The organism is Saliniramus fredricksonii (assembly GCF_900094735.1).
Classification (GTDB): Bacteria; Pseudomonadota; Alphaproteobacteria; order Rhizobiales; family Beijerinckiaceae; genus Saliniramus; species Saliniramus fredricksonii.
Genome location: NZ_FMBM01000003.1, coordinates 228,693 through 285,328, shown reverse-complemented (window position 1 = coordinate 285,328; position 56,636 = coordinate 228,693). Strand labels below are relative to the sequence as shown.

The window sequence follows — 56,636 nt, the reverse complement described above, 5'->3', positions numbered from 1 at the left end:
GGCGTAGCCGGTGAGGAGGGCGATCAGGGCAGAGGTCATGAAACCGACCGAATCTGCCAGAACGGCAGAGATGGTGCCGAGATTATCGTAGAAAACGAAACCAAGCCCGACATAAATGGTGACCCAGACGGCTTCGCCGAGGGCTGACATGATGGTGAAGGTTGGCCAGCGCATCTGCGCGGCGCCAGTCAGAAGGTTGACATAGGGCCCCAGCGGAGAAAACAACCAACGACTGAGAAAGACCGCCGGAGCGCCGCGTCTGTCGATCGTGCCTTGTGCCTGATCAAGAAATTTCGCTCGCGACGGGTTTGCTCGCAGCCAGCCGATCAGCGCGATGCTGGCAGTGCGGCCGATCCCGAACCCCGCCTGATCACCCGCGATCGCCCCGAAGAAAGCTGCCATGACAACGGGGGCGAGTTGCAGATCTCCGGAAGCGACGAAGGCGCCTGCAGCCAGCATCATCATGGATGTCGGTACGGGAACGGCAAGGCAGGAGAGAAACGTCGCAAATGCGAGGGCCGGCGCGCCCCAGTCGCTGACGAGAGCGAAGAAGAGCTCAGTCATCACCGTCGACCGCTTCTTCCCGCGCATCCGCTATTGCGTTTTCAATGCGTGCGATCAGGGTTTCAACCGATTCACCGCGCTCCTCCGCGATATGCGCGAGACTCTTGCGGGAAAGCGCACCGGGTTCATGCTGGATTGCTTCTGCGAGCCTGTCACGCGGAACGTCCCACGATTGCGCGATGTATCCGATCGGCATCCAGCCTTCGATCGGTCGATCCTGATTTCCCGACCAGTAAATCGTCGAGACGACAAGGCGGATCGCAAAAAAACCGGTCAGGACCAGCGCGAGAACAAAGCCGGCAAGCAGCCAGGGATGTCGGGAACGGTGGCCCTTCATGGCCGATTGCTTTCCAGTGGCATAGGTCGTCCCGAATCGCCCGTTTTCCGATAGCCTAATTCAATGCCGGCAATCGGAAAGCCGCTTTTGCGCACCAGCCCCAGCCTTTTTCCAGGCGGTTTGCGGGAGATGCGCCGTGGCTGGGTTGCAACGACCCGGATCCGGGGTCAGGTGACGGACGGACGGACAGTCGGTCACGCATGCACTGCGACAGTCTGTTCGATTTCGGCCGCGAGGCCGGGGTCGATGCCGAGCGCGGCCGCGAGTTCGGTCAGATAGCGCCGCTCGGTGGGCGTATCCGGATCCATGGCCAGAAGCGAGGCGGCATAGAGTTCCGCGCCGACTTCGGGCCGATCCGCATAATGGCGCACGCGGTTGATGTCCTGGGGTGCTGCGAGTTCATCCATGACGAAGGCCTTGGCCTCGGCATCCAGCCCGAGATTGTCGAGATGGCCGAAAATGCGGGTCTGCTCTTCGGCATCGATATGCCCGTCGGCCTTCGCGCCCTGGATCATGGCGACGAGGACGCCGCGGGCGAGATTGTCCTCTCCGCCCGGCGCCTGCGCCGGGGAGAACGGGCTGTCGGCGGGCGGCGTCAGCAAGGCCGGGCCAGAGTGGGCCTGTGCCGGCGCTGCCTGCGCCGGTGCAGGCTGGCCTCCCCCGCTCCGACGTTGCCAGGCGGTATAAGCCAATGCACCGACAGCAGCGAGCCCGCCAAGGGTGAGCGCCGTGCCTGCCGTGCGACCGACCATCTTGCGTGCTTTCTTGTTGCCCATGAGCATGCCGACGACACCGCCAGCCAGGGCGCCCGTGGCGAGTTTGCCCATGCCCGTGCCACCGCTTGTCGCCCCGCCCGCCGGCCCGGTCGGAGCCTGTCCCTGGCCCTGGCCTTGCTGACCGAACTGACCCATGACCTGCGACAGATCGCCGGTCTGGGCGGAATTGAGGACTTGATCCAGGAGCCGGCGTGCGTCGAACATGGTTTTTTCCCTGATGCGAGGACGTATTGAGCTGAATGATACATGGGGACCCGATGCCGCGCTTCAAGCCGTCACGGCATCGGATGAGGAAGGGGCTCACGCGGCGACGGAACGGGGCGTGTCATTCTCCCAGACGAGCCCCGGGCGATAGCGCCCCGCGACACGCCCGCCCTCCAGGGTGAACAGGTGGAGCCAGCCGTTGTCGAACAGGGCGCGCACCTCATCATGGCGTGCCAGGATCGCGCTGATCGCCTCCTGCGGCGCCTCGATATAGATCGACAGCCGCAGCGGTTCGTGGGCGAGGTTGACGCCATCGTGAACCGCCTGCCAGGGCAGGCCCGGGCGCATCATCCCGCCATTGCCCTGCACGACGCCGATGCCGCCGACGACGTTGTGGATCAGCTTGTTGCCGCCGCCGAACAGCTCCGGCGCCACGCTCGACCCGTAATATTGCAGGCTGATCCAGCTCGCCACGACGACGGGAGCCGTGAGGATCAGCTCCAGCGTCTTGAATTGTGCATCCGTGCGCCAGTCATAGCTGTGCAGGAAGCTGCGCCCCTGAAGGTCGGTTCCGGTCGTCGCCGCACGCGGCGCCGCGATGAAGGCGGCACACCCGGCCAGCCCCCATTCGGGGCGCACCTCCGCCCAGTTGAAGGCACGTTGCGCAATGCGCGCGGCATCAGCCCCCGGCAGACGCGCGGCCCGTTCCGTGCGGGCCAGATCGCCCGCCCGCGCGAGCCAGCTGCGCGCCTGCTCCAGATCGGCGGAATGTGCCGGCGCGGGTTCGTCCTCGTAGAGCGTGACCGTATCGGTCGTGGTGTCGTGCAGACCCGCCACGAAGACGGTATCCTCCGGCAAATCGATGCCGTGCCCGGGCAGGCCGGCACGGGTTTCGGGGTCGTTGAGCAGGCTCGCGAGAAGGCGTGCGGATACTTCGCCGGTCTGTCCGCCACAGGCGCCGCAATGATAGGCGCTCTCATGCGGGTTGTTGGTGACATGCGCGCCATGGCCAACGAGCAGGACGAGGCGGGCATGGCCTTCGGTCATGCTCATCGCCTGGAGAACTGCTGCGCCGGTGGCGGCCTTGGCCTCTGCCGTCAGCGGCTCCTCGAAGCGCGGCGGCGGATTGGTCGAGTCCGCGGATGCCGCCGTGGTACCATGATTGCCGCCGTGATCGAGCGCCAGGGTATCCTTGACGAGCTTCCAGCCATAGATCGGTCCCGCGGCCTCGATGAAGGCGAAGGAAGACACCGCCGCCTGCCGGAAGCGTCCCCAGGCGCGCCGCGCCCGCGCCCGGATCCGGACATCCTGTTCGGTGTGGGCGTCGCTGTGGCTGCAGGCCTCGAGAGCCGGGGTCAACAGCACCGGCAGATGCGCCTCGCGCCTGTCGGTACCGTGGCCGCAATGTGATACGGGCAGGCCGAAGAACCCGGCAAAGCCGATCGTCGCGATGTCGGTATCGAGGCTTTCCAGCGCGCGCCGGAAGACTTCCGAGCGCACGTCGATGCAGAAGGCGGCCTGGATTGCGGGCCGGCCCTCACGGGGCTGGGCGCCTGGCAGCATGGCTTCGATCCGCCGCTGACGGGCCCGCTCGGCGGCCTCCTGGAGGATGGCGTCGATCACCTGATCGCGCGTGGGCGCGACGGGTTGCTCATGTGCGGCGCGCGTCTCTTCCCAGGCTGAGGCGAGCTGGGGATATTGCGCAAGCAGCGCTTCTTCCCAGATCAGCCGGATCGCCAGCAATTCCGCGATCGTCGCATCCGTCTCCCCGGCGAGTTCCGCTTCCCAGAGCAGCCAGCGCGCATGCTGGGCCCATCCACCCAGATCGACCAGCAGCCGGTGGAAAATCGTCTGCGCATTGGCCTCGGTGATGCCCAGCCGCTCGGCTGCGCGCAGGATCACCCGGTCGGCGGTGTCCGGCGCATCGATGGCATGGCTGCAAAAACCCGTGAGGCCCGCAATCTCGGGGGTCAGGTCATGGCGCGCCCAGTCCCGCCAGGCGTCGAGCGCGGCGCGCCCCGGAGCCGGGGACCAGAGCGCCTGCCCGCGATCGAAATGGCCGGCAGCCCAGAGGCCGAAGCTGCGCTTGATCAGTTCCGGCCAGTCCGTGCCGCTTGCACCGGCAGCCAGCTCGGCAAGGGTGGGCAGCGCCCCGGGAGCCGGGCTCTGTGACAGCAGCGCCTGTTCCAGTTCCGCGAGATCAGCCGGCTTCGAGGTCGACGAGCAGGCCGCGAGCGCTCCCGCGAGGTCCTCGCGCGTGATCGCTCCGGATTCGATCTCGCCGCGATAGGTAGCGCGCTCACGAACGAGGCGCACGCCTGCGACCCGCGCCAGCCGGGCCGAGGCTGTGGCCAGATCCTCACGGGTCTGGCCGAGGAAGGGATTCACGGCAACCGTCGCATCAAGGGGAAATGCCGGCGGGATGGCGCGAGCGGCACCCTCCACGGCAGTGAGCAACGCGCCGGCGTTCATGTCGTCAGGATGATGATCTTGGATGAGCATGGTGTTATCTGCCTGCAATCGAGGAAATCAACGGGATTTCGGGGTTGTGAAACCGCCGATCATGCGATCGAGGACGGCGTTGAGATAAAGGCCGTTCGCCAGATGCACGCGCAGTCCCGCCGCTGCGGGATGGTGGGCCCAGAGCGGAAACAGCGCTTGGGCCACGGCGATCAGACCGAAGGAGAACAGCATCAGCACGATCAGCCCCCATTCCAGCGGACCCGGCGCCGGCGCGGCGGGCAGGTGCGCTCCCCAGACCAGATCGGCCACGAGATGAAATCCGAAATAGGCGAGCGTGGCGGCGAAAGACGCCATCACCGTGCGTCGCGTGAGCTCACGCGGCGCGGTATCGGCCATGCCCTGCGCCACCAGATAGGCGACACCGAAGATCAGGATGGCGCCGAGCGACAGGGCCTGCGCTGATTTCGCACCGAAGACGAAGCCGAACAAGGTCGCCACCAGCGCATAGAGCACGAGCGCGAGCGAGAAGGCCCGCAGGACTGCGCCGAGGCCCGGCACCGCGACGGGTCCCGGGCGCCGGATTTCGGCCACGGCCTTCACGGCACCGCCGGAAGCGAGGAAGGCATGCGCCTTGTAGAGCGAGTGGGCGACGATGTGCAAAAGCGCCAGAGTCCACAGACCCAGCCCGCATTGCAGAAGCATGAAGCCCATCTGCGCGATGGTCGACCAGGCCAGCGCCGTCTTGATCGCGCTCTGCGTCAGCATCACTGCAGCCGCGAAAAGCGCGGTGAACCCGCCGAGCATCAGCAGGGCCGCCATGGCCGCCGTGCTGGTCTGGATCAGATCGGCCATGCGGATCAAGAGGAAGCCGCCGGCATTGATGATGCCCGCATGCAGCAGGGCGGAGACGGGAGTGGGCGCCTCCATGACCTCCGTCAGCCAGCCATGCAGCGGGAAGGCCGCTGTCTTGAGAGCGGCGGTGAGCACCAGAAGCGCGATGGCTGCATGCATCGCGAAGCCCGCGCCACCCTCCGCCTGCGCCGCGATCGACGCGATGTCGCTCGTGCCGAATGCGATCCAGAGCAGGATCGAGGCGAGCGCCAGCGCGATATCGCCGCCGGCCCAGACCAGCGTGAATTTCGCGGCTGCCCGCTGTGCTTCAGGACGGTCGGGATAGAACAGCAGCAGCTGGCGCAAGCCGAAGCCGATCGCCACGAATGCCAGAACCAGCGTGACGAGACTGCCCGCCTGAACGAGCAGAAGCACGCTGGCCAGGGTGACGGCCATCCAGCCGTGAAAGGCGCCTTCGCGCTGCTCGCCATCCAGATAGGTGCGCGCGTAACGCACGACGATCCAGCCGATGAAGGCCACGAGGATCGTCATGGTCACACTCAGCGCATCAAGGCGGAACGCGATCATCAACGCATCACCGCCAAGCGCGAAGCTCTGCGGGCCCGCGAAAACAAGCTGGATGCCACCCGCGACCGCCGCCACCAGGGCCGCGATCGCGACACGTTCGGTCAGGAGCGGCAGGCCGCCGGGTCGGCGACCCGGGTAAAATGCAGCGTAACCCGCAATCAGAAGAATGAATATGGGAGCAAGCATGCTCAAAGATGGCGATGAACTCATGGACGAGGCTCCGGTGCGTTGTAAGGCCGCTCCGGAATAACGCGTAGCTGACTTTCAGAAAAATACATATTATGATCATAAACATTCTATAAAATAGAACGATGTCGCTTTTGAACCTGCACCATCTGCGCCTCTTCCGGGCCGTCGCGACCGAGGGCACGCTCACCGGAGCCGCCACACGGCTCAACCTGTCGCAATCAGCGCTCTCGACCCAGATCAGGGCTCTGGAGGCCGCGCTCGGACATGATCTGTTCGAGCGCCGGGGGCGGGGACTGGTTCTGACGGAAGCCGGTCGGATTGCCCTCGACCACGCGGAAGCGATCTTTCGGACCGCTGAGGATCTGACGGCGACGCTGCGGGAGACCGGCTTCGCGCGCCGCGCCCTGCGCATCGGTGCGCTCGCGACGCTGTCACGCAATTTCCAGATGGCCTTCGTGCGCCCGCTCGTGGGCAGAGCCGATGTCGAGGTCATCCTGCGCTCGGGCTCCCAGGCGGAATTGTTGAACGCGCTTGATGCGCTCGCCCTCGATATCGTGCTGACCAATCTCGCCCCGGCGCGCGACAGCGCCAGCCCCTGGCTGATTCACCGGCTTGCCGAACAGCCGGTCAGTCTGATCGGGACGCCATCGCGATGCGGCTCGGATCGGCCTTCGCTGGCGACGTTGCTCGGGCGCGAACCCGTGATCCTCCCGGTTCCCGACACCGCCTTGCGCGCCGCCTTCGATGCGATGACGGCCCGGCTGGGCATCACGCCGATGGTGGCGGCGGAAGCCGATGACATGGCCATGCTGCGTCTGCTCGCCCGCGAGGATGCGGGCCTCGCCGTGATCCCGCCCATCGTCGTGCGCGACGAGCTCGAGGCGGGGATCCTGGTCGAGGCAGCGCGACTCGACAACATCCGCGAGACATTCTTCGCCATCACCCGGGAGCGGCGTTTTCCCAATCCGCTGGTCGCGGAATTGCTGGCGAAAGGCGCGCAGCACGACGTACCCGTATAGCCGATACGGGCGCGGCGTGGCGCGTCAATGCGCCAGAACCAGCATCTGGAACGCCATCATCGCGGCAAAGGCCAGAGTCACCACCGTCGCTGCCGAGCTGCTATCGGTCTTTTCCTGCGCCTCCGGAAACAGCTCGGAGAAAACCATCCAGATCATGGCGCCTGCCGCCAGGCCGAGCCCGAGGGGGAGGAAGGGCCGGAAGATCTCGACGAAGAGATAGGATGGCGCCGCCATCAGCGGCTGGGGCAGGCTCGTGAAGATCGCCCAGAGGGCCGCTTTCCAGACCGGCGTGCCGCGCGGTACCAGCACCAGCGCAATGGCGAGACCTTCCGGGACGTTGTGGAAGGCAATGGCCGTGGTGATGAAGACACCGAGCCCCTCGGTGCCGGCAAAGGAAACGCCGACGCCGACACCTTCCGCAAAGGAATGCGCCGTCATGATACCAAGGATCAGCAATGCCTTGGTCGCATTGGCGCCGTGGAGTTCGGCCACATCCACCTCGCCGGAACGCGACAGCAGCCGGTTGGCGAGAACAATCGCCACGAGGCCGATCAACACCCCTGCCAGCGTGAGGATGACATCGAGGGCGACGCCTTCCGCGATCAGGCTGTGGCTCGCAGCCAGCATCAGGCCGGCGGCAGCGGCATTCGCCCAGCCGACGGTCCTCTCGCTGAGCTTCTTCACGAAAAGAAACGGAAGCGCACCGACGCCTGTCATGATCGCCGTGACGAAGGCCGCGGCAATCACGATCAACAGCGATATTTCCATGAATGACTCCGCAGAATACGGTCAATGGCGGGACGACGGCTATCTGCGCGACAGCCGACGGCGTGACCGTTCACATGGGAGCGGCGTTCCGGCTTGTAAAGCCCGCAAACTCGTCCGGTCTCGTACGGAGTCGGCGCGAGGGCGCCGCCGATCAGCGGTTCATGGCGCGGCTGAGAATGATCACCGGCAGGATGCCGACGGCGACGATCAGCAGGGCGGAGGTCGCGGCTTCCTCAAGCCGCCCGTCGGAAGCCAGCCGGAAGGTGCGGATGGCCAGCGTGTCGAAATTGAAGGGCCGCACGATCAGCGTCGCCGGCAATTCCTTCATCACGTCGGCGAAGACGAAGATGGCTGCGGTGAGCAGGCCCGGGCGCAGCAGGGGCAGATGCACCCGCCACAGGACCCGCACGGATCCCGCCCCGAGATTGCGCGCGGCCTCGTCCATGCTGCGCGGCACCCGCGTGAAACTCGCCTGTACGGTCTTCAGGGCCACGGCGAGATAGCGCACGGTATAGGCGAACATCAGGGCCGCGATCGATCCCGTCAGCAACAGCCCGGTCGAGATACCAAAGCGCGCGCGCATGAAGGCGTCGAGCGCATTGTCGAAGGTCGCCAGCGGAATCAGCACGCCGATCGCAATCACCGCACCCGGGATCGCATAGCCGAAGCTCGCCGCCTGCATGGCGGAATCGATCACGGGGCCACCCTGCAGGCGCTGCGCGTAGCTGAGGAAAACGGCGATGCAGACCAGAAGGATCGCCGCGCCGCCGGCCATGACGAGGCTGTTCTGGGCAAAGGCGAAGAAGCGCGCACCCCAGAGCGGATCGCCCGCGATCAGCGACAGCCGTAACAGTTCTGCGGCGGGAAAGACGAACCCCAGGACGACCGGCAGGCTGCAGGCGACCATGGCGAGAATCGCGTAACCCGGCTTCAGCCGCACGCGCCCCATCATCCGCGCCCGCCCGCCGGCATTGCTGGCGAAACGTCTGTCGCCACGTACCATCCGCTCGACGAGGAAGGCCACGGCCACGAAGCAGACGAGCAGGGCCGCGAGCTGGGCCGCCGCGACCGGCGCACCGCGCGCAAACCATGTCCGGAAGATGCCCGTGGTCAGCGTCTGGACGCCCAGATGCAGCACCGTGCCGTAATCAGCGAGCGTCTCCATCGCGACGAAAGCGGCGCCGGCGGCGATTGCTGGCCAGGCCAGTGGCAGCGCCACACGCCGGAAGGCGGCAACGCGGCCCTGGCCGAGGGAGCGGGCCGTCTCCATGAGATGCAGTGACTGGCCGAGAAAGGCCGCTCGCGACAGCAGATAGACGTAGGGGTAGAGAACGAGGGCGAGCAGGATCATTGCGCCGGGCAGCGAGGCGATCTGCGGAAACCAGTAATCCGCGCGCCCCCAGCCGAACACGCTGCGCAACCCGCTCTGGATCGGCCCCCAATAGCTCAGCCGGTCGAAATAGACATAGGCGATGACATAGCCCGGCATCGCCAGCGGCAGCATCAGCGCCCATTCGAGCACCCTCCGCCCGGGAAACTCGTAGGCGGCGATCAGCCATCCCGTGGTCACCCCGATCATGATCGCCAGCAGGGTCACGCCGGTGACGAGAATCAGGCTGTTTTGCACGTAGAGCGGCAGGACCGTGTCGAAGAGATGCGCCCAGACGCCTTCGGACGGTACGAAGACGCGGCTCGCGACCGTCGCCACGGGCAGGAGAATCACGGCGATGACGATGAAAGCGAGCACCGTCCAGATCGAGGGAAGCGGCCCGCGCCATCGTTTTTGAAGCGCGTTTTGCGATCCAGGACCGTTCTGCGATTCAGGACCGTGTTCCGACCCCTGTTCCAATGCCGTCCTCTGCCTCATGCCCGTGTCCCGCATGCCGAGCCCGGACTGATAGGACTGTCGTGCCTGCGTGTCCATGCGTCCTGTCGCCTTCATGAGAGCGTATCACCATGCAGATGCTTCCGGGTCATGGATTCCGGGTGCCGAAGCAGGGATCGGCATTCTGCGAAGCGGGTCGTGTGCGTCGGCGCGGTCGCGCTCGGCGCGCGACGGAATCCGGTGCCTGTCGCGCCCGTTCACCGGAACGCATGCGGGCGCAAGACGCCCCGCCCCGGCGGGAAGCCTTGCGCCCAATCACGCATGGTGATGCCCGGCGCTGCGGGGCCGGGCATCGCAGATCCTCACGGAACCCCGGCGCGATCCCACACGGCCACCGCATCGGATGCGTTCAAGCCATAGACCGTGGCATTGACGCCGCTCGACTCGAAGTCGGTATGCTCGGACATCGGGCCGGTCGGTTCGACGCCCTCGACCACCGGATATTCGTTGTTGCCGTCGGCGAGGATGATCTGCGCCTCGTCGGAGACCAGATACTCCAGGAACGCAACCGCGTTCTCGGCATTCGGGGCCGTGGTCAGCACACCCGCACCCGACACGTTGATATGCGTGCCGCGGTTGTCCTGGTTGGGGAAGATGAAGGCCGTGGCGTCAGCGACGGCGTTGTCTTCCGGATTCGCCGAGGCCTTCAGGCGACCCCAGTAATAGGTATTGGCGATGGCCAGGTCGCACTCGCCCGCCGCGACGGCGCGGATCTGGTCCGTATCACCACCCTGCGGTGCCCGCGCCAGATTGTTGCCGACGCCGCGCGCCCATTCCTCGGCAGCCTCCTCGCCGAGAACCTCGACGAGCTCGGCCATCAGCGAGACATTATAGATGTTCGAGGATGTGCGCATGCAGATCATGCCTTCATAGGCGGGATCGGCCAGGTCCTCGTAATCCGCGATACCCTCGGGCAGACCCTTCTCGGCATTGTAGAAGATCACCCGCGCGCGTGTCGTCAGACCGTACCAGAGATTGTCCGGATGGCGCAGGGCTTCCGGAACGCGCTCGGTGAGAACATCGCTCTCGACCGGCTGGAACACCCCGGCTTCGACGGCGCGGTGCAGGCGCCCGCCATCCACGGTCAACAGAATATCTGCCGGGCTGTTGGCGCCCTCGGCCTGGATGCGCGCCAGCAACTCGTCGCCGGAACCCTCGATCAGGTTGATCTCGATGCCGGTCGCTTCCGTGAAGCCATCATAAAGCTGCAGATCGGTGTCGTAATGGCGCGCCGAATAGAGATTCAGCTCGTCGGCGAATGCCGGAAAGGCCATCGTGATGGCCAGTACAGAGGCAGCAGAAAGCCGCAACATGTGTTCACTCCCTTGACTCGAAGGTTCAAAATCAGCGGTATTCAATTCAAGACGACACGGTTTGAGCGAGCGCCTTTGAACGAATGCGACGCGTGACGGGTACGCAAAAAGACGGCGGTCGTCAAATAATTTTGCAGTAAAAACCTAAATTTATATTCATTCTAATCTGGATATACGTTTTATATAATGATTCTAAACAGTTTTATTGTGTGAATACGATTTGAATGCTGCATGGTTTCTCGCTCAGGCGAAAAACCGGCAATGGCCTTCCCCGCCCGACCGCAACCCGCAACGCACGGCATTGCACCCGATCGGGGGAACGATGTCCGCGCACCAGCCGTTGCTGGAGTGGCGAAAGGAGCTTCCATGGAACAGGTCGGCATGTCGGTGCTGGTGACGCAGACGGGTTTCACCACCATCGCATTGCGCTTGCTTGCGGCTGCGGCTCTGGGATTGCTGATCGGGCTCGATCGGGAATATCGCTCCCGCCCGGCGGGATTGCGCACGCATATGCTGATTTCGCTGGCAGCCGCGACCTTCGCCGTTCTCACCTTCGAGATCGTCGAACAGACCCGGGGCGAAAGCGATGGTGTCACGACCGATCCGATCCGCATCATCGAAGCGGTCACCGCCGGCGTCGCCTTTCTCGCAGCCGGAACGATCATCCGCGCGCGCGGGGGCGTCAAGGGGCTGACGACGGGTGCCGGAATGTGGCTGGCCGGCGCGGTCGGTCTCGCCTGCGGGCTGGGAGCCTATGCCGTGGCCATCCTCGCTGCCGGTCTGGGCATCAGCATTCTCACGCTTCTCGGCTGGGTCGAGCGGAAGTTCGAGCGCGAACGGCACTGAATTGCCTTGCGACCTGCGGATCAGCCATTCAGCACGATGACCTGCAACACCACCGCGCCCGCATAGATCATCAGGAGAAGCGTGCTTTCGAGCCCGATGCCGATCGGTCCCTTGCGTTCGCGCATCAGCAGCCCGGCCATGAGAATCACGGTCATCAGGATGGAGACGACGACCCAGAAGTAATCGGCCATGCCGACGGCGTGATACAGCGAGCCGTCGCGGTAGGATACATCCGCAGCGGTCAGGAACAGCGTGTCGAACGTATTGCCGCCGATGATTCCGCCAACCGCCAGCTGCAACGCGCCGCGCCGCACGGCGGCCAGCGTGGTCACCAGTTCCGGAAGGGAGGTGGTGACGGCGGTCATGAGGGCGCCGACGAGCGATGCCGACAGGTCGAAGCGGATGGTCATCTCGGCTGCGATCTTCGCGATCGCCCAGCCGGCGCAGCCCATGATGGCCATGAAGACGAGGAACATCGCAAACAGCCGCAAGGTTAATTGCTTGCGTGCCGCGTCGCTTTCCTCTTCGGGCACGTCGTCACGTGTCTCGTTCGTGGAAACCGGGTGCCACATCGGCGTCTCGCGCACGATCCGGCTGGCGACCAGGGAACCGGCATAAACCAGCGGAATCAGGAACGAGACCGGATGCACCGCGAAGACCGTGACCTCCGGCAGCACCATCGCGCTCAGCGGCAATGCCAGCAGGCCGATCAGCACCAGCGCCTGGAAGATATTGGCGAGTTCGGCAGCCGCATGTTCGAGATTGGCCTTGCGATAGGTCACATCCGCGATCGCGAGAAAGGCCGTCTGCACGGCGATTCCACCGATGCTGTTGGAAAAGGCCAGCGAGGCGTGCCCGTCCAAGGCCGCCGTGATCGAGACCATCGTGCCGCTGATCGACGTGGCTGCGCCCAGCAGCACGCCGCCGGTAATTGCCTCGCCGAACCCCGTCCTGTCCGCAAGCCTGTCGGTGAGTATCGTGAGTCGCAGACCGCTGAAGAAGATGATTGCCGCCGCCAGAGCGAAGCCGGCCAGCAAGGCGATCATGGGCCATTGCGCGAGCATGATGTCTCCTGCCGCCTGTCCGGCGTCTCAATCCAGCGCTTCGGCGACGGTGATACCGAAGGTCAGGGCAAGGGCGAGAACGATGGCGAGCATGCCACTCCCGAGCAATGCGAAAAGACCGTCACTGGTCATGATGCTCAGGGCGAACATCAGCACGATCGCTGCCAGCAATGTCGAGGAGAACGGCACGATCTCGAAAATCGGCATGCAGAGCCCGGCGATCAGGCAGATGGCAAGACGCGGCTTCAGCATCTTGCCGCTGACGAGAAAGGCAAGCCGCCCGCCGCGTGTGAACCGCTCCAGAAAATCCGCCGCCCGTTTCATCCAGCGCAGCGCGGTGGCAAGCCGCTTGCCGGGGATCTCGCGCCGCATCAGGAAATCCGGCAGCCAGAGCTCGCTCTTGTTCATGAGCAACTGCGCCGAGAGCAGGACGATGACAAGGCCGCTGATCGACGAGAAGAACGGAATACCGCTGATCGGCGACACGATCATCAGCGCCAGAAGCGTCAGGGCGGGCAGCAAGGCGGCCTGGCCGGCGACTTCGACGACCGCGCGCATGCTGACGCGCTTGCGCCCCACGAGGGATTCGAGGCGCGAGACCAGGGCACTCAGCGATAGCGGCTGCGAGAGGCCATCATTCTGCTGCGGTACCGGAAGGCCGGAATCATGGCTTGACATGGTGGGCTGATTTCCTCGCGAGAGCGCCAGCGGCGCGCTGAATTCCTGAAGCACGATTTTATAACGCATGCCGACCGGACGGAGTCAGGGCAGGCGCCCGAAAAAGATGTACGACGCATCGTTTTCTCTGGCAGCGGGTGCCCGGCTGACGGAACGAAACGCCAGCCGTTGGTTCCCCCTGCCGCGTTGCCCCTGCGCATCCGCATGGGCCAAAGGGTCATCCAGCGGCTTGAATATGCCTGCGATTGGCTCCGGGCGCGGAGCAGAAGATACCCGCGTCACGGTGCACCGTCCGACAAGCAAGGCATTATTGTACCACGTGCATGGCTGGCAAGTGAACGCCGCGATTTCCGCAGATCGATCCGTTGATGCAAGAGCCGGCGGCGTTGATGCAAGAGCCGGCGGCCCGGAATGGCGCGGTGCGCGCGCCCGTCGCAAATGAATGGCGCGACGCAGTTACAAATGCGCGCAGCAACATTTCGTCGCAGGCCTCGTTTCCGGAACATCTGTGCCAAACCGTCGCACATTATGGCAATTTTTAGAACGTGCCACAGTTGATCGGATGCCGCGCGGCATGGGTCGCGGGCGCATTCGAGCAATTCTCGCCAGTTGCTTTGACCAAGCTCCATGCAAGCAAGGCTGTATGGAAGAACCTCTGGGAGGGTATCCAATGGAACTGGAATCACTCACGATCGGGCAATATGAATTTGTCCAGAACGCATTCTCGTTCGGTTTGGCCGTAATGGCCGCAACGACTTTGTTTCTCTGGTTTTCCCGGGGTCTTGTTACGCCCAATTACAGAATGGCGATAACAATTTCAGGCCTCGTAACGGCCATTGCCGGGTATCACTACCTCCAGATCATGCTGTCATGGCAATCAGCATTTTCCGTTACCGTGGACACGATTGAAACCACCGGATCGCCATTCAACCAGGCGTATCGCTACGTCGACTGGTTGCTGACTGTCCCGCTTCTTCTCGTTGAACTCATCCTCGTCATGAAGCTCGCGCGCGGCGAGACCATCTCCAAGAGCGTGTGGCTCGGTGGTGCAGCGGCCTTGATGATCATCCTCGGATATCCCGGCGAAGTGGCGGATACGGCAGGCGTGAGGTTCACCTTCTGGGTCCTGTCGATGATCCCGTTCCTCTACATCGTCTATCAGCTGGTGATCGGCCTTCGTGGCTCGATTGACAAGCAGCCTGAGAACGTTCGCGGGCTCATCAACGGGGCCGCCTATCTTGTTGTTGTGTCGTGGTTGTTCTACCCGATCGTCTTCCTTTTCCCGCTCATCGGTCTCACCGGGGGCGCAGCAATCGTGGCTGTCGAGGTCGGTTACACCATTGCCGATATCGTGGCGAAAGCCGTATTCGGGCTTCTGATCCTGGCAATCGCGATCCGCAAATCGGAAAACGAGACCGGCGAAAGGGTTGCTGTCCCGGGCACCGGAACTGCCAAAGAACCGAGCAGTGCCGGCGGATCCGCCAAAACAGCGAAATAAGGCCTGCATCGCTCGCCAGACCAGTCTGGCGAGCGATATTTCATCCGGGCTTCGACAAGACGTCAACGCCAGAACAGAATTTTGCCGAAAATGTGTCTCGTTCATCCAAAGTCATCATGCGTTGAAAATCGTCATGCCGGCCAGATTCAGCGAAACGGTTTTCATTCCGGAGATATTTTACAACAAGAAAACATCTGTTTTTTCTCTCGCGGGTGGAAGGCACGAAATGAAACACGATAACAGTTTCGCTGTCGACGTGATGCCGTCGGTCGAGATCAGGATGCGGGAGATGCTGGGTCACGGAACCGCTGCATCGCATGCATGTCGTCACCTGGATGCAGGAGGGAACAGGGTGCGCGCGCGCCTCGCCCTCGACACCGCCCGCATTCTGGGCCTGCCGGAAGCCACGAACATCGCCGTTGCTGCTGCGTCGGAACTGCTCCACAATGCTTCGCTTGTGCATGATGACTTGCAGGATGGGGACACCACGCGTCGCGGGCAACCTGCGCTCTGGGCCCGCTTCGGCGCCGCTTCGGCATTATGCGCGGGGGATTTGCTGTTATCCGCCGCTTATGCCGCACTCGTATCTGCCGCGACATCGCGCACGGGCCGCGCTGTTGCGGTCATGCACGAGGCCGTGGCCGCAACCATTGCCGGCCAGGTCGATGATCTTTCTGCGACATCGGATTTGTCGTTCGAGCGCGCCATCGACATTGCCGGCGCGAAGTCGGGGCCGTTGATCGCGCTCCCCGTGCGGCTTTGCCTGATTCTGGCTGAGATCGAAGACGACCGCCACGTCATGCGCGCTGCCACGCTCCTGGCATCAGGCTATCAGATCGCGGATGATCTGTCCGATCTGGAAGGGGACAGGCTGGCGGGAACGACAAACATCGTCGCGACCTCGATCAATGCTGGTCATTCTGTGAGCAGCGCGCGGGCGAGGGCGGCCGCGTATGCGCGTGCCCAACTCGCTGCTTCACGCGATGCAGCCCGGACCGTTCCCCGAAGGGCAGGCCTCCCGCTCGCGGCGCTGGCGGATCGCGTCGAAACCGGCCTTGCCGGGATGCGCGTCATGGAGGCCGATCATGCGACATGAAACGCGCTTCTCCACTGCGCATGCCATCGTGGCCGGCGCCGGTTTCGGAGGGATTTCCGCGGCGTTGCGCTTGCGCGCGCTGGGTTATTCCGTGCATCTCATTGATCGCTGCCCGCGGCTCGGTGGTCGCGCACAGGTCTTCGAGAAGGACGGCTTCCGCCATGATGCCGGGCCGACGGTCCTGACGGCGCCTGGGCTCTTCGAAGAGCTTTTTGGCCTGTTCGGCAAGGATATCGGCGATTACGTCACGCTGGTCCAGCCCGACCCGTGGTATCGTTTCTGGTATCCTGACGGCGAAACCTTCGATTACGGGCCGACCGAGGCGCGTACCGAGGCCGAGATCGCGCGGTTGTCACCGGATGACGTCGAGGGCTATCGGCGCATGGGTGCCTGGTCAAAGCGGATTTATGATGTCGGCTTTACGAAACTCGCCTCCGCGCCCTTTCATTCGCCGGCATTCATGGCGCGGCAGATACCGGAGCTGATCCGGCTGCGGGGCTATGAGAGCGTCTGGCAGATGGTTTCGCGCCACCTCAAGGATGACCGGATACGGCGCGCGTTCTCGATCCAGCCTCTTCTGGTCGGCGGCAACCCGTTCGATACGACCGCGATCTACGGGATGATCAACTATCTCGAACGCGAACATGGTGTCTGGTTCGCCATGGGCGGCACCGGTGCCCTCATCGATGCGCTGCACCGGCTCATGATCGAACAGGGCATCGCGATATCGTTGGGGACCACGGTCGAGCGGATCAGCCTGAACGGCAACCAGGCCACGGGTGTCGATCTGGATGACGGTCGCCACCTGCCTGCGGATATCGTCGTCTCCAACATGGATCCGATGCATGTCTATCGGAAAATGCTGCCCACGCATGTGCAGTCCAAAGTGGCGCGGCTGCGTCAGAAGACAGCGCGCCTGTCGATGGGGCTCTACGTGTTGTATTTCGGTGCCCGCAAAACCTGGCCGGATGTCGCGCACCACACCGTCTGGTTCGGCGAACGCTATCGGGAGCTCTTGGCCGACATCTTCCACCACAAGCACCTGGCGGAGGATTTTTCCCTCTACGTCCATCGTCCCACGGCGACAGACCCTTCTTTTGCACCGCAAGGATGTGACAGCTTCTACGTGCTCTGCCCGGTGCCCAACCTGTCCGGCGGGCAGGATTGGGCCATCGAGGGGCCGCGCCTGCGCGACCGGATCGTCGCGGCGCTGGATGCAACCATGCTGCCGGGGCTGGCCGAGACGATCACCGCCGAATTCGCCATGACTCCAGAAGATTTTCGCGACGATTACCTGTCGGTCGACGGGGCCGGATTCTCGCTTTCACCAGATTTTACCCAATCCGCCTTTTTCCGCTTCCACAACCGGGGCGAGGGCGTGAAGGGGCTCTACTTCGTCGGCGCCGGTACGCATCCGGGTGCCGGGCTTCCGGGTGTGATCTCATCGGCCAAGGTGCTCGACCAGCTGCTGCCGAAGGTGGAGCTGGATGCATGACCGGCGCCGAGGCAGAAGCGATCATGGCACGACACGCACGCAGCTTCGCACCGGCGGCGCGCATTCTGGCCCGTGCCGACCGGTCGAGAGTCGCACAACTCTATGCGCTTTGCCGGTTCGTCGATGATCTGGCCGATGAAGACGGAAGTGACGCTGCTGCGGCCCGCCTTGAGGCAATCAGCTTCGCCTTGCGTCACGGCGATTCGGAGGCTCACGACGCGGATCCGATCGTGGACAGGGCGCGCGCGCTGTTTGCGGGGCGGCCCTGCGGCCTCGATGCTTTCGCCATGCTGGTGGATGGCGTTCGTGGTGATATCGGCGCGGTCCGGATTGCGGATTACGCTGCCCTCGATGCCTATACCCATGCCGTTGCAGGCACGGTCGGCATCATGATCGCCGATCTTTTCGACGTCGAAAAACGTTTTCACGGCGCCGCAGCGGATCTCGGCAAGGCCATGCAGCTGACCAATATCTGCCGGGATGTGGCCGAGGACGCCCGCGCCGGGCGGCGATATCTGCCGGCTGCGCTCTGTCGCTGGCAGCCGGAAGACATTGCAGATCCCACGCCACGCATTCGCGCCGATATCCGCGCCGCAGTCGCCACGCTCCTGCACCGCGCGGAATACCTCTATGCCTCGGGGCGCGCCGGGCTCGGGGCCCTTCCCCTGCGCCTCCGCCTTGCCGTAGCGGCATCTTCCGCCATTTATCGCGGCATCGGTGCGGAGCTGCGTGAACGTGACCACGACCCCCTGACCGGACGTGTCTATGTCAACGGGCCGCGCAAGCTGCGACTGGCATGCGGCGCGGTTCTCGCGCTTGCCCGGCAGGGCGCGGCGGGAACGGGATCCGCGCGCGCGGGAGACGTGCATGCCTGATGTCGACGTGGCCATTCTCGGCGGCGGATGCGCGGGGCTGAGCCTGGCCGCGAGACTTGCGCCGACGAGACTTTCCTTCCGCGTCATCGAGCCACGCCGCCGATACGACGATGACCGGACATGGTCATTCTGGCGCACGGGCCCCGATCCGTTCGAGGATTGCGTGCGCGCCAGCTGGACGCGATGGACGGTATCCGGGCCGGGTGGGGCCGTCCTGCGGGGCTCGCGCCGGTTCCCCTACCAATCCGTCGCCTCCGGCGCCTTCTACGATCGGGCCCTTGATCTGATCGACGATGCGCGCAGCGGGAGCATCGCGCCTGGATCGACGGCGGGATCGGTCAGGCCGAAGGGTGACGGCATGTGGATCGAGACATCGGATGGCGGTTTCAGTGCCCGCCATGTATGCGATGCCCGACCGCCCACGCGCCGCCCCGCCTACGGCCAGTTCTTCGTGGGGCGCGAAATCGTCACAGCGCAGGCAATCTTCGATGCCGATACCGTGCCGTTGATGCATTTCAGGCGCGGCTACAGCACGGGTATCGATTTCCTCTACATTCTGCCCTTTGCCCGAGATCGTGCCCTGATAGAGGTGACGTCCTTCGCCCCCCAGCCTCCGGAGCGAGCGGATATGCGCGCCTGGCTGGACGCGGAAATCGTCGCTCTGGGCGCTTGTGACCATGATCTGGTTCGCGAAGAGGCCGGCGCCCTTCCCATGGAGGTCGGCTATCGGGCACCTGAGGTTCCCGGCATTTGCCATATCGGCCTTGCGGGAGGAGCGGCGCGCCCATCGACGGGATATGCGTTTCAGCGCATCCAGATGCATGCGGATCATGTCGCGGGTCAGCTTCTGCGCGGGGAGAATCCGCGTATACCACAAGACAGTGCCGTCAGCCGCTTCATGGACCGGGTCTTCCTGCGGGTTCTCGCGGCTGCGCCGGAACGCGGGCCGGCCCTGTTCGAGGCCCTGTTTCGCAACACGCCGGCCGATCGGCTCGAGCGCTTTCTGTCGGGATCGACCCGCAGCGATGATCGTCTTTCGGTGATGTGGGCGCTGCCCTCCATGCCGTTCCTGCGCGCCGCATCGGGCCTGACATGACCCTGGACCGGCCTGTCCAGAGCGGGATATTTCTCGCGGGCCTGCTCGTGCTGGCGGCGCTCGACATGGTCTTTGCGCCCGGCCCCCTGACGCAGGCACTCCTGCTTGCGCCGGCGGTCGCGCTGCTCGGGCTGCCGCACGGCGCGCTGGATCTGCCAATGGCACGCGTGCTGTGGCCGCTGACCGGTGCGGCTGATCACATGCTGTTTTATGGCGCCTATATCGGCATTGCCGGCGCAGTCGCGGCCTTGTGGTGGCTTGCCCCCGGACTGGCCCTGATCGCCTTTCTGGCCTATTCTGCATTGCATTTCTCGGGCGACTGGGAGATGGACGGGCTGCTCTTGCGTATTGCGGGCGGGTTATCGGTCATCGGAGCTCCGGCGCTGTTTCATGTCACGGATGTCGTGTCGATCTTTTCCGTGCTGAGCCATGGAGTCTGGGCCGAGCCGATAGCATATGCCATCGCCGTGGCCGGACTGATCGGCGCAAGCCTTGGCCTGATTGCGCTCCTGCAGATGTCGCGGCACGCGCGCGAAGCGCTGCTCGAACTTGTCGGAATCTGGATCGGGGCGGCAATCCTGCCGCCACTCCTCTACTTTATCGCCTATTTCTGTCTGCTTCACTCGCTGCGACACATGCGTGATACGCTGCAGGCATTGCCGGAACGCAAGGCTGCCTTGCGCGCGGCGGCGGGTATCATGGTCGTATCCCTGCTCGGCGCGAGCATCGCATTGGGGCTGTTCCTGCATGTTGACGGGGTTGATCTCGAAAGCTCTGTGCTGCGTGTCGTGTTTATCGGTCTGGCGGCACTGACAGTGCCCCATATGCTCCTTGTCGAACGCTTTCGGCATCGCAGGCTTTCCGCGTGATCCGGCAGCAAGGATGCCTATCGGGTGCCAGGCCGGTTGCTCGCAATGAAACCGGTGCAGATGTCATGGTCGGTGTTCGAATGTGAGGATGGCAGCTTTGCCTGCCTTGAAGAAAGCCGGCGCTCTGTCGGCGGCTCCGGTTGACATGGATGTGGGTAACGCTTTCGCGTCAGACAGATGCAGGGCTGACCAATCAACTGTTCAGCCTCGCACTCCCACCCTTTCCCCGCTCCCGATCTTGACACCTGGCTGCGAAACGGTACCTCGCTCGACAAGCGTGCCGTTTGATGATCATCAAGCGGCGGCGTGTAGGAATCGGAGATGATACGATGGCGGATGTGACGTTGCGATTTCTGCAATATCGGCGCATGCGCAAGGTTGCGCTGGCCCTGTCGTTCGCCGGGATCGCTGCCCTGGCGGGGCCGGCCTTGACCGGGAGCGCCCAGGCACAGGCCAATCCGGCGCCCGAGCGTGTCGCCACGCAGGACTACGAACTTCTCGTCGAGACCGTGGCCTCGGGTCTCAGGCACCCCTGGAGCCTCGCCTTCCTCCCCGATGGCGCCATGCTCGTCACCGAGCGCGCCGGCACGGTCCGTCTCGTCACGCCCGATGGGCGCGTCTCGGATCCGCTCGCCGGCACGCCGCCGGTCGCCGACATCAACCAGGGCGGTATGCTCGACATCGCCCTCGACCCGGATTTCGCGGAAAACCGCCGCGTCTACATGGCTTATGCGGAGGAGCGCGGTGGCGGCATCGGGCTGAGTGTCGCGCGGGCGGCGCTGGACCGGGAGGCCGAGGCTTTCGCGACACCGCAGGTGATCTTCCGTCAGATGCCGGCTTTATCCGGCGGGCGTCATTTCGGTTCGCGGCTCGTCTTCCATCCCGACGGGACGCTGTTCATCACCGCCGGCGATCGCGGCTCCCATTCCGACGAATCGCAGGAGCCGGCCAACCATATCGGCGCGATCATGCGCATCAATCCCGACGGTTCGATCCCGGCCGGCAATCCGCATGAAAGCATGCCGGGCTGGGCGCCGGAAATCTGGTCGATCGGACATCGTAACGTCCAGGGCGCCGCCATGCGTCCCGGAACGGAGCAGCTCTGGGCCCATGAACACGGTGCACGCGGGGGCGACGAGATCAATCTGATCGAACCGGGGCTGAATTACGGCTGGCCGGTCATTGCTTACGGGGTGCATTATTCCGGCGCGCCGATCGGTCTGGGCACACATGAAGAGGGGATGACGCAGCCGGTCTTCTACTGGGACCCCTCGATCGCGCCCTCGGGCATGGCGTTCTATGAGGGTGATGCCTTTCCGCAATGGCGGGGCGATCTCTTCGTCGGCGCGCTTGCCGGGCGGCTCCTGTCGCGCCTGACATTCGCCGGCGATGCCGTGATCGCGGAGGAGCGGATGCTGGGCGGGCTCGGCGAACGCATTCGCGATGTGCGCAACGGGCCCGACGGGGCACTTTATCTCCTGACCGATGCTGAAAACGGGCGTATCCTGCGTCTCGTGCCAGCCCCCTGACGACACGGGACAACGCGTCCCGACCGCGAGACATCATGGATCCCGTTACCCATATGGCGCTCGGCGCCGCTGTCGGCCATTTCATCGGCGGTCGCCGGCTCGGCTGGGTCGCTCCCGTTGCGGGCGCGGCGATTGCCATCCTGCCTGATCTCGACATCTTCTGGCCGCTGCCGGAGCGGGCGGTGGAATTCTATACGGTACATCGCGGGCTCACGCATTCGCTGTTCTTCGCACCCGTCATCGGCGGTCTGATCGGCTATGGCGCTTCGCGCATCCATCGCGCGGTGCGGGCCCGGCGCGGGCGCGTCCTCGCGGATGATGATGCGCGCAGCGTGACGAAGACATGGGTGCTGCTTGCAATCCTCGTCCTCGTCATCCATGTGCTCAACGACTTTTCAACCGTTTACGGCACCCAGCTCTTTGCCCCCTTCAGTGACCGGCAATTCGGCCTGCCCGCCGTGCCGGTGATCGATCCCGTCTATACGCTGATCCTGCTGGCCGGGCTGTTCATCGCCTGGCGACGAGGCTGGTCGCGCCCGCAGGCGCGCGGCATGACGCTCGGCGCGCTGGTGCTTTCCACCGGCTATCTCCTGCTCGCGCTGGCCCAGAACGAGCGCGCCCGCGATCTGGTCTTCGCCGATCCCGGCGCGCAGGAACGCATCGTCACTGATTACGAGGTGACGACGACCATGTTCTCGCCCTGGCTGCGCCGGATCGTGACGCGCGAGTCCGACAGCCTGCATGTCGGCTACGTCTCGACGCTCAACCCGCGCGCCATCAACTGGACCCGTATCGCGCGCGAGCCACGGGCCGAAGCGCTGGTCGATGCCGCGCTCGCCACCCCGGAAGGGGCGATCTATCGCCGCTTCGCGCGTGGCCTCATCCACCCGCATATCGTGGAAGGCGCGCAGGGTGATCTCTATCTGCGCATCGGCGACATGCGCTACGCCTCACCGGGCGCGGCCCTGCGCGGAATGTGGGGCGTGGAATGGCCGCTCTCGGAAAGCGCGGACGGGCTCGTCATTGCCGGTGAGGGCCTGCGCTTCATGCAGCGCTCGGAAGCGAATGCGCATGTGCTGCGCGCCCTCTTCCAGGCCAAGGCGGGGCAGGCTAACGACGTGTTCTGAGTGCGCGGAGCGGCCTCAGCCGGGCTCGCGCGCGATTGCCTGTGCGACCTTGTCCTCCAGTTCCTGTGCCACGGCCTGTGCCACGGGATCCTCCGCGACCGCTTCGGGGCGAGCGGCGGCGCGCAGGGCGGCGATATGGGCATCAAGGAGCGCGGCGGGCGGTTTCGCGACGAAGCCGATCAGGCGTGACAGCGAGCCGGCGATACGCCCGATCAGCGGCTGGCCGAGATCAGCGGCGCAACCGCGCAGATCATGGGCAGCGCGCAGCAGGCGTTCACGCGCCTGAGCCCGCGGTCTGGCGCGCCACGCGGCGTGATGCTCGGTGAGCCGATCAAGAAAAGCCGGCAGCTGCGCGCGATGCTGACGGCGCACCTGTTCGAGGGCGCGCTCCGCCCGGCTGATGGCGGGCGTGGCGGCACGGTCGTAATCGCTGTCCATCACCAGCGCCTTGCGCGCGAGGCGGTTGGGATTGGCCACGATCTCGACCGTCTCGACCGTCTCGGCCTGATCGCCGGGTTTGCGTGGCGCGGGAATGATCTTCATGCCTGATCCCCCGGATGACCGGTCATGCCGTCATCGTCTTCGCGCGTGCGCCGCGCCTGCGGATCGGGGCGCTGCGGGCCGAAATAGCCCGGTGCCGCCACGAAGGGCCGCTGATCGACCGCGAGGCCGAGCAGCTTGTCGTAGAGCACGCGCGGCGTCACCGGCTTGACGAGATAATCGTTCACCCCCGCATCGCGCGCCGCCAGCACCCGCGCCCGCTCGGCATGCGCTGAGATCATCAGGATCGGCACGAAGGGGTCGGGGCTCGATTCACGATCGCGCATCCGGCGCGCCACGGCCAGCCCGTCGGGTGCGGGCATCTCCCAGTCGAGCAGGACGATGTCGGGGCACTCTTCATGGAACAGGGCGAGCGCGGTCTCGCCATCCGTCGCCTGATGGATCGCCTGCGTGCCGAACGCTTCCAGCATCGCCACGAGGGCGGCGCGCATATAGGCATTGTCCTCGGCGACGAGAATCGAGAGACGATCGAATTCAAGGCGCATGCCGTGCTCCCGTCAGACCCCGAACTGCTCACGCAGGATCCGCTCGTCCAGAGAGTGTCCGGGATCGTGCAGCATGACCAGATCGAGGGAGCGATCCATCGAGATTTCCACATGCGTGACGTCGCGAAACTCCGTGTGGTCGGCGACCGCCGCGACGGCGCGGTGACGCGGTTCGATGATCTCGACGGCGACCTTCGCGTAATTGGGCAGGAGCGCGCCGCGCCAGCGCCGCGGGCGAAAGGCGGAAATCGGCATCAATGTGAGCAGCGGCGCGTTCAGCGGCAGGATCGGCCCGCCGACGGAGAGATTGTAGGCGGTCGAGCCCGCCGGCGTGGCGACGAGCAGGCCGTCCGCGACCAGTTCGCCGAGCCGCTCCTTGCCGTCGATCGAGATGGCGAGCTTGGCCGCCTGGTGGGTCTCGCGCAGCATCGAGACCTCGTTGATGGCGCGTGCCGTATGCGTCTCGCCCTGGATGTCGCGCACGTTCAGCAAAAGCGGATGCACCACGGAGCGCTCGGCGGCGGCAAGGCGCTCCATCAGATCATCCTCGCTGAAATCGTTCATCAGGAAGCCGACCGAGCCACGATTCATGCCGTAGATCGGCTTGGCCGTGCCCATGAACTGGTGGAGCGTCTGCAGCATCAGCCCGTCGCCGCCCAGGGCGACGATGATATCGGCCTCCTCTGGTGCCACATGCGCATAGCGCGCGCTCAGGCGTGCATGCGCCAGCCGGGCTTCCTTCGCGGAGCTCGCCACGAAGGCGATGGTGGCGTCGCGCTGCATCCTGTCCCCCCGTCGCGCCCGGCCCGGGCAAGGTCCGGCGCTTTCCGGTCCCGGTCCGCCCCGGCGGGCTTGCCCCCGGTCGGGAGCCCTGTTTTCATCGTCGCGCAGCCTCTGCGGCTGCGTCATGCACCAATCAGGCCCGACGCCTCGGGCCGGCGATTCGCAAGAGGCATCATATGGATCAGCCGCTTTTCGTCTACACCACCTTTCCGGATGTGCAGACAGCCCGGCGCATTGCGGGGCTGCTCGTCGCGGAAAAGCTGTGTGCCTGCCTCAATCTGCTGCCGGGCATGCATGCGCTCTATCGCCATGACGGCGCCGTTGCCGAGGACACGGAAGTCGCCGCCATCGTCAAGACGCGCGCGGCTTTGGCCGATGCGGTTGAGGCGCGCATCCGGGACGCGCACCCCTATGACACGCCCGTCTTCTTCCGTATCGACGTCACGACGGCGGATGCAGCGACCCGGGCCTGGCTGATGGCCGAAACCGGGGCCACTTAAGCCATTCCTGCGACGCGATCCGGTATCAGCGGCTGCCCTCGAAACCACTGAGGAAGGCGGCGAGATTGTCGGGCAGCGCATCGCAGAGATAGCCGCCCTCCTGGACGAGTGCCGTCGGCAGGCCGGCTGAAGCGATCAGCCCGGCTGCGCGTTCGAAGCCCGGCGTTGTCACCCTGAGCGCACCGATGGGATCGTGCTCGGACGCATCGAGCCCCAGAGCCACGACGAGGGCATCGGGTGCGTATTCTGCAATACGGGCGAGCCCCTTTTCGATCGCGCCGTGAAAGGATGCGTCACCCTCGCCGTGCGGGAGGGGGAGATTGACGTTGTATCCAATCCCGGCGCCGGTGCCGGTTTCCTCTGCGTAACCCGCGTAATACGGGAAGTAGTTTGCCGGGTCGGCATGGATCGAGATCGTGAGCACATCGGCGGCTTCGTAGAAGATTCCCTGCGTGCCGTTGCCGTGATGCACATCGATATCGAGGATCGCGACCCTGGCCGGACGCCCCGTGCGGACGCTCATCCGCGCCTGCATGCGGCGCGCGGCGATGCCGGAATTGTTGAGAAAACAGAAGCCGCCTGCGGAATCGGCATAGGCATGGTGTCCCGGCGGGCGGCACAGGGCATAGGCGACGCCGTCTTCGAGCGCGGCATCGGCTGTTTCGACGGCGACCTGTGCGCCCGCATGGATCGCAGCCCATGTCCCTGCGCGGATCGGGGTCGAGGTGTCGGCCGTATGGTAACCCAGCAGCCCCAGCAGCCCATCGGGGCGCCTGTGCATGTGCGGGCGCGAGAAATGGCCCGAGAGCACCTCGTCTGCGACGCCTGGCAATTCGTGACGCCGGTCCCAGGTTTCGCGCAGAAAGGTGATGTAACCCGCATCATGCACGCAGAGTATTGGCTCGAGGCCATGATCACCGGGCTCGGATACATCGTGCGCTCTGCCGACCGCCTCTCGCAGGATCGCATAGCGGTCGGCCTGTTCGGGATGGGTGACGATGCTGCCGCGGCGGAAATACCGGTCGGGATCATGGCGGGCGGAGGCAGGGCTGTGGAAGACGCGCATGGTTTTTCGACACCGTTTCTCTTGGCAGAACGCCTTCCTGGCAGAACGCTTTCCTGGCAGGTCGACGCTATCGGCGAGCAGCCAAAAAAAGATCGCCGGGCAGGGCCCGGCGATCAATCGGTATTTTCGCACCATTGCCGGGGTAACACCGTCAGGCGGCACTCCGGCTTGCACGAAGCGGTGGGCATCGTCGTTCAGTCAGCCCGCTTCGACATGGCCTCGGCGGATTCCGTGCTCGCGAAGGTCTCGGCAATCTGGGCCAGATTGTCGAGCAACTTGCGTGACTTGATCTTGGAGGCCGAAACGATCAGGCGCTGCACGCCGTCATCGGCGAGAATGTCCTGACGCCCGGTTTCGCGGGGTTCGACATCGTCGGAGAAGCTGAAGAAGAATTCGATCGGCTGGTCGGTCGAGAGCGAAACCTGGTGCAGACGGCCTGCGCCGATGCGGTCCGTGCCGTTCTCATATTTCTGAATCTGCTGGTACGTCACGCCGATCATCTCGCCGAGCTTCTGTTGGCTCATCTTGGCGATCCGCCGTGCAAGACGCACCCGTTGTCCGACGAAACGGTCGATATCTGTGGGGCAACGCGTTGTCATGATTGCATCATCTTCTGGTTGAGAGTGGTGTTGTATACATAAGCCTGAAACTCTCGAATGTAAATGCTCCATGCATACATTTTGAAGCAATGTGTGGAAACGCTGGATTGGCAGACCTTTCTACCTTTGCGCCGTCAGCAACTGCGAAACTCTTCTTGAAAGCGAAATTTTCCTTCTAGTTCAGTCGGATACCAGACATTCGGCCATATTCACAAAGGTAAAGAAGCCACAAATTGAAACCAAAGGTAAGAGACTTTCCGCTATTGCATGTGCAATATTACACATGTTTCGATGCGCTATCATCTCGTCCCACAGTGCGAAGTTGAGAGGTGTCAGCACGAATCACCATCTTTGCCTGTGCGTCACCATGCCGGATTCCAGCCGATCGGCTTGCTGTTTGCTACGGGGTATTGCGTATAACCCAGCGGAAAACACCACTTCGGGTTCGCGTTACTCGAAAACGATCGCCGGCGCCTCTCGCCGGAATCCGCCGCTTTCCAGGTTTTCCCAAAGCGCCCCGGCAATGCCGCGATAGACTGTCGCAAACGGACCATCCGGCTGTAATGCGGTGACGGGCCGTCCGGCATCGGAGGTCTCGCGGATCGCCATGTTGAGCGGTACCTCGCCGAGGAAGGGCACGCCGAGCTTTTCTGCTTCGTCGCGCGCGCCGCCATGGCCGAAAATGTGCTCCACATGGCCGCAATTGGGACAGATATAGGTTGCCATGTTCTCGACAATGCCGAGAACCGGGATTTCGGTGCGCTGGAACATGGCGACGCCGCGTCGCGCATCGAGCAGGGCGAGATCCTGGGGCGTCGAGACGATGACGGCCCCCGATAACGGCGTGGCCTGGGCCATGGTCAGTTGCGCATCGCCTGTGCCCGGCGGCATGTCGACGATCATCACGTCGAGGTCGCCCCAGTTCACCTCACGCAGCATCTGGGTGATCGCCGACATGACCATGGGGCCGCGCCAGATCATCGGCGTCTCCTCGTCGACCATGAAGCCGATCGACATGACCTTGACGCCGTAATTCTCCAGCGGAACGATCTTCCGGTCCGGCCCCGCCTTCGGCTTGCCCGACAGCCCGAAGAGCTTGGGCATGGAGGGGCCGTAGATATCGGCATCCATCACCCCGACCCTCAAACCGAGCGCGGCGAGGCCCAGCGCGATGTTGCAGGCGGTCGTGGACTTGCCGACGCCGCCCTTGCCGGAGGCCACGGCGACCACGTGTTTCACGCCCTCGATCTTCTGGGCGCGGGCATTGGGAGAGGGGGTTTTGCGATTGCCGGGCTCGCGCAGGGGTTGGGCCGCCGCCGGCGCGTCACCGCTCTCGCCTGCGGGCCTGTCAGCGGTCAGGCTGACCAGCGCGCGGCTCACCCCGGGCATCGCCTCGACGCATTGCTGCGCCGCCTCGCGCACGGACGCCATGGCCTGCGCTTCCGTCTGATCGATGGCGATGGAAAAGGCGACGCGTTCGCCCTCGATCACGATCTGCGACAGCCGCCCGGAATCGGGCAGGCTCTGACCACCGGCGGGCAGGCGTATGGCCTTGAGGGCTTCGCGGATATCCTGAGCGGTGACCGGCACGGAAGACTCCCTTGTCTGTTGCAGTTCTGATTTAGCGCCCGATCGCCGCCGCCGTAAGGATCACCGTACGATTTTTCGCACCATATCAGTCCTTGCCCCGGTCCTGGGCGACTTTCCGGCCGCGAAAGAAGATGAACAGCCCCGCCCCCACGATGATCGCGGCGCCGGTGAGCATGGCGAGACGCGGGACATCGCCGAAGACGAGATAGCCGAAGATCACCGCCCAGAACAGCAGCGTATATTGAAACGGCGCGACCGTCGCGGCATCGGCGAGTTTCAGCGCCCGGTTGATGCACATATGCGCAAACATGGCGACGACGCCCAGAAGCGCGAGCAGCGCGAAATCGAATCCGTCCGGCATCACCCAGGTGACCGGCGCAAGCGCGAGACCCAGAAGCAGCGCACCGACGGTTTGCCAGAAGACCAGGGTGATGTCGGGTGTCGCTCGCAGCGATCGCCCGGTGAGCATCATGAAGGCGAAGGCGAAGCTGCCGGCAATGGCGACGAAGGCCGGCATGGTCAGGGTCGCGGCCGAGGGCTGGAGTGCGACGATCACGCCGATGAAACCGATCACGATCGCGCTCCAGCGCCGCCAGCCGACATGCTCGCCGAGGAAGATCGGCGACAGCGCCGCGACATAGATCGGCGCGGCGAGCCAGAAGGTCATCACATCGGCGAGCGGCAGATAGATCACCGCCGTGTAGAAGCAGAAGACCTCGAAAGTCGAGAAGGCCACGCGCGTCGCCTGCATGCGCGGTTGCTCCACGCGAAACAGGGGCGCGATGCCGCTGCGCCAGATCAGCGGCACGAGGATGAGAAGCGCGGCGGCGGAGCGGATCAGCAGCACCTGGCCGACAGAGTAGGTCGCGACCAGCCATTTGCCGAGCGTGTCGTTGACGACGAAGAGAAATATGCCGAAGAGCATCACCGCGATACCGAGCGCCGCGCTCGGCGTCGCGAGCGCCGTCCGCAGCCGCGCCAGTGCCCCCGTCATCAACCGTTTCCTCGACTTTCGGCGCCGGGTGATACCGCGCACCGGGTTTTATGCGAGTGTGCCGGGAAACGGGCGGGAAGGGAATGGGGATCACGCGCACGGCCCGATGCGGGGCCCCGCGCGCGACGGGATATCGCCTCAGGCGGAGCCTTCGATCAGCGCCTTCGCGAGCATGCAATGCACACCCTTGTTGCCGTTGACCACCTGGGTGATGCGCAGATCCGCCGCGAGGCTGCACAAGGTATAGGCGTCCTCGCGCGACAGCCCGGTGCGCGCGGTGATCTCGTTGATCATCTGGCGCAGGGCAATGACGACGCAATCATCGAGATCGGGATCGAAGGCCATGGTGATCAGATGCGTCGGCGTCTCGGCCATCGGCCAGTCGAGTGCCATGTCCGGCCGCGCGATGAGCGTGAATTGTCCGATCAGGCCGGTCTCGATCGCGGTGATGCAGACCTCGCCATCGCCCTGCGCACCATGCCCGTCGCCGACGGAGAAGTTGCCGCCATCGACGAAGCAGGGCAGGTAGAGCGTGGTGCCCGCCACGAGTTCCTTGTTGTCGAGATTGCCGCCATTGCGCCGGGGCGGCAGGGTCGAGAGCGCCCCCCAGGCCGGCGGCGGCGCCACCGCCATCACGCCGAAGAACGGAGCAAGCGGCAAGTCGAGCCCCCAGGGCAGGCGCCCGGTCATGCGCGCGCGATCGAGCGGGATGTGCATCAGCCGGTTCTCGGTGAAATCATCCGGCAGCGCGCCCTTCAGGGGGCCGAGCGTGTTGTAGCCCCAGTCGTAATGCAGATCGATCGCATCGATGCGCACTTCCAGCACCTGCCCGGCACGCAGGCCCGCCACCGCGACGGGGCCGGTGCAGATATGGCCCGGCAGGCGCGGTGTCATGGTGGCATGGATCGCCGGCAGGGCGTCGGGAATGGTGAAGCCCGCGTCCGGCATCACCTCGGGCGGGCCGGAAACGGTGGAGATGGTGACGCTCTCGCCGCTCGCAATGGTCAGGCGCGGCGCGAGCTGCGCATCGAAATAGCCCCAGTGAACGGTCTGCGGCGCTGCGTCCAGACGGTGCTGTGCCATGATATCCCTGCCTCGTATCTCCGGCGCCGCCCAGCCCGTGCGGATCAGGCGCGCGGGGCCGTCTCGGCGATGATGGCGAGCGCCTGGGCGCCCGGAATCGAACCGGCGGGCAGCGCATGCCAGTGGCCGTCATCGGTCAGCGCATCCGCCAGCATGGCCTTGTAGGCCCTGCGGGGAACTTCGTGAGCCCCGAATTGCGCCAGATGCGGTGTGACGAATTGCGTATCGAGCAGCTTGTAGCGCCCCCGGATCAACCGCGCGACGAGATGCACGAGGGCCACTTTCGACGCGTCACGCATGCGGTGGAACATGCTCTCGCCGAAGAACGCGCCCCCCAGATCGACCCCGTAGAGCCCGCCCACGAGATCCTCGCCGTGATAGACCTCGACTGTGTGGCAATAGCCCTGATCGTACAAGGCGCGGAAAAGAGTGCGGATACGGTGGTTGATCCAGGTCTTCTCGCGATCCGGTGCCGGCTCGGCGCAGCCGGCGATCACCGCGTCGAAATCATGATCGACGCGCACGGTGAAGACATCCGCGCGCACGGTGCGCGCGAGCCGGCGCGAGATCCGGAAATCGTCGAGGGGGATGATGCCGCGCTCATGCGGCTCGACCCAGAACAGGCCCGGATCGTCGGCGCCCTCGGCCATCGGGAAGATGCCGGCGGCATAGGCCTGCAGAACGATTTCCGGCGTGATCTCGACGATGCCGCTCATGCGCTGGATTTCCTCTCTCGCCCGCCGACCGGCGCCACGCTTCCCGCTGACGGGTCAGATATCCTCCAGGCCACCCTTTTCCAGGAATTGCTCGAGCCAGTGGATATCGTATAGCCCGTTCTGGACATCCTGGTTGCGCACCAGCGTGCGAAACAGCGGCAGCGTGGTATCGACACCCTCCACCACGAATTCGTCCAGCGCCCGGCGCAGCCGCATCATGCATTCGTTGCGGGTTCGCCCGTGCACGATCAGCTTGCCGACGAGCGAATCGTAATGCGGCGGGATCCGGTAGCCCTGATAGGCCGCGGAATCGACGCGCACGCCGAGCCCGCCAGGCGTATGGAACTGGCTGATTGTGCCCGGCGAGGGCCGGAAACTCGACGGATGCTCGGCATTGACGCGGCATTCGATGGCGTGGCCGAAAAGCGTGAGTTCCTCCTGCGCCACCGAGAGCGGTGCGCCGGCGGCGATGCGGATCTGCTCGTTGACGAGATCCACCCCGGTTATCATCTCCGTGACCGGATGCTCGACCTGGATGCGGGTGTTCATCTCGATGAAGTAGAATTCGCCGTTCTCATACAGGAACTCGATCGTGCCGGCGCCGCGATATTGCAACTCCTGCATGGCCCTGGCGCAGATTTCGCCGATGCGCGCGCGCTCTTCGTCATTGAGGGCGGGGGAGGGGCTTTCCTCCCAGACCTTCTGGTGGCGACGCTGCAGCGAGCAATCGCGCTCGCCGAGATGGATGGCGTCGCCCTTGCCGTCGCCGAGAATCTGGATCTCGATATGGCGCGGCTTCTCCAGATATTTCTCCATATAGACCGCATCGTCGCCGAAAGCCGCTGCGGCTTCCGTGCGCGCCGTCGTATAGGCGTGTTCGAGTTCGCTGGCGTCACGCGCGACCTTCATGCCGCGCCCACCGCCGCCGGATGCCGCCTTGATCAGCACCGGATAGCCGATCCCTGCGGCGATGCTCACGGCGTCTTCCGCCGTCTCGATGCCACCCTCGGAACCCGGTACGCAGGGAATGCCGAGGCGCTTCGCGGTGCGCTTGGCCTCGATCTTGTCGCCCATGATGCGGATATGTTCGGCCTTTGGGCCGATGAAGGCAATGTTGTGATCCGACAGCACCTCGGCGAAACCGGCATTCTCCGAGAGGAAGCCGTATCCCGGATGCACCGCATCCGCGCCGGTGATCTCGCAGGCGGCGATCAGCGCGGGGACGTTGAGATAGGAATCGCGCGCCGCCGGCGGGCCGATGCACACGCTCTCATCGGCGAGGCGCACATGCATGGCATCCGCATCCGCCGTGGAATGGACCGCGACCGTGGCGATGCCGAGTTCCTTGGCCGCGCGCAGGATGCGCAGTGCGATTTCGCCGCGATTGGCGATCAGGATTTTATCGAACATGGCGCCTCACTCGATGATGAGCAGGGGTTCGCCGTATTCGACCGGCTGCCCGTCCTCGAACAGGATGGCCGTGACGGTGCCGGCATGCGGAGCGACAATGTCGTTGAAGGTCTTCATCGCCTCGACCAGAAGCAGCTTGTCGCCCGTCTCCACATGCTGGCCGATTTCAATGAAGGGCTTGGCGTCGGGAGACGCGCGCCGATAGGCGGTGCCGACCATGGGCGAGGGTACCATGCCGGGATGGTCCTTCGGATTGAGCGCCGGGACCGGGGCCGGATCTGGCCTGGCTTCGACGGGCGCGCTTGTCGCAGGCGCGGGAGCCGGGACCGGGGCGGGGGCATGGACCGCCTGCGTGATCTGGCGCGCCACGCGGATGCGCAGATCCCCTTTTTCGACCTCGATCTCGGTCAGATCCGTTTCCGAAATCAATCCGGCGAGCTCTCGCACGAGTTCGGGATCGAAGGGGTTTTTCGTGGCCATTCTCTTCAAACTCCAGTCGGACCGCGTGGTGTCGATTCAGGTCTGTGATGCGCCGGCAGCGGCGGTGAGGGCATCGAATCCCAGGATGTAGCCGGTCTTGCCAAAGCCGCAGATCACCCCCGCGCAAACGGGTGCAATCATGGATTTGTGGCGGAATGCCTCGCGGGCATAGACGTTGGAGAGGTGAATTTCCACCACTTTCGCGCCACTGCCGCTGATCGCGTCGCGCAGGGCGATCGAGCTATGGGTATAGGCGCCGGCATTCAAGAGCACCCCCGCCCCGACGAGCCCCGCTTCCTGCACCCAGCTCACCAGATCACCCTCATGGTTGGATTGTCGGCAGGTGAGCGTGACCCCGCGCGCCGTTGCGTGCGCCTGCAGCATCGCCTCGATATCGGCCAGCGTGTCCGCCCCGTAGATCTGCGGCTCGCGCTGACCGAGCAGGTTCAGATTGGGGCCGTTGATGAGGAAAATTGCGGTCATGCTGGCGTTACGGGCTCCGGGGGCGGCTCTGCGCGCAAGGGCGCGCGAACCCGCACGCCGACCTGCGCGCTCTCCATAACCCCTGAAACGCTTTCCGAAAAGGGTTTTTCGCCGCAAAGCCGCACCACCGCGCCGCCATCCCGCTGTTTCTCGCGGGACGGGCGGGGCCTCAACCGGCCTGCAGCGATCACCGTGACGGCATCACTCAGCGCTTGATTTCGATCTCCACGAAGACGATCGGCGCATTCGAATTGTTCACGATGTTGTGTTCCGTGCCACAGGCACGCGCATAGCTCTCACCGGTCCGGATCTCGTAATCGCGCTCGCCTTCACTATCGACAACGGTGAGCATGCCACCCTGTACCGGTACGACCGCATACGGCCAGGCATGACGGTGCCAGCCTGTTTCCGTTGCAGGCGCAAAGGTCCAGCGGGTGATGCGCATCCTGTCGTCCTCGGCCTGCAATTCCGATACTGCCTTTTGCATGCTGTCTCCTCCTCACATACCGATGGGTGCCGAACCCGTTTCGCGGCAGGCTTTCGTGACATCTTGTGAACGCTTCAGATTACCAAAAGTTCATGCCCCGGTGAAACCCGCGTAAGCCGCCATACGTAGATTGCGGAGGAACGAATTCGTCAGATCGACCTCAACGGAGAGAGAAACCGTATGCAGATCAAATCCTTTACCCGCAATAACCTCGGCATCGCAACCGCTGCGGCGCTCGGCGCTCTGGTAGCGGGGTCCGGGATCGGCCTCGTCGGCAGCTACGCGCAGGCTGGCGCCGAGCCCTTGCGTCTCGAAGAGCCCGTCCGGATGCCCTCTTTCGCCGATGTCGTCGAGCGCGTCAGTCCTGCCGTGGTCTCGGTGCGCGTGACCATCGAGCCCGAGCAGGCCGAGCGCAGTGAGACGCGGCGCGGTCCGCGCGGCGGGCCGGGCCAGCAATTCGGCATGCCCGACATCGATCCCGACCATCCGCTCTACGAGTTCTTTCGTCGTTTCGAGGAATTCGGCTTCGGTCCCGGGCCGCGCGGAGGGGAGCCTGCGCCCCAGCGTCCGCCGCGTCGTGCCGCATCCCAGGGCTCGGGCTTCTTCATCTCAGGTGACGGCTACGTGGTCACCAATGATCACGTCGTGCGCAACGCCACCACGGTGGAGGTCATGCTCGATGACGGGAGCAGTTTCGAGGCCGAAGTGGTCGGCAACGATCCGCGCACGGATCTCGCCTTGCTCAAGATCGATGCCCCCGAACAGGATTTCCCTTATCTGAACCTGGCCGATGAGCGAAGCCGCATCGGCGACTGGGTCGTGGCGATCGGCAATCCGTTCGGACTGGGCGGGAGCGTGACGGCCGGTATCATCTCGGGAGAGGCGCGGGATATCGGTGCTGGCCCATATGATGAATTCCTGCAGATCGACGCCCCGATCAATCGCGGCAATTCCGGTGGCCCGACCTTCAATCTGGCCGGTGAGGTCGTCGGTGTGAATACGGCGATCTTCTCGCCCTCGGGTGGCAATATCGGCATCGCCTTCGCCATTCCCGCCCATGTCACCAGCAACGTTGTGACTGCGTTGATGGAACAGGGTGAGGTGGTCCGGGGTTATCTCGGCGTGCAGATCCAGCCGGTGACACAGGAAATCGCCGAGGCCATGGGTCGGGACGATACGCAGGGCGCGCTCGTGGCTCAGCCACAGCCGGACAGCCCCGCCGACGAAGCCGGGCTCGAATCCGGCGATATCATCCTCTCGGTGGATGGCGAAAGCATCGCCGACCACCGGGCGCTGTCTCGGCGGATCGCCGATATCGATCCGGGGACGGCGATCACGCTGGAGATCGTGCGGCGCGGCGACGTGCGCGAAATCAGTGTCGAGATCGGGCGTCTCAGCGACGCCTGATCCGAGGAGGTCGGGCCGCAATCCGGGATCATGCCCCCCAGCCCCCGGTGCGCGGCCCGGCCCTGCTTCAAGCGCTGTCGCAAACGGATGCGCCTTTGCTATCATGATCGCATGAAGATACTCATCATCGAAGACGATCGCGAGGCTGCGCGCTATCTCGCCAAGGGTCTGCGCGAGGCGGGCCACGGGGTCGACGTCGCCCATGACGGGCTCGACGGCTATGCGCTCGCTGAAGCGGGCGACCACGACGTGCTGATCGTCGATCGCATGCTGCCCAAGCTCGACGGTCTGTCGCTGATCCGTTCCCTGCGCGAGCAGTCCATCACCACGCCGGTGCTGATCCTCTCCGCGCTCGGGCAGGTGGATGACCGGGTCAAGGGGTTGCGCGCGGGCGGGGATGATTATCTGCCCAAGCCCTATGCCTTCTCCGAACTGCTCGCCCGGATCGAGGTGCTCGCCCGGCGCGGTTCCGGCAAGGCGGAAGCGGAGCCGACGCGGTTCACGGTCGGTGATCTCGTCCTCGACAGACTCTCGCGCTCGGTCGCGCGTGCGGGGCAGGCCATCGATCTGCAGCCGCGCGAGTTTCGCCTGCTGGAATACCTGATGCGTCATGCCGGCCAGGTGGTGACGCGCACGATGCTTCTGGAGAATGTCTGGGATTATCATTTCGATCCGCAGACCAATGTCATCGACGTGCATGTCTCGCGCCTGCGCGGGAAGATCGATCGCGGTTTCGACCACGCCATGATCCAGACCATACGCGGCGCCGGCTACATGCTGCGCGATCCGGCGAAGGACGGCTGAGTGCGCGCCTTCCTCGACAGTCTCGCCAAGCTTCTGCGCACGAGTGCCTTCAAGCTCTCGGCCTTCTACCTCGTGATGTTTGCGGTGACGATCTTCCTCACTTTGGGCTACGTCACATGGAACGCCCAGCGCCTCGTCACCCAGCAGATGGTTTCCACGATCGAGGCGGAAATCACCGGGCTCGCCGAGCAGTTCGAACGTGGCGGGCTGCCGCAACTGGTGCGGACCGTGAACCGTCGCTCGCGCAGCCCCTCCGCCTCGCTCTACCTGATCACGACCCGCACCGGACGCCCCGTCGCCGGCAATGTCGAGGCGGTTTCCCCGCGCCTGCTGGCGCAGCCGGGTCAGCATCGTATCCGTTACGAACGGGTGAGCGGCGCGGACGGGATGCGGATCCACCGGGCATTGGTGCGGGTCTACCACCTGCCCGGTGGCAATCGCCTGCTCGTTGGGCGTGACATCGAAGAGAACGAGCGCATGCGCGACGTGGTGCGCCGCGCATTCATCTGGTCGCTCTTCTGGGTCTTTCTGTTCGGCGGCGTCGGCGGCTGGATCGTGGCCAAGCGTCTGCTTGGGCGGGTCGAGGCGATGACCTCGACGACACGCTCGATCATGGCCGGCGATCTCGGCGGGCGCCTCGCCATTGCGGGGACGGGCGACGAACTCGACCGGCTGGCCGAGAGCCTGAACACCATGCTCGGGCGGATCGAGGAACTGATGGCGGGAATGCGGCAGGTCTCCGACAACATCGCCCATGATCTCAAGACACCGCTCAACCGCCTGCGCAACCGCGCCGACGACGCCCTGCGCGAGGCACGCACACCGGAGGAATTGCGTGCCGCGCTGGAAGGGGCGATCGAGGAGAGCGACAATCTGATCCGCGTGTTCGACGCACTGCTGATGATCGCGCGGCTCGAAGCCGGCAATGCCGGGGATCTGGTGCGCGACTTCGATGCTTCCGATATCGCCACCGATGTCGCCGAACTCTATGATGCCGTCGTCGAGGAAGCCGGCATGCGGCTTGATGCGCAGATCGCGCCGGATCTGCCGTTGCGCGGCTCGCCGGAACTGCTGGCGCAGGCCTTGACCAATCTCATCGACAACGCTCTGAAATATGCCGCTCCGGATGGTGATGACGATGGGCAAGCAGTCATCCGCCTCGTCGCGGAGCGCGACGGCGCACGGGTGCGTATCAGCCTGCGCGATCATGGGCCGGGCATTCCCGAGGAAGAGTGCGAGCGGGTGCTGGGGCGCTTCATCCGCCTCGAGCATTCCCGCAACCGCCCCGGTTTCGGCCTCGGTCTCTCCCTCGTCGCGGCGGTGGCGCGGCTGCACGGCGGCACATTGCGGCTGGAGGAGGGCGCGCCGGGGCTCGTTGCGGTGCTGGATCTGCCGGCGGCGGGCCGATCGTGAAGATGCCGACCGTCAGGCGGGCCACTCCAGAGCCAGGTCGTCCTCGTCTTCGCCGCGAGGCCTGAACGGATATTCGCATCTGTGCAATGGGTGCCTCACCCGGCAGGACGACATCATCCAGGTCTGTCCAGGTCTGTCCAACTCTGTCCGGGTCTGTCCGGGTTTGAGGCCTTCCGATCGGAGCTGACCAGTTTCCCGGTGCCTGCCCGCCGCGCGGCCTCGCGGATCATCAGGCCGGCAAACCCGAAGCCGCTTCGTTTGCAGAGATCTGGACCGGTCCGCAACGCCACCCGTGGTTCCGCTTTCAGTTCAAGCGGGCGGCTTCCAGCGTCGCGCGCAAGTCGCGCTGGAAGGCAGCCGTGTTGGCCTGCGCATCCTCGATGGCTTCCGCGACCAGTTTCTTCTGGGCCGTGGTGACGTCGTCGAGATCGCGTGAGGCCGTGAGGCTGCGCATGAATTCCTGCTGATGCGCGATCCAGCGGGTCATGCAGGCATTCATGCCGAGGGCGCAGGCCATCGGCATGTCGAACATGGTGACGCGCCAGTAATGCATCATCACGGGCGCGATCCCCATCGGATCAAAGCCGGTTTCATTCCTCTTGCTGCTCGGCATGACGGTTTCCTCAAGGCGCTGGCATCGACATTCCGACTGCAGTTTCGATGCCAATTATGACACCGTGATGTTTGCCGCGTCGGGGACGGATCGACTTCGCGTTGCGCCCATGCCGGCAACCCTCGCCGCAACCTTTGCCGCAACCCTTTTCTCAACAGGTCCCGGCGAAGGCGGCGAGCTCGGCATCGAAGCGGGCCTGATCCTCGATGAAGGGCATATGGCCAACATCCGCGTACCACGAGATGCGCGCATTCGGAGCAACCCCTGCCGCTTCGCTGGTCATTTGCGGCATGATCACCGTATCGGCGGCGCCATGGCTGAACAGGGCCGGTTTGCTCAGGTCGGCCAGAACGGGCCGGTAATCGGCCTCGCGTGCGCTCACGGCGCGGCGCACATCCGCGCGCACCAGCATGTTGAAGGCGATGAAGCGCTCGATCGTCGCTTGCGGGATCGGCCTGACCGCGCAGGCATGGACGAAATCGATCATGCCGTAGAGCGCCTTCACCGGATCCTTCGACATGCCCTTCGCGGCGTATCTGACGAAAGTCTCGCCCGTATAGGGGCCGATATAATCCTTGCCGATGACCAGCGCCGCGCCGACGAAATTCACGCCACCGAGGCCAGCATCACCGTATTTGCGCAGGTAATCGGCAAGGACGAGCCCGCCATAGGACCAGGCGACGACGATCGGCGCAGCCAGCCCGAGCTGGTCGATCACGCCATGCAGATCATCCGCCCAGACTTCGCCATCGGCGTAATATTGTGCGCCGGCGGGCGCGTCGGAAGCGCCGTGGCCGCGCAGATCGACGCCGATCAGATCATGTGTCTGCGCGAGGGGGCCGTCATATTGCTGCGCGAAGGCGAGGTGATGTTGCGACCAGCCATGCAGGAAGACGATCGGTCTTCCGTCGCGGTTTCCGTAGCGGCGTACATGCAGTGCCAGGCCGCCACCGCCCCGGATCTCGTATGCTTCCATGGTCTTCCTCCGCACAGTGTTTGATTTTTTGCTGCTTGTGCGATGTTGCAAGCGGACGCGCAAGTCGAATCTCCACGCGTTTATCCACGGCTTCGTCGCCTCATGATGACCCGCATGAATTGCTGCGCTGCAATATGTGAAGTGCCGAAAACTTGGGCAGCCTATTGCGTCGGCGGACAGTTGACCGGCTTTGCCCGGACCCGTAGAAATCCAGATAAAGCGTGGCTGAAGGCCGTGGCTTTGTATGACAGGGAGGATTTATTTGATGAAGAACAGCACCATTCTTCGCCGTACGCTTCTGGCATCGGCAATGGTCGGGGCGGTCGCCATCGCGATGCCGACCTCGCAGGCCCAGGCCCAGGATCAGAGCTTCCTGCTCTCGACGGCCTCGACCGGCGGCACCTATTATCCGGTGGGCGTTGCGATTGCGACGCTGATCAAGACGCGTCTCCAGCCGACCGAGGGCATCGATCTCTCGGCGATCAGCTCTGCCGGCTCGGGCGAGAATGTCCGCCTGCTGCGTGAAGGCGAAGTCGATTTCGCGATTCTGCAAGGCCTGTTCGGCGCCTATGCCAGCAACGGGACGGGCCCGCTCGAGGAAGAAGGGCCGCAGGAGAATCTGCGCTCCATCACCGGCTTGTGGCAGAATACCGAGCATTTCGTGATGCGCTCATCGGATGTCGAGAGCGGCACCATCGCGGATATGGCGAATGTGATGGGCGAGCCCGTTTCGATGGGTGCGCAGGGCTCCGGCACGCTCGGTTCCAATACCGTTCTGATGGGTAATCTCGGCATGCCGCTCGACGAATACGAGCTGGTCTATATGGGTTACAACCCTTCCGCCGACGCGCTGCAGAACAACCAGATCGTCGCGATGTCGACCCCTGGCGGCGTTCCCGTGGCCCAAGTTGAACAGTTGAATTGGACGAAGCGGGAACATTTTTCCGTAAGCCATTGATGTTATTGAGGTGGGGTCGGTGGGCGTCAGTTTGTGTGGTGCTAAATAATGTAAGAATAGGCGTTTCATTGCTTGACGAATGGAGGTTTCTGAGATGCTAATTCGGCATGTTCGTGCGCGAGAAGACCATCAATGGCTACACCTACATCTACCTTGTGGAGAATGTCCGCGAGGGTGGCCGCACGAAGCAGCGCATCATCCGCAATCTCGGACGCAAGGAAACGGTTCTCGCCAGCAAGGATCTCGATCGCCTGGCCGCCTCGGTCGGACGGTTCACGGAACGGGCCATGGTCCTGGATGCCATCAACAACGGTGATGTGGCGCGATACGAAGCTCGTCGCATCGGCGGGCCGCTGCTCTTCGGGCGCCTGTGGCAGCAACTCGGCATCGATCAGGTGATCGCTGATCAGCTTGGGGAACGCGGCTTCGAATTCCCGGTGGAGCGGGCCGTGTTCACCGCGACGCTGCACCGTCTGTTCGTCTCCGGCTCGGATCGCGACTGCGCGTCCTGGATGCAGGATTACGACATTCCCGGTGCCGACGATCTGTCGCTGCACCATTTCTATCGGGCCATGGCCTGGCTCGGAGAAGATCTGCCAAAGGACGAGCAGAAGGATGCGACGCCCTTTTCGCCGCGTACCGTCAAGGACGTGATCGAGGAGGCGCTGTTTGCGCGCCGGCGCGACCTGTTTACCGATCTCTCCATCGTCTTCATGGACACGACCTCCCTGTCCTTCCACGGCGAAGGCGGCGAGACGCTGGGGGCACGGGGCTATTCCAAGGACCATCGCCCTGATCTCAACCAGATGATCCTCGCCGTCATCGTCGATGCCGATGGCCGCCCGGTCTGCACCGAGATGATGCCAGGTAACACCGCCGATGTCGCCATCCTGCTGCCGATCGTGCAGCGGCTGCGCAGCCGTTTCGGTATCACCCGAGCCTGCATCGTGGCGGATCGGGGCATGATCTCGCAGGCCACGATCACGGCGCTAGAGGAACAGGGTCTGGAATATGTGTTGGGTGTGCGCGAGCGCACCGACGCACGCATGCGCCGGGTTCTCGACGATCCGCAACCCCTCACGCCGCTCCTCGTCGAGCGCAGCCAGGGCGAGACGCAGCTCTTCGCCAAGGAGGTCGTCGTCGACGGGGTCCGCTACATCGTCTGCCGCAACGAGGCGCAGGCCGAGAAGGACCGCGAGGACCGCCAGGCCATCATCGCTGCCCTCGATACGCAGTTGAAGAAGGGCGACAAGGCCCTCGTCGGCAACTCCGCCTACAGGCGTTATCTCAACACCACGACGCGTGATGCCTTCGAGATCGATGCCGGCAAGATCGCCGAGGAAGCCCGCTATGACGGGATCTTCGTCCTGCGCACCAACGCGAGGATTTCTCCGCTTCAGGCGATGCTGCGCTACCGGGACCTGCTCACCGTCGAGACGCTGTTTCGTGTCGCCAAGGCGACGCTCTCGACACGTCCGATCTTCCATTCATCCGATGCCGCCATCCGCGGCCACGTCTTCTGCTCCTTCCTCGCCCTGATGCTGCACAAGGAGCTGTTCGACCGCTGCACCGAAGCCGGGATCAAACCCGAGTGGCGCCCGCTCCTGCGTGATCTCGACCGCCTGCAGAGCGGCAAAATCGAAAAGGACGGACGCAGCATTGCCATCCGTACCCCGGTAAGCGGTCAGGTCGGGCCGGTATTCCGCGCCGTCGGCGTGGCGCTGCCGCCGAACATCGCCGAAACCGAAGCTGCTTGACCGCACGACCCTCCGACCGTGGTGCTAAAAGCGCGAAGGCGCCCCCTATCCCATTGAAAATCCATAATTATCGGAAATCAGGTGTTTAAGTTGGGCGTGGGTGGTGTCACCCGTGCCTTCGCTGCCATGCCGGGTGACCTGACCCTGCTCGGCTTCACCGATGAGCAGATCGCCGAGGCCAATGGCGATTTCGATTCCCTGTGGACCGCATTCGAAATTCCTGCGGGCACCTATCCGGGTCAGGAAGAGGATGTCACCACGGTCGGGCAGCCGAACTTCCTCGCCGTGAATGACACGGTGCCGGAAGAGGTGGTCTACATGATCACCAAGACGATCTTCGAGAACCTCGGGTTCCTTCAGGCGATCCATCCGGCGACCAATGAAATGTCGCTCGAGGTTGCCACGAATGGTCTGCCCGCGCCGCTGCATCCGGGCGCGCTGCGTTATTACGAGGAAGCCGGTCTCGACATTCCGGATCACCTGCGTCCCTGAGCGGATGACGGGAAACACATGACATATCGGGAGGGCGCGGCCATGGTCGCGCCCTCTTTGCCTCTTGACGGCGACGCACACCCATTGCGGGTATCGAGCAGGATGTGAGACCAGAAACATGAGTGATCCGAACAAGGACCGCGACGCCGCAGATGGGTCCGTGCGCGCGGACGATGCGCCGCAACCGGGAAATCTTGCCGTTTCCCCGGACGACTTGCGCAGGGAAGCGCAGGAGGCGGAGGCCGAGTATGAATCGGTCGTGCGTTCCTTCGACACCGACACGCTGCTCGGGCGGGTCGCCTATGCCGTCGGGGTCGCTCTTGCCTTGTATCACATCTGGATGAGCACCTTCGGCCAGCTCAATACCCTCTGGCTGACGGGCGTTCACTTTGCCGGCTTCGGCTTTCTCTGTGCCCTGCGTTATCCGCTTATCAACCTGAAGAGCGAGGCGGGTGCGAAACTCGTGCTCGCCATCGACGTGGTGATCGGGATTGTCGTCGCGGTTTCGACCCTTTGGCTGCTCTATGACGTGCAGGACATTTTCGATCGCGGGCGCATGGAGGGGATCCAGACGGTCCTGGCGCTGATCATCATGGTCGGCGCGATCGAGTTCACCCGTCGCGCCACGGGTCTGATCATTCCCATCCTCATTCTCGTCGCGCTGAGCTATGTCGTCTGGTGGGGCCCCACGCTCAGTGGCGTCTTCCGTTTTTCCGGGCTCACGCTCGACACGCTCTTCTTCCGCTCGATCCTGGCGGATGAGGGGATGTTCGGTTCGATCGCGCTGATTTCGGCGACCTATGTCTATCTCTTCATCATTTTCGGCGCCTTCCTGGTGCGCTCGGGCGCGGGCATGTTCATCGTCGATCTCGCCCGCGCCATGGCCGGACGTTTCGTTGGCGGGCCGGGTTTCGTCGCGGTGTTCGCCTCGGCGCTGACGGGAACGACGAGCGGCTCGGCGGTGGCGAACACGGTCTCGACCGGGGTCATCACCATTCCGCTGATGAAGCGCGCGGGCTTCCCGCCTCGCTTCGCGGCGGCGGTCGAATCAGCGGCATCGACAGGCGGCATGATCATGCCGCCGATCATGGGGGCGGGCGCCTTCGTGATGGCGACATTCACCCAGATCTCGTATCTCACCATCGTGGCCGTGAGCTTCCTGCCGGCGATCGTGTATTTCCTCTCCGTCGCCTTCTTCGTGCGCATCAATGCCAAGAAATACAATCTCCAGGCCATGGATGACGACGCGCCGACGGCGTGGGAGGTGCTCAAGAAGGGCGGCCCGTCCTTCCTGATCCCGATCTTCACCCTGATCGGCCTACTGGTCGCCGGCTACACGCCGACCTACGCTGCGGGTTTCGCCATCGCGGCCTGCGTGGTCGCCTCCTGGTTCACGCCGAACAAAATGGGCCCGAAGGCGATTCTCGACGCGCTGGCCCTGGGCTCGACCAACATGATCATGACCGCCGTGCTGCTCGTTGCAGTCGGCCTGATCATCAATGTCGTGGCCATGACCGGCATCGGCAACACCATCTCGCTGATGATCGCGCAATGGTCCGGCAACAACCTCCTGATCGCGCTCCTGCTCATCGCCCTGGCGTCGCTGATCCTTGGCATGGGCCTGCCGGTGACGGCGTCCTATATCGTGCTGGCGACGCTCTCGGCACCGGCTCTGCATCTTCTGATCCAGAACAATGCCCTGATCGACGTGATGATGGCGGGGCAGATTCCCGAAGGGACACGGGTGATCTTCTCGCTGGTCGATCCGGGAGCGATGACGGCTCTGGCCGAGCCGATGAGCCGGGATGCGGCGCTGGCGCTGATCAATGCCGCGCCGCCGGAGATCCTCTCGCAGGTCTATCCGCAGGCACTCGATGCGCATGTGATCACCATGGCGCTGCTCTCGGCGCATCTGATCATCTTCTGGCTGTCGCTCGATTCCAATGTCACCCCGCCCGTCTGCATCACCGCCTTCGCGGCGGCGGCGATTGCCAAGACACCGCCGATGCGTACCGGCCTCGAGGCCTGGAAAGTGGCCAAGGGCCTGTATCTGCTGCCGGTTCTGTTCGCCTATACGAATTTCGTCGGCGGCGAGTTCTGGGAGGTGATGCATATCTTCGTCATCGCGGTGATCGGCGTCTACGCGCTGGGCTCGGCGATCGAAGGGCATATGGAAGCGCCGCTGAACTGGGTGACGCGCATCGCGCTGTTCGGCTTCGGCGTGGCGCTGTTATGGCCGAACACGCCGATCGCCGAGGCGATCGGTGCCATCGGCGTGTTCGGCATCATCATCTGGAACTTTCGCACCGATTGGCGGGTGCAGCGCCAGAAGCGGGAGGCGCGGGTGGCGGCGCCCGCATGATCGCGGTGACGGGGCGGCGTCTGGACACGCCGTCCCGATCGGGCCCGCCTTTTCCCATCCAGGGTGATGCGGGCGACGGTGCGTGTGCCTGTACATAACCACAACCCTCGGCGTGAATTCGGATTGCGCGGTTGCGAATAAGTTGTTAGGAAGGCGTTAGGCAATTTCTGATTTCAGGTGGCGCCGTCTTGCGTTTCGCCAACCCGTCCACAAGCGCCGTCGCCGCGCCGCGTCAAAGCCGTTCAGGGGCGCTGAGCCGGACCCGGGCGGCGGGCCCGTTGCACCGCATCGTTTGCCTGCTCTTCGCGGTGGTGGTCTTCATGGTCCTGCCCGGCGGGCCTGGCATTGCGGATATGCGGCAAGCTGGGCAAGCTGGGCAAGCTGGGCAAGCTGGGCAAGCTGGGCAGGCTGGGCAGGAGGAGCAGCCGCCCGTCTCTGACCGGTACGACCGGGTGCTGTTCGCCTCGGTCGAACTGGCGGAGGTCTCGATCTTCGGCGGAAGCGGCTTCAAGCACAGTCTTTCCGGCAATATCGAGGCGCCGGGGCCGGTCGCCATGCTGATGACCAATCTCGGCGCGACGCGTGAACGCTGGCAGGCGCCGGACGGTTTCATCGCCCATGTGCCGCGCATGACACAGATCACGAGGCTGTATTTCGGGCGCCAGGACAATACCGCGCTCGGTTTCATGACCATCGCCGCCGGTATGGAGATCCGGCGGGCCCAGGCGCTGGGCGACGACGCGCTGCCGCGCTGGCAGAGGCCGCGTGCGGGGGCGGCGTTGATCGCGGAATTGTGGCGCGAGGCGCCATTGCGTGCGCAGCCCGCACGCTCCGGGCATGATTGGACGCGCCGCCCCTTTCTGACCCATGCGACCATCATGGCCGGCAGCGCCGCACCCTCGCTCTGGGCCCGGCTGGCGACCGGGCCTGCTCTGACGCAAACGGTCTTCGCCGGGCCGGAAGCCTCGGTTTATCTGGAGCCGGGTTATCAGGAATTTCGGCTGGGCGCGCATGTGACCGGTTTCACCCTCGGCCCGTTGACCCTGCGCCTTGCGGGTGGGGTCGCGATGCCGCGGGGCGGGCGATCCGACGTGTATATCGGCCTGCAGGGGCATATCCTGCGCTGATTCGAGCGCGGGCCGCAGCATGCCAGCGACGCTTTTTCGCAGTGCGATGGCCATGCCCGCCATGTTTTTGCCGATTCCGTAACATCCCTTGCGTGACACCGTGTCGCCGGGCCATTACATCGTCAGGTGAACGGCTTCACTGTAGATAGGTGCCATGTCGATCTGGATTCTCTTTCTCGCCATGACTGCGGCCACGATCATGGCTGTCCTGTGGCCATTGTCACGCCCGCGCAGGGCTCAAGGCCCCGCATCTGCAGGGGAAGGCGAGCGGCTGTTCTACGAGGAGCAGTTGCAGGAAATCGAGCGCGACCTCGCGCGGGGGATGTTCACGCCGGAGGAGGCGGCTGCCGCGAAGGCTGAGGCGGCACGGCGGTTGATCCGCGCCGATGCGCGCCGGGAATCCGGCAACAAGACGCTTGACGAGCCGGCATTGCGGCGGCGGCGCGCGACCTCGGCACTGGCGCTCTCGGCAATCCCGCTGGTCGCACTCGCGATTTACGGTGCGCAAGGCTCACCGGAAATGCCAGGTCAGCCGCTCAGTGCGCGTATGCAACCGGTCACACCCGGCAGTGATATCGAGATGAGCCAGGCGGTCGCACAGATCGAGACGCATCTGCAACGCAATCCCGAAGACGGAGAGGGCTGGGAGGTGATCGCGCCGGTCTATATCCGCCTCGGACGTTTCGACGATGCTGCCATGGCCTACCGCCGGGCGGTCGATCTGCTCGGTGCTGACGGCGAGCGTCTGGCGAATTTTGGTGAGGCGCTGGTCATGGCGTCAGAGGGGATCGTCTCCTCATCGGCGCGCGAGGCCTTCGAGGGCGCCCTCGAACAGGATACGCGCCAGCCGAAAGCACGGTTCTTCCTGGCGACGGCGGCGCATCAGGACGGTGATACGGAGATTGCGCTGGAGCGTTACCGTGATCTGCTGGCCGAATCGGATCCCGATGCGCCATGGGTCGGGGTGGTGCGTCAGCGCATTGCTGCTCTCGAGGGCGAGGCGCCTCCGGCGGAGGGAGCGGTTGACGCTCAGGGCGATGCGTCGGGCGCGATTGCCGGCATGGTCGCGGGGCTCGCCGAACGCCTTGCCTCGGAAGGCGGGAATGCGCAGGAATGGGGGCGTCTGGTGCGCTCCTACGCGGTGCTCGGGCAGGTCGAGCCCGCAGAGCAGGCCCTGGCCGATGCCCGCCGCGCGCTTGCCGGTGACAGCCAGGCAATCGAAGAAGTCGAATCGGTGGCCCGTGAGGCCGGTATCCTGCGAGAGTAACGTGACATGACACGCAAACAACGCCGCCTGGTTCTCATCGGTGTCTCCGGGGCTGTGCTGGCCCTGTCGCTCGGGCTCGTGCTCTTCGCCATGCGCGACACGATCGTGTTCTTCCGCGCGCCGAGTGATATCGCCGCGCAGGGCATCGACGAGGGTGTGCGCTTTCGTCTCGGCGGCCTCGTCGAAGACGGTTCGATGCGCCGGGAGGACGGCCAGATTCATTATTTCAGTGTCACGGACGGGGGCGCGACGATCGAGGTGCGCTATCAAGGCCTCTTGCCGGATCTGTTCCGGGAAGGGCAGGGTGTGGTGACTGAAGGTGCGATCGACGGTTCGGGCCTGTTTCGCGCCGATACCGTTCTCGCGCGCCACGACGAGAACTACATGCCCCGAGAGGTGGCGGATGCGCTCAAGGCGCAGGGCGTGTGGCAACATGGCGATCCGGCGCCCGGCACCCAGTGACCGGGTTGCGGGCTGAAACATTGATGGCGGAAGGGGCAGTTCATTGCTGATCGAAGTTGGACATTTCGCGCTGGCTCTCGCACTCGGGCTGTCTGTCATCCAGATGGTGGTGCCCTTCTGGGGGGCGCGCACCAACGATCCGGTCCTGATGAGCGTCGGCGCGCCCGCTTCGGTCGGCGTCTTCGTGCTGGTGCTGTTTTCCTTCGGGGTCTTGACCTATGCCTACGTCACCTCCGATTTCTCCCTGACGAATGTCTACGCGAATTCGCATTCGCAAAAGCCGATGATCTACAAGGTCACCGGGGTCTGGGGGAATCATGAGGGCTCGATGCTGCTCTGGATCGTGATTCTCACCCTGTTCGGCGCGTTGGTCGGCATCGCGCGCAACGCCGTGCCGCTGAAACTGCGCGCCAACACGATCGCCGTGCAGGCATCGGTGACCATCGCGTTCCTGCTGTTTCTGCTGCTGAGTTCGAACCCGTTCGAACGCATCGACCAGGCGCCGTTCGAAGGGCGCGATCTCAATCCCATCCTCCAGGATATCGGCCTCGCGATCCATCCGCCGCTGCTCTACATCGGTTATGTCGGCTTCTCGATCACCTTCGCCTTCGCCATGGCGGCGCTGATCGAGGGCAAGATCGACGCGGTCTGGGCGCGCGCCGTGCGGCCATGGACGCTGGGCGCCTGGCTGTTTCTGACGCTCGGCATCTCGATGGGCTCCTACTGGGCTTATTACGAGCTCGGCTGGGGCGGCTGGTGGTTCTGGGATCCGGTCGAGAACGCCTCGCTCCTGCCCTGGATTCTCGGCACCGCCCTGATCCATTCCACCGTGGTGATGGAGAAGCGTGATGCGCTGAAGATCTGGACGATCCTGCTGGCGATCCTGACCTTCTCGCTCTCGCTGATGGGTACCTTCCTGGTGCGCTCGGGCGTGCTTACCTCGGTCCATGCCTTCGCCGTCGACCCTGACCGCGGGATGTACATTCTGGCGATCCTGGTCTTCTTCATCGGCGGATCGCTGGCATTGTTCGCCTGGCGTGCGCCGCTGTTGCGCCAGGGCGGGATCTTCGCACCGGTCTCGCGCGAGGGCGCGCTGGTGATCAACAACCTGTTCCTCGCCACGGCCTGCGCCACAGTCCTGATCGGCACGCTCTATCCGCTGGCGCTCGAAGCGGTGACCGGGGCCAAGATCTCCGTTGGCCCGCCCTTCTTCAACGCCACCTTCGTGCCGCTGATGGTGCCGCTGCTGCTGCTTCTGCCCTTCGGTCAGGTCATGGCCTGGAAGCGCGGAGACGTGGGCGGCGTGGCGCAGCGCCTGGCCGGGGCGATTCTGGTCTCGGTGGTTCTGACCGTGATCGTCTACGGCTTCACCTATGGCGGTCCGGTCGCCGCACCGCTCGGCGTGGGGCTGGGGATCTTCCTGATCGTCGGGGCGCTCAACGAAGTCGTCACCCGTTCCTTCAGCGGCGGCGCCGGATTTGCCGACGCCATGCGCAAGGCGCGCGGTCTGCCGCGCTCGACCTGGGGCACCGTCACCGCCCATGCCGGTGTGGGCGTCATGGTGATCGGCATCGCCGCCACCGCCTGGTCCACGGAGCGGATCGTGACCATGCGCCCGGGGGATGTCGTGCATGTCGGTGGCGCCTATTCAGCCCGGCTTGATGCCGTCTTTCCGCGTACCGGGCCGAATTTTCAGGAAGACGTGGCCCGGATGACCATCCTGCGCGGTGATCGTGCCATCGGCGAGGAAGAGACCTCGAAGCGCTTCTATCCGGCACGCAACATGCCGACCACCCAGGCGGGCCTGCATACGGTCGGCTTCTCGCAGGTCTATCTCAGCTTCGGCGAGCCTCAGTCCGACGGGGCGCTCGGCCTGAGGCTGTACTACAAACCGCTGATTCTGCTGATCTGGATCGGAACCATCTTCATGGCGCTCGGTGCCGGTATCGCCATGACCGATCGCCGCTTCCGCGTCGGCGCTCCCGTGCGTGCCAAGCGTGAAGCACCGCTCTCCGGCCCCGCGCCCGCGCCGGCGGAATGAGGAATTGCGCATGAGACGCTTTGCCATAGCCCTGATACTCGCTGCCGCTCTCGCGCTCGGGATGGGCGCCGCCGCGCCGCCTGCACTTGCCGCCCCGCATCCGGATGAGATCCTCGAGGATCCCGAACTGGAGCGTCGTGCGCGCGATCTCTCGGCCAATCTGCGCTGCCTCGTCTGTCAGAACCAGTCAATCGACGATTCGGACGCGCCGCTGGCCCGCGACCTGCGGCTGCTCGTGCGCGAACGGCTGGTCGAGGGGTATTCCGATCAGGAGATCGAGGATTTCGTCGTGGCGCGCTACGGGGATTTCGTGCTGTTCACGCCGCCCTTCAATGCCAGCACGATGCTGCTCTGGGGCTCGCCGGCCCTGGTGCTCGGGGCCGGCGCGCTCGGGCTGTTTCTCGTCATACGCAGACGCCGCCATGCCGCACCGGTGGTGACGGCTGATCTCACGCCGGACGAACGCGCTGCGCTCGAACGCATTCTCGGTGATACTGCGTCCGGCAAATCCTGACCGCACGCTGCAGCCCGGTCAGGCGCTGCCGGTCTGCGCGTGCGGCGTGACGATGACGGTCCCGTCTTCAATGGCGAGCGACAGCCGCCCGTGCTTCAGCGCGAGGGCCTTGTCACCGAACAATACGCGCCGCCAGCCCTTGAGTGCAGCGACATCGGCGTCGTCGTTCTCGGCGATGGCTTCGAGGTCATCCACCGTCGCCACGATCTTCGTCGCAACGTCATTCTGCTCGCAGACCGCCTTCAGCAGCACTTTGAGCAGATCCACGGTGGCGCCGGCATTGCCGCGACCGCGCGAACGTTCCGGCAGCTTCAACTCCGAGAGGTCACGCGCCAGCCCCGCCTCGATCGCGGCGAGCGCCCCGGCGGCGCTGCGCGAGCGCTCGAAACCGTTCGGTACCGATCGCAGCCGCGCCATTGCCTCGGCGTCCCGCGGCTGCGAGATCGCGAGCTCGACCACGGCATCGTCCTTGAGGACGCGGTTGCGCGGCACGTCGCGGCTCTGCGCCTCGCGCTCGCGCCAGGCCGCGACCTCGATCAGCACGGCGAGTTCCTTGACCTTGCGCACCCGGCCGATCAGGCGGCGATGCGCGCGTGCCGGATCGCCCTCATAGGTGGCGGGATCGATGAGCACGGCCATTTCCTCGTCGAGCCAGGCGCTGCGCCCGGTTTCCGCGAGCTGGCTGGCGAGGGTCTCGTAAACAGGGATCAGGTGCGTCACATCGGAGAGCGCATAGGCGCGCTGCGCCTCGCTCAGCGGGCGGCGCGACCAGTCGGTGAATCGCGATGACTTGTCGATCCGCGCCTTGGCGAGATCATTGGCGAGTTGCTCGTAGGAGACCGAATCGCCATAGCCGCAGACCATGGCTGCAACCTGGGTGTCGAAGAGCGGGGTGGGGATCACGTTCCCCATCGTCCAGATGATCTCGACATCCTGGCGCGCCGAGTGAAACACCTTGATGGTGCTCTCATCCGCCATCAGTGCGAAGAAGGGCGCGAGGTCGATACCGTCTGCCAGCGGATCGATCAGCACGGCTTCCTCGGGCGATGCGATCTGGATCAGGCAGAGCCTGGCATAATACGTCGTCTCGCGCATGAACTCCGTATCGACGGTCACGAACGGATGTGCGGCGAGCCGGGTGCAGGTCGCCGAGAGTTCGGCGGTATCGGTGATCAGTTTCATGCAATCCCTTTGCCGAATATGGCGATTGTGTGCAAGAGGCAAGCGCTGGGCAAGCAGGAATCTCGCCCCGCAGATATCAACCGTGTCGGCGGAAATCCCGGCCCGGGCGGGCAAATTCGCGTGCGCTGCGGCAGCGGCTCTTGACAAGCGCGGCCTGCCGGGCTCACTCCCCTGAAGCTCGTTCGAGAAAGAAATCCGGTTCCATGCATCGCTATCGTACCCATACCTGCGCCGCTCTCCGCGAAACCGACATCGACGGCGAGACCCGCCTTTCCGGCTGGTGCCACCGCATCCGCGACCATGGCGGCGTGCTGTTCATTGATCTGCGCGACCATTACGGTATCACCCAATGCGTGGTGGATCCCGATTCCGCCGCCTTCAAGCTGGCGGAGACGTTGCGCTCGGAATGGGTCGTGCGGCTCGACGGCAAGGTGCGTCGGCGCCCGGAAGGCACCGAGAACCCCGATCTGCCCACCGGCATGATCGAGGTCTTCATCACCGATCTCGAAGTGCTCGGCGCCGCCGACGAATTGCCGATGCCGGTCTTCGGCGAGCATGATTATCCCGAAGACATCCGCCTGAAATACCGCTTCCTCGATCTGCGTCGCGAGAAGCTGCATGCCAATATCATCAAGCGCGGCCAGATCATCGATTCGATCCGCCGGCGCATGAAGGAGGGCGGCTTCTTCGAATTCCAGACACCGATCCTCACCGCCTCCTCGCCGGAAGGCGCGCGCGATTTCCTGGTGCCCTCGCGCCTGCATCCGGGCAAGTTCTACGCGCTGCCGCAGGCGCCCCAGCAGTTCAAGCAGCTCGTCATGATGTCGGGCTTCGATCGCTATTTCCAGATCGCGCCCTGCTTTCGCGACGAAGACGCCCGCGCCGACCGCTCGCCCGGCGAGTTCTATCAGCTCGACGTGGAGATGAGCTTTGTCACCCAGGAAGACGTCTTCCAGGCAGTGGAGCCGGTTCTGCGCGGCGTGTTCGAGGAATTCGCCGAGGGCCGCAAGGTGACCGGCGCGTTCCCGCGTATCCCCTATGCGGAGGCGATGCTGAAATACGGCATCGACAAGCCGGATCTGCGTAACCCGCTGATCATCTGTGACGTGACGGAGGAATTCTCCCGCGAGGAGGTGACCTTCAACGCCTTCAAGAACGTCATCAAGGCCGGCGGCATCGTGCGCGCCATTCCCGCCACCGGGGCTGCAAGCCAGTCACGTTCTTTCTTCGACAAGCTCAATGACTGGGCGCGCGGCGAGGGCGCGGCGGGGCTGGGCTATATCGTCTTCGAGGATGACGGCGGCGATCTCGTCGGCAAGGGGCCGATCGCCAAGTTCATCCCGGCCGAAGTGCAGAAGCTGATCGCATCAAAGGCGGGAATCGCCGCCGGCGACGCCGTGTTCTTCTCTGCCGGCGAGAAGGCCAAGGCCGTGTCGCTGGCCGGCAAGGCGCGCACGCGCATCGCCGAGGAGCTCGATCTGATCCCGCAAGGCGAATTCGCCTTCTGCTGGATCACCGACTTTCCGATGTATGAATGGGACGAGGACGAGAAGAAGATCGAGTTCTCGCACAACCCGTTCTCGATGCCCGATTATGATCTCGACAAGTTCCTCGCCCTCAACCCGGCGGATGCCGACGAGATCCTCGGTATCACCGCCTTCCAGTACGACATCGTCTGCAACGGTGTGGAACTGTCGTCGGGCGCGATCCGGAACCATCGCCCCGACGTGATGCGCAAGGCGTTCGGGCTCGCGGGCTATGGCGAGGACGTGCTCGAGGCGAAATTCGGCGGCATGCTGCGCGCATTGTCGCTCGGCGCGCCCCCGCATGGCGGTATCGCACCAGGAATCGACCGTATCGTGATGCTGCTCTGCGGCGAGCAGAACCTGCGCGAGGTGGTGCTGTTCCCGATGAACCAGAAGGCCGAAGACCTTCTGATGAGCGCGCCGTCGGAGGTCAGCGCCAAGCAGCTGCGCGAATTGCACATCCGCCTCAATCTGCCGGAGTGAGGCGCAAGGCGCGCAAGACATTTCATCGGCACAACACGCGAGCGCTGCCCATCGCATATGCGCCCCCTCGCCATGGCGGGGGTGGCCCTGTCTCGCTAGGCTGCATGCGTGCGTCGCGGCTGCGCCTGCATCGGCGCACGGTCTGTGCTGGATTGCGGCTGTCTGGTTCCGGCCATGATCAAGCGACGAGCCGGCAGCAGGAGTGGCATCAGCATGAGATCGTTCTGGCAGGAAATGCGCGGTGGCTTTGCAGCCTTGCGGCCTGAACATTTTCCCTATGCCAGATTCATTGCTGCCCTGATCCTCGGCTTCATCGGCGGGGCGATCTTCAACGCGCTCACATTGCCGCTGCCCTGGATGCTGGGGCCGATGACCTTCTGCACGATTGCCGCGATCCTGCGCGCGCCGATCGCCGCGCCGACGGTCGTGCGCCCGCCCATGTCGGCGGTGATCGGCGTGATGCTGGGCGCAGCCTTCACGCCGGCGATACTCACCAATCTGCTCGACTGGGTGCCGACCATTATCGGTCTGGCTTTTTTCGTCGCCGTATCCGGTTCCGCCTGCGTGCTGTATTTCCGCAAGATCGGGCGTATGGACATGACGACGGCCTATTTTGCCGGCATGCCGGGCGGGCTGGTCGAGATGGTGGTGGTCGGCGAACAGCGTGGCGGAGACGGACGCACCATCGCGCTGGTGCATTCGGCGCGCATTCTGCTGGTCGTGATGACGCTGCCCTTCCTCGTCGAGCTGGTCGAGGGCGTGTCTCTTGGCGGCAGGGCCGATATGGGGCCCTCGGTCACGGAGGCGCCGCTCACCGCCGAATTGTGGATCATCGGTTGCGGGCTTGCTGGCGCCGTTTTCGGCCATCTCCTGCGTCTGCCTGCGAAATATCTGCTCGGCCCGATGCTGGTTTCGGCTTTCGTGCATGCCGCCGGCATCACCGACTTCAAGCCGCCGGCGGAGATCGTGCAGGGCGCGCAGATCGTGCTGGGCGTGACGATCGGTTGCCGCTTTCTGGGCACGCCGCCGCAGGTGATCCTGCGCATTCTCGCGCTCTCCTTCGGCTCCACGATGATTCTGCTCGTGATGACGCTGGGCTTTGCCGTCATCGTTTCACGCTTCTCCGCCTTCGAGGTGCTGCCGCTGATGCTGGCTTATTCGCCGGGCGGGCTGGCCGAGATGAGCCTCGTCGCCATCGCGGTGCATACCGAGGTCGCCTTCGTGGCCGCGCATCACATCATCCGCATTCTCTTCGTCATGCTCAGCGCCGGCCCGACCTTCGCGCTGCTCTACCCGAAACGCGGTGGCAAGGGTGGCGGCAAGGGCGTCGGCAAGGGTGGGATACCGCGCATGCGCGACGGCTGACGCGGGCCGGTTGACGGAGACAATTTCGCGTCCCAACCCCGATATACCCATTGACGCGCCGCCCCGCCCCTCGTATGAAGCGCCATCGCCGACAGGCGAGCCCAGGTGGCGGAATTGGTAGACGCGCTGGTTTCAGGTACCAGTGGTGCAAGCCGTGGAGGTTCGAGTCCTCTCCTGGGCACCAACACCCTCTCAAGGTGTTGATCCGAAAGGTTTTCAGGCAGAGTAACGGTTTGATCGCGCCCGAGTGGTACACACGGGTGGTACGGTTGTGGATCTCCTCTGAGCATCTGAATGCGCCGCGCGTCAGCGGATGACGCTCATTGAAGAAAACGATTGCCTTTGCAATATTTCAATGCAATCACAGGATTGTGTTGCGGGATTATGCGGGTGCAATGGTGGTTTCAGCATGCGTCATTTGAATGTTATCGTTTTTGCCTCGGTGCTTCTTGCCGGAGCCTGTGCAAAAAGCCCGGAGAGTATTCAGGCGTCGTATATCAGTGAGGTATCGTACCAGTCATGGTCGTGCCCCCAACTCGGAGAAGAGAGCCAGCGTCTTTCGGCAGCGCTGGCAACTGCGTCGACACAACAGGAAAGGGCTCGCGGCAATGATGTCGTCGGCGTTATCCTGATCGGTCTTCCCGTCTCATCATTGAGTGGTGATAACATCGCGCCGGAGATTGCACGACTGAAGGGCGAGCAGGAAGCAGTGCGCCGCACGATGATTGCAAAGAACTGCAGACAGGATTGATGCTGCAGCAGGTTTCCGGATCCAGTCTTCTGACGGATCGGTTACTGCGCGTCGGCTCCATCGCGGCAAGGCACGTGACGATGGTTGTGCTGCCAGCCCCAGCCGATCTGCAGCATTCTTCAACAGCCCCACCTTGATCGCCGAGAGCCTTGCCGCTGCGACGCATTCCCCCGTCACGGGTAGACCCGCCACGCCTCCGGCGCGCTGAAGGGGGCGAACAGCTTTCCGTCGCAATCCGGCTTCTCCCAATAGCTCTGCAGCGCGAAGGCTTCGCCGGTCCATTGCCAGCGGCCGGCGCTGCCGCAATCGCCAAGGCCACGGCCGCGATGGAGGCTGGTGATCTGCCGCGTCTCGGGATTGTAATCGGGAAAGGTGAGGCTCGGCTTCTCGGTGAAGCCGTCGCCATCCGGTACGGGAAAGCGCAGCAGGCGGGCTTCTTCGGGAGCCTCCGGATCATAGGCCATGAGGATGCTGCCAGCCTGATACGCGGCTTGCCAGCAGGGAATCTCGAGCAGCATCAATGCCTCACCGAGCGGTCTCGCCGGTCGGGAGACGACCGCCCCATCCTCGGGGGGCCAGGAGCAATCCGCCTCGGCGAGCGCAGCCGCGACCACCGCAGCCGGCAGGCCCGATGCTTCCGGCACGGTTTTCGCCCATGCGGGGCTGCAGGCGACGAGCCCTGTGAGCAGCAACATGACGCGTTTCATTGCCTCGGCCCTTTCTCTTCGTCAGATCCGGAACGGATGATGCACGACAACACGTGCGGGAACCACGTTTCAAAAGCCGCTC

The 56,636-nt window shown here is 64.4% G+C and carries 54 protein-coding genes and 1 tRNA gene (2 of these 55 cut by a window edge); 27 read left to right on the top strand and 28 right to left on the bottom strand.

Annotated elements, in window-relative coordinates; genetic code table 11:
* From GA0071312_RS18630 to GA0071312_RS18610, 5 genes are all read right to left on the bottom strand, one after another.
* Positions 1-465 carry the 5' portion of a DedA family protein gene (locus GA0071312_RS18630; RefSeq protein ID WP_165604078.1) on the bottom strand. 27 nt of this gene lie to the left of the window's left edge, so 465 of the gene's 492 nt are visible here — the first part of the coding sequence; it begins with the start codon at positions 463-465; its stop codon lies off the left edge, out of view.
* A 91-nt stretch (positions 466-556) separates the two neighbouring features.
* On the bottom strand, positions 557-901 hold the full coding sequence (locus GA0071312_RS18625) for a hypothetical protein (protein ID WP_074446516.1): 345 nt from the start codon (positions 899-901) through the stop codon (positions 557-559).
* A 194-nt stretch (positions 902-1,095) separates the two neighbouring features.
* A complete protein-coding gene (locus GA0071312_RS18620; protein WP_074446515.1) occupies positions 1,096-1,881 on the bottom strand; it encodes a tellurite resistance TerB family protein in 786 nt (261 codons plus the stop codon).
* A gap of 96 nt (positions 1,882-1,977) precedes the next feature.
* Positions 1,978-4,383, bottom strand: coding sequence for a YbcC family protein (locus GA0071312_RS18615; protein WP_074446514.1), 2,406 nt, complete (start codon positions 4,381-4,383; stop codon positions 1,978-1,980).
* A 27-nt stretch (positions 4,384-4,410) separates the two neighbouring features.
* Positions 4,411-5,949 (bottom strand): proton-conducting transporter transmembrane domain-containing protein, encoded by a 1,539-nt coding sequence (locus tag GA0071312_RS18610; RefSeq protein WP_238947339.1) that lies wholly within the window; start codon positions 5,947-5,949, stop codon positions 4,411-4,413.
* Positions 5,950-6,074: 125 nt separating this feature from the next.
* Between GA0071312_RS18610 and GA0071312_RS18605 the strand changes: the two genes are divergently transcribed.
* Complete coding sequence (locus GA0071312_RS18605; RefSeq protein WP_074446512.1) at positions 6,075-6,971, top strand: LysR family transcriptional regulator; 897 nt, start codon at positions 6,075-6,077, stop codon at positions 6,969-6,971.
* 24 nt (positions 6,972-6,995) lie between these two features.
* On the opposite strand, the gene GA0071312_RS18600 is transcribed toward GA0071312_RS18605, so the two are convergent.
* From GA0071312_RS18600 to GA0071312_RS18590, 3 genes are all read right to left on the bottom strand, one after another.
* Entirely contained in the window at positions 6,996-7,739 is a 744-nt protein-coding gene (locus GA0071312_RS18600) for a ZIP family metal transporter (protein ID WP_074446511.1), read from the bottom strand.
* A gap of 151 nt (positions 7,740-7,890) precedes the next feature.
* On the bottom strand, positions 7,891-9,486 hold the full coding sequence (locus GA0071312_RS18595; protein ID WP_238947338.1) for an ABC transporter permease: 1,596 nt from the start codon (positions 9,484-9,486) through the stop codon (positions 7,891-7,893).
* Between the two features lie 440 nt (positions 9,487-9,926).
* The gene (locus GA0071312_RS18590) at positions 9,927-10,937 is read right to left on the bottom strand and encodes a Fe(3+) ABC transporter substrate-binding protein (protein ID WP_074446510.1); all 1,011 of its coding nucleotides are present in this window, start codon (positions 10,935-10,937) and stop codon (positions 9,927-9,929) included.
* 366 nt (positions 10,938-11,303) lie between these two features.
* On the opposite strand from GA0071312_RS18590, the gene GA0071312_RS18585 reads away from it, so the two are divergent.
* Positions 11,304-11,783, top strand: a complete 480-nt coding sequence (locus tag GA0071312_RS18585; protein WP_083204753.1) for an MgtC/SapB family protein — start codon at positions 11,304-11,306, stop codon at positions 11,781-11,783.
* 20 nt (positions 11,784-11,803) lie between these two features.
* Here the strand turns inward: GA0071312_RS18585 and GA0071312_RS18580 are convergent, their stop codons facing one another.
* Both GA0071312_RS18580 and GA0071312_RS18575 read right to left on the bottom strand, forming a co-directional pair.
* Positions 11,804-12,847: a sodium:calcium antiporter gene (locus GA0071312_RS18580; protein ID WP_074446509.1), complete on the bottom strand. Its 1,044-nt coding sequence runs from the start codon at positions 12,845-12,847 to the stop codon at positions 11,804-11,806.
* A 27-nt stretch (positions 12,848-12,874) separates the two neighbouring features.
* Entirely contained in the window at positions 12,875-13,525 is a 651-nt protein-coding gene (locus GA0071312_RS18575) for an exopolysaccharide biosynthesis protein (RefSeq protein WP_165604077.1), read from the bottom strand.
* A gap of 670 nt (positions 13,526-14,195) precedes the next feature.
* Here GA0071312_RS18575 and GA0071312_RS18570 point away from each other — a divergent pair.
* The 8 genes from GA0071312_RS18570 (at position 14,196) to GA0071312_RS18535 (ending at position 23,110) form a co-directional block, all read left to right on the top strand.
* Positions 14,196-15,023 carry a bacteriorhodopsin-like gene (locus tag GA0071312_RS18570; protein WP_074446508.1) on the top strand — a complete coding sequence of 276 codons (828 nt, stop codon included), beginning with the start codon at positions 14,196-14,198 and terminating at the stop codon, positions 15,021-15,023.
* A complete protein-coding gene (locus tag GA0071312_RS18565) occupies positions 14,992-16,119 on the top strand; it encodes a polyprenyl synthetase family protein (RefSeq protein ID WP_131817869.1) in 1,128 nt (375 codons plus the stop codon). The genes GA0071312_RS18570 and GA0071312_RS18565 overlap by 32 nt, the downstream gene beginning before the upstream one ends.
* Complete coding sequence (gene crtI, locus GA0071312_RS18560; RefSeq protein WP_074446506.1) at positions 16,109-17,614, top strand: phytoene desaturase family protein; 1,506 nt, start codon at positions 16,109-16,111, stop codon at positions 17,612-17,614. The genes GA0071312_RS18565 and crtI overlap by 11 nt, the downstream gene beginning before the upstream one ends.
* Positions 17,611-18,489: a phytoene/squalene synthase family protein gene (locus GA0071312_RS18555; protein ID WP_074446505.1), complete on the top strand. Its 879-nt coding sequence runs from the start codon at positions 17,611-17,613 to the stop codon at positions 18,487-18,489. The genes crtI and GA0071312_RS18555 overlap by 4 nt, the downstream gene beginning before the upstream one ends.
* Complete coding sequence (locus GA0071312_RS18550; protein WP_074446504.1) at positions 18,482-19,585, top strand: lycopene cyclase family protein; 1,104 nt, start codon at positions 18,482-18,484, stop codon at positions 19,583-19,585. The genes GA0071312_RS18555 and GA0071312_RS18550 overlap by 8 nt, the downstream gene beginning before the upstream one ends.
* Positions 19,582-20,454 carry a Brp/Blh family beta-carotene 15,15'-dioxygenase gene (locus GA0071312_RS18545; RefSeq protein ID WP_074446606.1) on the top strand — a complete coding sequence of 291 codons (873 nt, stop codon included), beginning with the start codon at positions 19,582-19,584 and terminating at the stop codon, positions 20,452-20,454. The genes GA0071312_RS18550 and GA0071312_RS18545 overlap by 4 nt, the downstream gene beginning before the upstream one ends.
* A 329-nt stretch (positions 20,455-20,783) precedes the next feature.
* Positions 20,784-21,983: a PQQ-dependent sugar dehydrogenase gene (locus tag GA0071312_RS18540; protein WP_238947337.1), complete on the top strand. Its 1,200-nt coding sequence runs from the start codon at positions 20,784-20,786 to the stop codon at positions 21,981-21,983.
* 35 nt (positions 21,984-22,018) lie between these two features.
* The gene (locus tag GA0071312_RS18535; protein WP_074446503.1) at positions 22,019-23,110 is read left to right on the top strand and encodes a metal-dependent hydrolase; all 1,092 of its coding nucleotides are present in this window, start codon (positions 22,019-22,021) and stop codon (positions 23,108-23,110) included.
* A 15-nt stretch (positions 23,111-23,125) separates the two neighbouring features.
* Here GA0071312_RS18535 and GA0071312_RS18530 read toward each other — a convergent pair whose 3' ends face one another.
* The 3 genes from GA0071312_RS18530 to GA0071312_RS18520 are packed head-to-tail and all read right to left on the bottom strand — an operon-like array spanning position 23,126 to position 24,939.
* Positions 23,126-23,653 (bottom strand): hypothetical protein, encoded by a 528-nt coding sequence (locus GA0071312_RS18530; protein ID WP_074446502.1) that lies wholly within the window; start codon positions 23,651-23,653, stop codon positions 23,126-23,128.
* Entirely contained in the window at positions 23,650-24,156 is a 507-nt protein-coding gene (locus tag GA0071312_RS18525; protein WP_074446501.1) for a response regulator, read from the bottom strand. The genes GA0071312_RS18530 and GA0071312_RS18525 overlap by 4 nt, the downstream gene beginning before the upstream one ends.
* A gap of 12 nt (positions 24,157-24,168) precedes the next feature.
* Positions 24,169-24,939: an NAD kinase gene (locus tag GA0071312_RS18520; protein ID WP_074446500.1), complete on the bottom strand. Its 771-nt coding sequence runs from the start codon at positions 24,937-24,939 to the stop codon at positions 24,169-24,171.
* A 176-nt stretch (positions 24,940-25,115) separates the two neighbouring features.
* Between GA0071312_RS18520 and cutA the strand changes: the two genes are divergently transcribed.
* Positions 25,116-25,439 carry a divalent-cation tolerance protein CutA gene (gene cutA, locus GA0071312_RS18515; RefSeq protein WP_074446499.1) on the top strand — a complete coding sequence of 108 codons (324 nt, stop codon included), beginning with the start codon at positions 25,116-25,118 and terminating at the stop codon, positions 25,437-25,439.
* A gap of 25 nt (positions 25,440-25,464) precedes the next feature.
* Here cutA and GA0071312_RS18510 read toward each other — a convergent pair whose 3' ends face one another.
* The 10 genes from GA0071312_RS18510 to GA0071312_RS18465 all read right to left on the bottom strand — a co-directional run bounded on the left by GA0071312_RS18510 (position 25,465) and on the right by GA0071312_RS18465 (position 34,347).
* Complete coding sequence (locus GA0071312_RS18510) at positions 25,465-26,505, bottom strand: histone deacetylase family protein (protein ID WP_074446498.1); 1,041 nt, start codon at positions 26,503-26,505, stop codon at positions 25,465-25,467.
* A 194-nt stretch (positions 26,506-26,699) separates the two neighbouring features.
* Positions 26,700-27,104 carry a helix-turn-helix domain-containing protein gene (locus GA0071312_RS18505; protein ID WP_074446497.1) on the bottom strand — a complete coding sequence of 135 codons (405 nt, stop codon included), beginning with the start codon at positions 27,102-27,104 and terminating at the stop codon, positions 26,700-26,702.
* A gap of 450 nt (positions 27,105-27,554) precedes the next feature.
* Positions 27,555-28,694 (bottom strand): Mrp/NBP35 family ATP-binding protein, encoded by a 1,140-nt coding sequence (locus GA0071312_RS18500; protein ID WP_074446496.1) that lies wholly within the window; start codon positions 28,692-28,694, stop codon positions 27,555-27,557.
* Between the two features lie 85 nt (positions 28,695-28,779).
* Complete coding sequence (locus GA0071312_RS18495) at positions 28,780-29,688, bottom strand: DMT family transporter (protein ID WP_074446495.1); 909 nt, start codon at positions 29,686-29,688, stop codon at positions 28,780-28,782.
* Positions 29,689-29,826: 138 nt separating this feature from the next.
* Positions 29,827-30,771, bottom strand: a complete 945-nt coding sequence (locus GA0071312_RS18490; RefSeq protein WP_074446494.1) for an acetamidase/formamidase family protein — start codon at positions 30,769-30,771, stop codon at positions 29,827-29,829.
* A 44-nt stretch (positions 30,772-30,815) separates the two neighbouring features.
* Positions 30,816-31,487: a leucyl/phenylalanyl-tRNA--protein transferase gene (gene aat / locus GA0071312_RS18485; RefSeq protein ID WP_074446493.1), complete on the bottom strand. Its 672-nt coding sequence runs from the start codon at positions 31,485-31,487 to the stop codon at positions 30,816-30,818.
* Between the two features lie 54 nt (positions 31,488-31,541).
* A complete protein-coding gene (accC, locus tag GA0071312_RS18480) occupies positions 31,542-32,897 on the bottom strand; it encodes an acetyl-CoA carboxylase biotin carboxylase subunit (protein WP_074446492.1) in 1,356 nt (451 codons plus the stop codon).
* Positions 32,898-32,903: 6 nt separating this feature from the next.
* Complete coding sequence (gene accB / locus GA0071312_RS18475; RefSeq protein ID WP_074446491.1) at positions 32,904-33,377, bottom strand: acetyl-CoA carboxylase biotin carboxyl carrier protein; 474 nt, start codon at positions 33,375-33,377, stop codon at positions 32,904-32,906.
* A 36-nt stretch (positions 33,378-33,413) separates the two neighbouring features.
* Positions 33,414-33,860: a type II 3-dehydroquinate dehydratase gene (aroQ, locus tag GA0071312_RS18470; RefSeq protein WP_074446490.1), complete on the bottom strand. Its 447-nt coding sequence runs from the start codon at positions 33,858-33,860 to the stop codon at positions 33,414-33,416.
* A gap of 205 nt (positions 33,861-34,065) precedes the next feature.
* On the bottom strand, positions 34,066-34,347 hold the full coding sequence (locus GA0071312_RS18465; protein ID WP_074446489.1) for a cupin domain-containing protein: 282 nt from the start codon (positions 34,345-34,347) through the stop codon (positions 34,066-34,068).
* Between the two features lie 180 nt (positions 34,348-34,527).
* Here GA0071312_RS18465 and GA0071312_RS18460 point away from each other — a divergent pair, with 180 nt between their 5' ends.
* The 3 genes from GA0071312_RS18460 (at position 34,528) to GA0071312_RS18450 (ending at position 37,971) form a co-directional block, all read left to right on the top strand.
* Positions 34,528-35,754, top strand: coding sequence for a trypsin-like peptidase domain-containing protein (locus tag GA0071312_RS18460; protein WP_074446488.1), 1,227 nt, complete (start codon positions 34,528-34,530; stop codon positions 35,752-35,754).
* A gap of 111 nt (positions 35,755-35,865) precedes the next feature.
* Positions 35,866-36,558 carry a response regulator transcription factor gene (locus GA0071312_RS18455; protein WP_074446604.1) on the top strand — a complete coding sequence of 231 codons (693 nt, stop codon included), beginning with the start codon at positions 35,866-35,868 and terminating at the stop codon, positions 36,556-36,558.
* Positions 36,559-37,971 carry a sensor histidine kinase gene (locus tag GA0071312_RS18450; protein ID WP_074446487.1) on the top strand — a complete coding sequence of 471 codons (1,413 nt, stop codon included), beginning with the start codon at positions 36,559-36,561 and terminating at the stop codon, positions 37,969-37,971.
* Between the two features lie 304 nt (positions 37,972-38,275).
* On the opposite strand, the gene GA0071312_RS18445 is transcribed toward GA0071312_RS18450, so the two are convergent.
* Positions 38,276-38,584, bottom strand: coding sequence for a hypothetical protein (locus tag GA0071312_RS18445; protein WP_074446486.1), 309 nt, complete (start codon positions 38,582-38,584; stop codon positions 38,276-38,278).
* A gap of 151 nt (positions 38,585-38,735) precedes the next feature.
* Complete coding sequence (locus GA0071312_RS18440; protein ID WP_074446485.1) at positions 38,736-39,560, bottom strand: alpha/beta fold hydrolase; 825 nt, start codon at positions 39,558-39,560, stop codon at positions 38,736-38,738.
* 265 nt (positions 39,561-39,825) lie between these two features.
* Here GA0071312_RS18440 and GA0071312_RS18435 point away from each other — a divergent pair, with 265 nt between their 5' ends.
* The 9 genes from GA0071312_RS18435 to GA0071312_RS18395 all read left to right on the top strand — a co-directional run bounded on the left by GA0071312_RS18435 (position 39,826) and on the right by GA0071312_RS18395 (position 50,540).
* Complete coding sequence (locus tag GA0071312_RS18435; RefSeq protein ID WP_074446484.1) at positions 39,826-40,518, top strand: TAXI family TRAP transporter solute-binding subunit; 693 nt, start codon at positions 39,826-39,828, stop codon at positions 40,516-40,518.
* Positions 40,519-40,625: 107 nt separating this feature from the next.
* Positions 40,626-42,275, top strand: a complete 1,650-nt coding sequence (locus tag GA0071312_RS18430; protein WP_074443290.1) for an IS1634 family transposase — start codon at positions 40,626-40,628, stop codon at positions 42,273-42,275.
* Between the two features lie 81 nt (positions 42,276-42,356).
* The gene (locus GA0071312_RS18425) at positions 42,357-42,767 is read left to right on the top strand and encodes a TAXI family TRAP transporter solute-binding subunit (protein ID WP_238947335.1); all 411 of its coding nucleotides are present in this window, start codon (positions 42,357-42,359) and stop codon (positions 42,765-42,767) included.
* Between the two features lie 118 nt (positions 42,768-42,885).
* Positions 42,886-45,129 carry a TRAP transporter permease gene (locus GA0071312_RS18420; RefSeq protein ID WP_083204746.1) on the top strand — a complete coding sequence of 748 codons (2,244 nt, stop codon included), beginning with the start codon at positions 42,886-42,888 and terminating at the stop codon, positions 45,127-45,129.
* 278 nt (positions 45,130-45,407) lie between these two features.
* A complete protein-coding gene (bcsS, locus tag GA0071312_RS18415) occupies positions 45,408-46,256 on the top strand; it encodes a cellulose biosynthesis protein BcsS (RefSeq protein WP_083204745.1) in 849 nt (282 codons plus the stop codon).
* A 154-nt stretch (positions 46,257-46,410) separates the two neighbouring features.
* The gene (ccmI, locus tag GA0071312_RS18410; RefSeq protein WP_074446481.1) at positions 46,411-47,523 is read left to right on the top strand and encodes a c-type cytochrome biogenesis protein CcmI; all 1,113 of its coding nucleotides are present in this window, start codon (positions 46,411-46,413) and stop codon (positions 47,521-47,523) included.
* Between the two features lie 6 nt (positions 47,524-47,529).
* Complete coding sequence (gene ccmE, locus GA0071312_RS18405) at positions 47,530-47,985, top strand: cytochrome c maturation protein CcmE (protein ID WP_074446480.1); 456 nt, start codon at positions 47,530-47,532, stop codon at positions 47,983-47,985.
* A gap of 43 nt (positions 47,986-48,028) precedes the next feature.
* Positions 48,029-50,026 carry a heme lyase CcmF/NrfE family subunit gene (locus GA0071312_RS18400; protein WP_074446479.1) on the top strand — a complete coding sequence of 666 codons (1,998 nt, stop codon included), beginning with the start codon at positions 48,029-48,031 and terminating at the stop codon, positions 50,024-50,026.
* Between the two features lie 10 nt (positions 50,027-50,036).
* The gene (locus tag GA0071312_RS18395) at positions 50,037-50,540 is read left to right on the top strand and encodes a cytochrome c-type biogenesis protein (protein WP_083204773.1); all 504 of its coding nucleotides are present in this window, start codon (positions 50,037-50,039) and stop codon (positions 50,538-50,540) included.
* 18 nt (positions 50,541-50,558) lie between these two features.
* Here GA0071312_RS18395 and rnd read toward each other — a convergent pair whose 3' ends face one another.
* A complete protein-coding gene (gene rnd, locus GA0071312_RS18390; protein WP_074446478.1) occupies positions 50,559-51,722 on the bottom strand; it encodes a ribonuclease D in 1,164 nt (387 codons plus the stop codon).
* Between the two features lie 203 nt (positions 51,723-51,925).
* On the opposite strand from rnd, the gene aspS reads away from it, so the two are divergent.
* From aspS to GA0071312_RS18370, 4 genes are all read left to right on the top strand, one after another.
* Positions 51,926-53,731 (top strand): aspartate--tRNA ligase, encoded by a 1,806-nt coding sequence (aspS, locus tag GA0071312_RS18385; protein ID WP_074446477.1) that lies wholly within the window; start codon positions 51,926-51,928, stop codon positions 53,729-53,731.
* A 213-nt stretch (positions 53,732-53,944) separates the two neighbouring features.
* Complete coding sequence (locus GA0071312_RS18380) at positions 53,945-55,096, top strand: AbrB family transcriptional regulator (protein ID WP_165604076.1); 1,152 nt, start codon at positions 53,945-53,947, stop codon at positions 55,094-55,096.
* Positions 55,097-55,195: 99 nt separating this feature from the next.
* A tRNA-Leu gene (locus tag GA0071312_RS18375) sits at positions 55,196-55,280 on the top strand.
* 129 nt (positions 55,281-55,409) lie between these two features.
* Positions 55,410-55,847 carry a hypothetical protein gene (locus GA0071312_RS18370; protein ID WP_238947334.1) on the top strand — a complete coding sequence of 146 codons (438 nt, stop codon included), beginning with the start codon at positions 55,410-55,412 and terminating at the stop codon, positions 55,845-55,847.
* A 173-nt stretch (positions 55,848-56,020) separates the two neighbouring features.
* On the opposite strand, the gene GA0071312_RS18365 is transcribed toward GA0071312_RS18370, so the two are convergent.
* Entirely contained in the window at positions 56,021-56,542 is a 522-nt protein-coding gene (locus GA0071312_RS18365) for a DUF1176 domain-containing protein (protein WP_165604075.1), read from the bottom strand.
* An 81-nt stretch (positions 56,543-56,623) separates the two neighbouring features.
* Positions 56,624-56,636, bottom strand: partial view of an efflux RND transporter periplasmic adaptor subunit gene (locus tag GA0071312_RS18360; protein WP_083204743.1) — the end only. Its footprint extends 2,186 nt past the window's final position; the window shows 13 of its 2,199 coding nt (coding positions 2,187-2,199); its start codon lies off the right edge, out of view — the gene reads right to left on this strand; its stop codon occupies positions 56,624-56,626.

Coding starts and splice junctions, on each gene's coding strand:
- GA0071312_RS18625 (WP_074446516.1), bottom strand. CDS start 901: ATGAAGGGCCACCGTTCCCGACATCCCTGGCTGCTTGCCGGCTTTGTT.
- GA0071312_RS18620 (WP_074446515.1), bottom strand. CDS start 1,881: ATGTTCGACGCACGCCGGCTCCTGGATCAAGTCCTCAATTCCGCCCAG.
- GA0071312_RS18615 (WP_074446514.1), bottom strand. CDS start 4,383: ATGCTCATCCAAGATCATCATCCTGACGACATGAACGCCGGCGCGTTG.
- GA0071312_RS18610 (WP_238947339.1), bottom strand. CDS start 5,949: ATGCTTGCTCCCATATTCATTCTTCTGATTGCGGGTTACGCTGCATTT.
- GA0071312_RS18605 (WP_074446512.1), top strand. CDS start 6,075: ATGTCGCTTTTGAACCTGCACCATCTGCGCCTCTTCCGGGCCGTCGCG.
- GA0071312_RS18600 (WP_074446511.1), bottom strand. CDS start 7,739: ATGGAAATATCGCTGTTGATCGTGATTGCCGCGGCCTTCGTCACGGCG.
- GA0071312_RS18590 (WP_074446510.1), bottom strand. CDS start 10,937: ATGTTGCGGCTTTCTGCTGCCTCTGTACTGGCCATCACGATGGCCTTT.
- GA0071312_RS18585 (WP_083204753.1), top strand. CDS start 11,304: ATGGAACAGGTCGGCATGTCGGTGCTGGTGACGCAGACGGGTTTCACC.
- GA0071312_RS18580 (WP_074446509.1), bottom strand. CDS start 12,847: ATGCTCGCGCAATGGCCCATGATCGCCTTGCTGGCCGGCTTCGCTCTG.
- GA0071312_RS18575 (WP_165604077.1), bottom strand. CDS start 13,525: ATGTCAAGCCATGATTCCGGCCTTCCGGTACCGCAGCAGAATGATGGC.
- GA0071312_RS18570 (WP_074446508.1), top strand. CDS start 14,196: ATGGAACTGGAATCACTCACGATCGGGCAATATGAATTTGTCCAGAAC.
- crtI (WP_074446506.1), top strand. CDS start 16,109: ATGCGACATGAAACGCGCTTCTCCACTGCGCATGCCATCGTGGCCGGC.
- GA0071312_RS18555 (WP_074446505.1), top strand. CDS start 17,611: ATGACCGGCGCCGAGGCAGAAGCGATCATGGCACGACACGCACGCAGC.
- GA0071312_RS18550 (WP_074446504.1), top strand. CDS start 18,482: ATGCCTGATGTCGACGTGGCCATTCTCGGCGGCGGATGCGCGGGGCTG.
- GA0071312_RS18545 (WP_074446606.1), top strand. CDS start 19,582: ATGACCCTGGACCGGCCTGTCCAGAGCGGGATATTTCTCGCGGGCCTG.
- GA0071312_RS18540 (WP_238947337.1), top strand. CDS start 20,784: ATGGCGGATGTGACGTTGCGATTTCTGCAATATCGGCGCATGCGCAAG.
- GA0071312_RS18535 (WP_074446503.1), top strand. CDS start 22,019: ATGGATCCCGTTACCCATATGGCGCTCGGCGCCGCTGTCGGCCATTTC.
- GA0071312_RS18530 (WP_074446502.1), bottom strand. CDS start 23,653: ATGAAGATCATTCCCGCGCCACGCAAACCCGGCGATCAGGCCGAGACG.
- GA0071312_RS18525 (WP_074446501.1), bottom strand. CDS start 24,156: ATGCGCCTTGAATTCGATCGTCTCTCGATTCTCGTCGCCGAGGACAAT.
- GA0071312_RS18520 (WP_074446500.1), bottom strand. CDS start 24,939: ATGCAGCGCGACGCCACCATCGCCTTCGTGGCGAGCTCCGCGAAGGAA.
- cutA (WP_074446499.1), top strand. CDS start 25,116: ATGGATCAGCCGCTTTTCGTCTACACCACCTTTCCGGATGTGCAGACA.
- GA0071312_RS18510 (WP_074446498.1), bottom strand. CDS start 26,505: ATGCGCGTCTTCCACAGCCCTGCCTCCGCCCGCCATGATCCCGACCGG.
- GA0071312_RS18505 (WP_074446497.1), bottom strand. CDS start 27,104: ATGACAACGCGTTGCCCCACAGATATCGACCGTTTCGTCGGACAACGG.
- GA0071312_RS18495 (WP_074446495.1), bottom strand. CDS start 29,688: ATGACGGGGGCACTGGCGCGGCTGCGGACGGCGCTCGCGACGCCGAGC.
- GA0071312_RS18490 (WP_074446494.1), bottom strand. CDS start 30,771: ATGGCACAGCACCGTCTGGACGCAGCGCCGCAGACCGTTCACTGGGGC.
- aat (WP_074446493.1), bottom strand. CDS start 31,487: ATGAGCGGCATCGTCGAGATCACGCCGGAAATCGTTCTGCAGGCCTAT.
- accC (WP_074446492.1), bottom strand. CDS start 32,897: ATGTTCGATAAAATCCTGATCGCCAATCGCGGCGAAATCGCACTGCGC.
- accB (WP_074446491.1), bottom strand. CDS start 33,377: ATGGCCACGAAAAACCCCTTCGATCCCGAACTCGTGCGAGAGCTCGCC.
- aroQ (WP_074446490.1), bottom strand. CDS start 33,860: ATGACCGCAATTTTCCTCATCAACGGCCCCAATCTGAACCTGCTCGGT.
- GA0071312_RS18465 (WP_074446489.1), bottom strand. CDS start 34,347: ATGCAAAAGGCAGTATCGGAATTGCAGGCCGAGGACGACAGGATGCGC.
- GA0071312_RS18460 (WP_074446488.1), top strand. CDS start 34,528: ATGCAGATCAAATCCTTTACCCGCAATAACCTCGGCATCGCAACCGCT.
- GA0071312_RS18455 (WP_074446604.1), top strand. CDS start 35,866: ATGAAGATACTCATCATCGAAGACGATCGCGAGGCTGCGCGCTATCTC.
- GA0071312_RS18445 (WP_074446486.1), bottom strand. CDS start 38,584: ATGCCGAGCAGCAAGAGGAATGAAACCGGCTTTGATCCGATGGGGATC.
- GA0071312_RS18440 (WP_074446485.1), bottom strand. CDS start 39,560: ATGGAAGCATACGAGATCCGGGGCGGTGGCGGCCTGGCACTGCATGTA.
- GA0071312_RS18435 (WP_074446484.1), top strand. CDS start 39,826: ATGAAGAACAGCACCATTCTTCGCCGTACGCTTCTGGCATCGGCAATG.
- GA0071312_RS18430 (WP_074443290.1), top strand. CDS start 40,626: ATGTTCGTGCGCGAGAAGACCATCAATGGCTACACCTACATCTACCTT.
- GA0071312_RS18420 (WP_083204746.1), top strand. CDS start 42,886: ATGAGTGATCCGAACAAGGACCGCGACGCCGCAGATGGGTCCGTGCGC.
- ccmI (WP_074446481.1), top strand. CDS start 46,411: ATGTCGATCTGGATTCTCTTTCTCGCCATGACTGCGGCCACGATCATG.
- ccmE (WP_074446480.1), top strand. CDS start 47,530: ATGACACGCAAACAACGCCGCCTGGTTCTCATCGGTGTCTCCGGGGCT.
- GA0071312_RS18395 (WP_083204773.1), top strand. CDS start 50,037: ATGAGACGCTTTGCCATAGCCCTGATACTCGCTGCCGCTCTCGCGCTC.
- rnd (WP_074446478.1), bottom strand. CDS start 51,722: ATGAAACTGATCACCGATACCGCCGAACTCTCGGCGACCTGCACCCGG.
- aspS (WP_074446477.1), top strand. CDS start 51,926: ATGCATCGCTATCGTACCCATACCTGCGCCGCTCTCCGCGAAACCGAC.
- GA0071312_RS18380 (WP_165604076.1), top strand. CDS start 53,945: ATGAGATCGTTCTGGCAGGAAATGCGCGGTGGCTTTGCAGCCTTGCGG.
- GA0071312_RS18370 (WP_238947334.1), top strand. CDS start 55,410: ATGACGCTCATTGAAGAAAACGATTGCCTTTGCAATATTTCAATGCAA.
- GA0071312_RS18365 (WP_165604075.1), bottom strand. CDS start 56,542: ATGTTGCTGCTCACAGGGCTCGTCGCCTGCAGCCCCGCATGGGCGAAA.